This window comes from Janthinobacterium sp. AD80, assembly GCF_002878455.1.
GTDB lineage: Bacteria > Pseudomonadota > Gammaproteobacteria > Burkholderiales > Burkholderiaceae_D > Janthinobacterium.
Genome location: NZ_NRDQ01000072.1, coordinates 1 through 46805, shown reverse-complemented (window position 1 = coordinate 46805; position 46805 = coordinate 1). Strand labels below are relative to the sequence as shown.

44 protein-coding genes, 1 tRNA gene and 1 rRNA gene are annotated in these 46805 nt (G+C 62.8%); 28 read left to right on the top strand and 18 right to left on the bottom strand.

All coding sequences use genetic code 11. The annotated features are described in order from the left end of the window. Positions 1–448 (bottom strand): 16S ribosomal RNA (locus JaAD80_RS15470); the annotation flags it as partial. A gap of 497 nt (positions 449–945) precedes the next feature. On the opposite strand from JaAD80_RS15470, the gene JaAD80_RS15465 reads away from it, so the two are divergent. Beyond that, complete coding sequence (locus JaAD80_RS15465) at positions 946–2325, top strand: sodium-dependent transporter (RefSeq protein WP_102295264.1); 1380 nt, start codon at positions 946–948, stop codon at positions 2323–2325. Here the strand turns inward: JaAD80_RS15465 and JaAD80_RS15460 are convergent, their stop codons facing one another. The 7 genes from JaAD80_RS15460 to JaAD80_RS15430 form a co-directional block, all read right to left on the bottom strand. Then, entirely contained in the window at positions 2326–2940 is a 615-nt protein-coding gene (locus tag JaAD80_RS15460) for a M15 family metallopeptidase (RefSeq protein WP_102295262.1), read from the bottom strand. Next, the gene (locus JaAD80_RS15455; protein ID WP_102295260.1) at positions 2940–3842 is read right to left on the bottom strand and encodes a LysR family transcriptional regulator; all 903 of its coding nucleotides are present in this window, start codon (positions 3840–3842) and stop codon (positions 2940–2942) included. Before JaAD80_RS15455 ends, JaAD80_RS15460 begins: the two co-directional genes overlap by 1 nt. A gap of 83 nt (positions 3843–3925) precedes the next feature. Then, positions 3926–4726, bottom strand: a complete 801-nt coding sequence (locus tag JaAD80_RS15450; RefSeq protein WP_102295259.1) for an N-acetylmuramoyl-L-alanine amidase — start codon at positions 4724–4726, stop codon at positions 3926–3928. Next, the gene (locus JaAD80_RS15445) at positions 4723–5703 is read right to left on the bottom strand and encodes a BadF/BadG/BcrA/BcrD ATPase family protein (RefSeq protein WP_258003013.1); all 981 of its coding nucleotides are present in this window, start codon (positions 5701–5703) and stop codon (positions 4723–4725) included. Before JaAD80_RS15445 ends, JaAD80_RS15450 begins: the two co-directional genes overlap by 4 nt. A 94-nt stretch (positions 5704–5797) precedes the next feature. Continuing rightward, entirely contained in the window at positions 5798–7459 is a 1662-nt protein-coding gene (locus tag JaAD80_RS15440) for a glycoside hydrolase family 10 protein (protein ID WP_102295255.1), read from the bottom strand. A gap of 91 nt (positions 7460–7550) precedes the next feature. Further along, positions 7551–8861, bottom strand: a complete 1311-nt coding sequence (locus JaAD80_RS15435; RefSeq protein WP_102295253.1) for an MFS transporter — start codon at positions 8859–8861, stop codon at positions 7551–7553. Between the two features lie 45 nt (positions 8862–8906). Further along, on the bottom strand, positions 8907–9788 hold the full coding sequence (locus JaAD80_RS15430; RefSeq protein WP_102295251.1) for an N-acetylmuramic acid 6-phosphate etherase: 882 nt from the start codon (positions 9786–9788) through the stop codon (positions 8907–8909). Positions 9789–10003: 215 nt separating this feature from the next. Between JaAD80_RS15430 and JaAD80_RS15425 the strand changes: the two genes are divergently transcribed. Both JaAD80_RS15425 and JaAD80_RS15420 read left to right on the top strand, forming a co-directional pair. After that, the gene (locus tag JaAD80_RS15425) at positions 10004–11062 is read left to right on the top strand and encodes a helix-turn-helix transcriptional regulator (protein WP_180979435.1); all 1059 of its coding nucleotides are present in this window, start codon (positions 10004–10006) and stop codon (positions 11060–11062) included. Positions 11063–11203: 141 nt separating this feature from the next. Then, positions 11204–12337, top strand: coding sequence for a nuclear transport factor 2 family protein (locus tag JaAD80_RS15420; RefSeq protein ID WP_180979434.1), 1134 nt, complete (start codon positions 11204–11206; stop codon positions 12335–12337). An 81-nt stretch (positions 12338–12418) separates the two neighbouring features. Here the strand turns inward: JaAD80_RS15420 and JaAD80_RS15415 are convergent, their stop codons facing one another. Next, on the bottom strand, positions 12419–13159 hold the full coding sequence (locus JaAD80_RS15415) for a GntR family transcriptional regulator (RefSeq protein WP_102295246.1): 741 nt from the start codon (positions 13157–13159) through the stop codon (positions 12419–12421). Positions 13160–13387: 228 nt separating this feature from the next. Here JaAD80_RS15415 and JaAD80_RS15410 point away from each other — a divergent pair, with 228 nt between their 5' ends. The 12 genes from JaAD80_RS15410 to JaAD80_RS15355 all read left to right on the top strand — a co-directional run bounded on the left by JaAD80_RS15410 (position 13388) and on the right by JaAD80_RS15355 (position 27610). Continuing rightward, positions 13388–14743, top strand: coding sequence for a serine hydrolase (locus tag JaAD80_RS15410; RefSeq protein ID WP_258003012.1), 1356 nt, complete (start codon positions 13388–13390; stop codon positions 14741–14743). A 120-nt stretch (positions 14744–14863) separates the two neighbouring features. Beyond that, on the top strand, positions 14864–16111 hold the full coding sequence (locus JaAD80_RS15405; RefSeq protein ID WP_102295244.1) for a D-amino acid dehydrogenase: 1248 nt from the start codon (positions 14864–14866) through the stop codon (positions 16109–16111). Between the two features lie 68 nt (positions 16112–16179). Further along, the gene (locus JaAD80_RS15400; RefSeq protein ID WP_219726831.1) at positions 16180–16635 is read left to right on the top strand and encodes a YchJ family protein; all 456 of its coding nucleotides are present in this window, start codon (positions 16180–16182) and stop codon (positions 16633–16635) included. Positions 16636–16675: 40 nt separating this feature from the next. Next, entirely contained in the window at positions 16676–18298 is a 1623-nt protein-coding gene (locus tag JaAD80_RS15395) for a carboxyl transferase domain-containing protein (RefSeq protein WP_092719086.1), read from the top strand. Positions 18299–18319: 21 nt separating this feature from the next. After that, complete coding sequence (locus JaAD80_RS15390; protein ID WP_102295240.1) at positions 18320–19108, top strand: enoyl-CoA hydratase/isomerase family protein; 789 nt, start codon at positions 18320–18322, stop codon at positions 19106–19108. A 45-nt stretch (positions 19109–19153) separates the two neighbouring features. Next, positions 19154–20482, top strand: a complete 1329-nt coding sequence (gene bioA, locus JaAD80_RS15385) for an adenosylmethionine--8-amino-7-oxononanoate transaminase (protein WP_102295238.1) — start codon at positions 19154–19156, stop codon at positions 20480–20482. Between the two features lies 1 nt (position 20483). Continuing rightward, positions 20484–21680, top strand: a complete 1197-nt coding sequence (gene bioF / locus JaAD80_RS15380) for an 8-amino-7-oxononanoate synthase (RefSeq protein ID WP_102295237.1) — start codon at positions 20484–20486, stop codon at positions 21678–21680. After that, positions 21670–22461, top strand: coding sequence for a dethiobiotin synthase (bioD, locus tag JaAD80_RS15375; RefSeq protein WP_102295235.1), 792 nt, complete (start codon positions 21670–21672; stop codon positions 22459–22461). Before bioF ends, bioD begins: the two co-directional genes overlap by 11 nt. A gap of 45 nt (positions 22462–22506) precedes the next feature. After that, complete coding sequence (gene bioB / locus JaAD80_RS15370) at positions 22507–23553, top strand: biotin synthase BioB (RefSeq protein ID WP_046681747.1); 1047 nt, start codon at positions 22507–22509, stop codon at positions 23551–23553. Positions 23554–23713: 160 nt separating this feature from the next. Next, entirely contained in the window at positions 23714–25741 is a 2028-nt protein-coding gene (locus JaAD80_RS15365; protein ID WP_102295232.1) for an acetyl/propionyl/methylcrotonyl-CoA carboxylase subunit alpha, read from the top strand. A gap of 11 nt (positions 25742–25752) precedes the next feature. Then, positions 25753–26685 (top strand): glyoxylate/hydroxypyruvate reductase A, encoded by a 933-nt coding sequence (locus JaAD80_RS15360; RefSeq protein ID WP_102295231.1) that lies wholly within the window; start codon positions 25753–25755, stop codon positions 26683–26685. Between the two features lies 1 nt (position 26686). After that, the gene (locus JaAD80_RS15355; protein WP_102295229.1) at positions 26687–27610 is read left to right on the top strand and encodes a hydroxymethylglutaryl-CoA lyase; all 924 of its coding nucleotides are present in this window, start codon (positions 26687–26689) and stop codon (positions 27608–27610) included. 173 nt (positions 27611–27783) lie between these two features. Here the strand turns inward: JaAD80_RS15355 and JaAD80_RS15350 are convergent. Further along, positions 27784–27860, bottom strand: a tRNA-Pro gene (locus JaAD80_RS15350). A 205-nt stretch (positions 27861–28065) separates the two neighbouring features. Between JaAD80_RS15350 and JaAD80_RS15345 the strand changes: the two genes are divergently transcribed. The 3 genes from JaAD80_RS15345 (at position 28066) to JaAD80_RS15335 (ending at position 29716) form a co-directional block, all read left to right on the top strand. Then, positions 28066–28665, top strand: coding sequence for a hypothetical protein (locus JaAD80_RS15345; protein ID WP_102295227.1), 600 nt, complete (start codon positions 28066–28068; stop codon positions 28663–28665). A gap of 63 nt (positions 28666–28728) precedes the next feature. Further along, complete coding sequence (locus JaAD80_RS15340) at positions 28729–29340, top strand: nucleotidyltransferase domain-containing protein (protein WP_258003011.1); 612 nt, start codon at positions 28729–28731, stop codon at positions 29338–29340. Then, positions 29279–29716, top strand: coding sequence for a hypothetical protein (locus tag JaAD80_RS15335; RefSeq protein WP_102295224.1), 438 nt, complete (start codon positions 29279–29281; stop codon positions 29714–29716). Before JaAD80_RS15340 ends, JaAD80_RS15335 begins: the two co-directional genes overlap by 62 nt. Positions 29717–29721: 5 nt before the next feature. On the opposite strand, the gene rsmI is transcribed toward JaAD80_RS15335, so the two are convergent. Next, positions 29722–30630, bottom strand: coding sequence for a 16S rRNA (cytidine(1402)-2'-O)-methyltransferase (gene rsmI / locus JaAD80_RS15330; RefSeq protein ID WP_102295222.1), 909 nt, complete (start codon positions 30628–30630; stop codon positions 29722–29724). Between the two features lie 165 nt (positions 30631–30795). On the opposite strand from rsmI, the gene JaAD80_RS15325 reads away from it, so the two are divergent. The 7 genes from JaAD80_RS15325 (at position 30796) to JaAD80_RS15295 (ending at position 35838) form a co-directional block, all read left to right on the top strand. After that, positions 30796–32007, top strand: a complete 1212-nt coding sequence (locus JaAD80_RS15325; protein WP_102295221.1) for a penicillin-binding protein activator — start codon at positions 30796–30798, stop codon at positions 32005–32007. A 9-nt stretch (positions 32008–32016) separates the two neighbouring features. Beyond that, the gene (locus JaAD80_RS15320; RefSeq protein ID WP_102295219.1) at positions 32017–32376 is read left to right on the top strand and encodes a YraN family protein; all 360 of its coding nucleotides are present in this window, start codon (positions 32017–32019) and stop codon (positions 32374–32376) included. A 57-nt stretch (positions 32377–32433) separates the two neighbouring features. Further along, a complete protein-coding gene (locus JaAD80_RS15315; protein ID WP_102295211.1) occupies positions 32434–33030 on the top strand; it encodes a phosphoheptose isomerase in 597 nt (198 codons plus the stop codon). Beyond that, positions 33023–33709, top strand: coding sequence for a BON domain-containing protein (locus JaAD80_RS15310; protein ID WP_102295210.1), 687 nt, complete (start codon positions 33023–33025; stop codon positions 33707–33709). Before JaAD80_RS15315 ends, JaAD80_RS15310 begins: the two co-directional genes overlap by 8 nt. A gap of 106 nt (positions 33710–33815) precedes the next feature. Further along, entirely contained in the window at positions 33816–34337 is a 522-nt protein-coding gene (locus JaAD80_RS15305; RefSeq protein WP_102295207.1) for a peroxiredoxin, read from the top strand. A 218-nt stretch (positions 34338–34555) separates the two neighbouring features. Continuing rightward, positions 34556–35146, top strand: coding sequence for a sigma-70 family RNA polymerase sigma factor (locus JaAD80_RS15300; RefSeq protein ID WP_102295205.1), 591 nt, complete (start codon positions 34556–34558; stop codon positions 35144–35146). After that, positions 35143–35838, top strand: a complete 696-nt coding sequence (locus JaAD80_RS15295) for an anti-sigma factor domain-containing protein (protein ID WP_102295204.1) — start codon at positions 35143–35145, stop codon at positions 35836–35838. The genes JaAD80_RS15300 and JaAD80_RS15295 overlap by 4 nt, the downstream gene beginning before the upstream one ends. 103 nt (positions 35839–35941) lie before the next feature. Here JaAD80_RS15295 and JaAD80_RS15290 read toward each other — a convergent pair whose 3' ends face one another. Then, positions 35942–36364, bottom strand: a complete 423-nt coding sequence (locus JaAD80_RS15290) for a PaaI family thioesterase (RefSeq protein WP_102295202.1) — start codon at positions 36362–36364, stop codon at positions 35942–35944. A 103-nt stretch (positions 36365–36467) separates the two neighbouring features. Continuing rightward, entirely contained in the window at positions 36468–37625 is a 1158-nt protein-coding gene (locus JaAD80_RS15285) for a PepSY domain-containing protein (protein ID WP_102295201.1), read from the bottom strand. Between the two features lie 146 nt (positions 37626–37771). On the opposite strand from JaAD80_RS15285, the gene JaAD80_RS15280 reads away from it, so the two are divergent. Both JaAD80_RS15280 and JaAD80_RS15275 read left to right on the top strand, forming a co-directional pair. Beyond that, a complete protein-coding gene (locus JaAD80_RS15280; RefSeq protein WP_146012401.1) occupies positions 37772–38116 on the top strand; it encodes a hypothetical protein in 345 nt (114 codons plus the stop codon). Between the two features lie 95 nt (positions 38117–38211). Next, entirely contained in the window at positions 38212–40401 is a 2190-nt protein-coding gene (locus JaAD80_RS15275) for a TonB-dependent receptor (protein WP_102295198.1), read from the top strand. A 205-nt stretch (positions 40402–40606) separates the two neighbouring features. Here the strand turns inward: JaAD80_RS15275 and JaAD80_RS15270 are convergent, their stop codons facing one another. From JaAD80_RS15270 to JaAD80_RS15255, 4 genes are all read right to left on the bottom strand, one after another. Then, entirely contained in the window at positions 40607–41269 is a 663-nt protein-coding gene (locus JaAD80_RS15270) for a uracil-DNA glycosylase (protein WP_102295196.1), read from the bottom strand. A gap of 144 nt (positions 41270–41413) precedes the next feature. Further along, positions 41414–42430, bottom strand: a complete 1017-nt coding sequence (gene lipA, locus JaAD80_RS15265; RefSeq protein ID WP_102295194.1) for a lipoyl synthase — start codon at positions 42428–42430, stop codon at positions 41414–41416. A 38-nt stretch (positions 42431–42468) separates the two neighbouring features. Continuing rightward, on the bottom strand, positions 42469–43185 hold the full coding sequence (lipB, locus tag JaAD80_RS15260) for a lipoyl(octanoyl) transferase LipB (RefSeq protein WP_102295193.1): 717 nt from the start codon (positions 43183–43185) through the stop codon (positions 42469–42471). Between the two features lie 80 nt (positions 43186–43265). Beyond that, positions 43266–44732 carry a PLP-dependent aminotransferase family protein gene (locus tag JaAD80_RS15255; RefSeq protein ID WP_102295191.1) on the bottom strand — a complete coding sequence of 489 codons (1467 nt, stop codon included), beginning with the start codon at positions 44730–44732 and terminating at the stop codon, positions 43266–43268. A gap of 118 nt (positions 44733–44850) precedes the next feature. Here JaAD80_RS15255 and JaAD80_RS15250 point away from each other — a divergent pair, with 118 nt between their 5' ends. Then, positions 44851–46056, top strand: coding sequence for a multidrug effflux MFS transporter (locus JaAD80_RS15250; protein ID WP_102295190.1), 1206 nt, complete (start codon positions 44851–44853; stop codon positions 46054–46056). On the opposite strand, the gene JaAD80_RS15245 is transcribed toward JaAD80_RS15250, so the two are convergent. Beyond that, entirely contained in the window at positions 46049–46345 is a 297-nt protein-coding gene (locus tag JaAD80_RS15245) for a DUF493 family protein (RefSeq protein ID WP_086140485.1), read from the bottom strand. The two genes, JaAD80_RS15250 and JaAD80_RS15245, sit on opposite strands and share 8 nt — an antisense overlap. Positions 46346–46805: the final 460 nt, after the last annotated feature.

The following is a 46805-nucleotide window of genomic DNA, read 5'->3' as shown; positions in this document are numbered from 1 at the left end:
GTTTCTTCCCTGACAAAAGAGCTTTACAACCCGAAGGCCTTCTTCACTCACGCGGCATTGCTGGATCAGGCTTTCGCCCATTGTCCAAAATTCCCCACTGCTGCCTCCCGTAGGAGTCTGGACCGTGTCTCAGTTCCAGTGTGGCTGGTCGTCCTCTCAGACCAGCTACTGATCGATGCCTTGGTAGGCTTTTACCCTACCAACTAGCTAATCAGATATCGGCCGCTCCACGAGCATGAGGTCTTGCGATCCCCCACTTTCATCCTTAGATCGTATGCGGTATTAGCGTAACTTTCGCTACGTTATCCCCCACTCTAGGGTACGTTCCGATATATTACTCACCCGTTCGCCACTCGCCACCAGAGCAAGCTCCGTGCTGCCGTTCGACTTGCATGTGTAAGGCATGCCGCCAGCGTTCAATCTGAGCCAGGATCAAACTCTTCAGTTTAATCTCTGTTACTTTGCCATTTTATTGGCACCGTCATTGCTGACGGGTCGCTCACTCAAAAAACTGACAGGCTACTTCCGAAGAAGTATCCTATTTCATTATTTCTTGTGAACATTTGATATTTTAAGTTAGACGCCAATCCGAAGATTGACGCTGCACTTACATCAAATGCCCACACTTATCGACTGTTAATTGTTAAAGAACTGTATTCGGTACTGCTTATTTACCACTCTCGCGCTATCAACAAAGCGTTGTGTTTGTCAGCTGCGAAGAAGGAAGAGTATGAAGCATTTCAGCACAATCGTCAACTCCTTCTTTTCTACTACCCAGCCTCTGAAGGCTGTCCCTTTTGTGCCGCAAACTAGTGCGTCTCATTGGGGAGGCGAACTATAGCAAAGCGCCCCATCGGAAGCAAGGCTTTTCCAGGGTATTTGCGGCCAACTGCTACAATTTCGCCCCCTCAGCGCAAATCCGCGCCCCACCATAGAAGATTCACCATGAAACAACAAGCTCAAGGATCAGGCCTGACCCTGAAACGAGCTGGCTTTACCACTGGCTTCGGCGTGCTCGCCGCCACCCTCGGTTCCGCAGTCGGTCTCGGCAATATCTGGAAGTTCCCCTACCTGACGGGTGCCAATGGCGGCGCCGGCTTCCTGCTCATCTATCTGCTCGCCACCTTATTAGTAGGATTGCCCGTGATGATCGCGGAAATCACCCTGGGACGCCGCGCCAAGGTCAACCCTATCTCGACCATGGAACAACTGGCGCCCAAGGGCAAGCCCTGGTGGCTGGTCGGCCTCATCGGCATGGTCGCCGCCTTCCTTATCGTGGCGTTCTATTCGGAAGTGGTGGGCTGGGTGTTCGCCTATATTGCCAAGGCCGTCGATGGCTCCATCCTCAGCAGCGACAAAGTGGTGACGGAGGCCGCCTTCGCTTCGCTGATCAGCAATCCCGTGCAATCGCTGTTGTGGCAATGGGGCGTGTTGCTGTTTATCGGCGGCATCCTGATGCTGGGCGTGACCAAGGGCATCGAGGCGATCGCCAAGAAACTCATGCCGCTGCTATTCCTGCTGCTACTGTTGCTCTGCGCGGTCAGCCTGTCGCTGGATAAAGCGGGCGAAGGCCTGGCTTTTCTGTTCCGTCCCGACTTTTCCAAGCTGACGGCTTCCGTCGTGCTGACGGCCATGGGCCTGGCCTTCTTCAAATTGTCTGTCGGCATGGGCACCATGATGACCTACGGCAGCTATTTCCGCGACGACCAGAATATCCCCGTCACCACCTTGCGCGTGATGGCCGCCGACCTGGGCGTGTCCATGCTGGCCGGCATCGCCATCTTCCCCGCCGTGTTCACGTTTGGCTTCGCCCCCAGTGCGGGCCCATCACTGGTATTCATCACGATCCCGGCCGTGTTCTCGCAAATCCCCATGGGGCAAGCCCTGATGGTAGTGTTCTTCATCCTGGCAGCCGTGGCCGCCACAGGCGCGATGCTGTCGCTGATGGAAGTGCCCGTGGTGATTTTCCATGAACGCTTCGGCTGGACACGCACCAAGGCCACCGTCGTGACCATGCTGCTGCTGGCCGTGCTCGGTTCCGTGTGCGCGCTGAGTAACAGCACCCTGGCAGACTTCAAGCTGTTTAACTTGAATATGTTTGATCTGTTCGACTTTGTCTCGTCGAACATCTTCCTGCCCGTGGGCGGTATTGCGATTGCCTTGTTTACCGGCTGGGCCTGGGGCAAGCACAACTTTATTGAAGCGATCAGCAACCACGGCCAGTTGCAGAATAGAAAACTGGCGCATGTGCTGCTGTTCCTGCTGCGCTTTGTCTCGCCCGTGCTGATCCTGATCGTGATGCTGAAAGGTTTACAGGTCTTTTGATCAGAGTACCCGGGTGTAGGTCTGGCGCACCAGCACCCGGTCGCCGCAATCGAAATGCCACCATTCGCTGTTGATACCGAAAAAGCCCGCCTGGAACATGGCGTCGCGCAACAATCGGCGATGTCCCACTTGTTCCTCTGTAATTTCTCCCTTTTCCAGCAATACCAGCTCCAGTGACGGGTGCGAGCGCTCACTTAAGTCATCAAAGCCTGTACCCATGTCCAGTTCCTGCCCATCCGGCCCCACGATAGTGATGTCGAGCGCCATGCCGAACGAGTGAATGGAGCCACGCGACGGCTCGGCGATATAGCCGAGCAGCTCCGTTCCCTGCAGCGCATCCCACAGCTGCTGCTGCACCCGCTGCGGGCGCAGGGCGTCGAGCACCAGCAGATGATGATCAGGCCGCCGCTCGGCCAGCCACGCCACGGCCTTTTCCAGGGCGGCGGCCGCATCGCGGTGCAGCCAGGCGCAATCGATGGGGCTGTATAAATCGCGGCCGACGAAATTGTCGGGTGTGGCATAGCGCAGATCGACGGCGATGCCGGCAATGCTGCTCAGGTGGCGAAATTGCGGATCACTGCTGACCGCTTCCAATTGCAAACTTGCAACAGACATCAGACTCCTCTTTCCAGGCAGTTGCGCGCCGCCACGCCGATGCTGTCGGCCAAGCGCCGCGCGCCATGCGACAGCGGCGAGTGGCTGGCCGTCAATAAATACAGTTGGATAGGTATCGCGGGCGCCCATGGCCGGCGCTGCAGGCGCTCGGGCGAACCGGACGCGGCCGTAAAAGGATCGACGACGGCCATGCCAGCGCCCGCTTCCACCAGCGAGCGGGCGATTTGATAGGTCTGCACCACGGTACTGAAGACAGGATGGATATCCTGCGCCTCGCAGGCGGCGACGACGAGTTCCCCCAGCGGATCGTTGTCGGCATGGCCGATCAGCTCGCCATTCAGGCCATGCGCCGTCAACGGCGTGCCGCAATCGGCCGCATGCCAGGTGCCGGACGGAGCGATCACCGTCATGACGCCATGCGCGAGCGGCTCGGCCACGATGCCTGGATGGCGCGGGTCTTGCAGGGAGACGGCCAGGTCTGCTTCGCCCAGGCGCAAGGTATTGACGATCTCGCCCGTGTGATGCGTGGCCAGTTGGCAACGTGTGTGGGGAAAGTCGCGCCGCCATTCCGTCATGGCAAACGGCAAGACGCTGATGGCAATCGTCGGCGTGGAGACCAGGCGGATGGTTTCCACCGCATGCCCCTTCAGGCTGGCTGCCAGGCGGCGGATGCCCAATAAGTCGCGGTTGAGCTTTTCCGTCTCGACAAACAGCCGGTGCGCCTCGGGTTTTGGATACAGCTTGCCCCGCACGCGCTCGAATAGCGGCATGCCCAGTTGCAACTCACAATGCTGCAAGACCTTGGTCACGGCCGGTTGCGAGATATGCAGCACTTGGGCGGCGCCGCTGATGGTGCCAACTTGCATGATGGCGTGAAACACTTCGATATGACGCAGCCGCATGAGCTATTCCTTTACCTTGCCATGGCCGCTTGGGCCGTCAGCGTTCAGCATATAAGAAAAAGTCATGGGCTGGAACGGCCGTGCTACTTTGCAACAACAGCCGGGGCCGGCGTCGTCAGCACTTCCAGCAGGGCCGCCGTTTCGCCATCCGGCGTACCATCGAACAGCGTGTTGCGGTATTTCATCTGGAAGGCGATCAGCACATTGCGCGTCGCTTCATCGAACACGCCCGTGTTGGGCGTCGCATAGCCGTGCTGGGCCAGCTTTTTCTGGAACCAGACGGCGTCCGGCACTTGCTGCTCAAAAATGAGGCGCTGCGCAGCGACACGGTTGGCGTCCGGCCAGACGATCAGGCCCGCATCAGCCAGCTGGCGCCATGGGAACAGCGGCCCCGGATCCTGCTTGCGCTGCGGCGCGATCTCGTTATGGCCGAGGATATTTTCCGGCGCGATGTTGTAACGGGCCTGGATATCTTTTAACAGTGGAATCAGCTCATCGATCTGCGCCTGGGGAAACGGATACCAGAGACGGCCTTCCGGCGTGTCCTTGAAGCCCGGATTGACGATCTCGATGCCGATCGAGCTGACATTCAACTGTGTATAAGTCTTCCAGTTACTCACACCGGCGTGATTGGCCTGGCGCGATTCGTCGACCAGCACGTAAAACTTCGGCTTGTCCGTGTCCGTCAGCAAGTAGTGGCTGCTGACCACTTGTTCCGTCAGGATCTTGATCGAGCGGGGCAGGTCACTGACCGTGTAATGGATGACGATGAATTTCACGCGCGGGCTCTGGCTGCGCGCGCTCAAGCTATGGTCAAGGTGCGGCGCGGGCGTGGTACAGGCGGAAAGCAGGGCCACCAGCATGGCGAGAGCGATTTTTTTCATGAAAGATCCGTGTTCGGGTTAATAAAATGTTCAGTTTTTACAAGCGCCCTGAGCGCCGCTTTCACCGCCACCTTGGCGGCCGCCTCATGTGCCCGGGCAACTTTTTGCTCCATTGTCAACGATGCCGGCAAAGCAGCGCGCATGGCTGACGCGATGGCCGGGTGCAATTGTGCCGCACGTCCCGCCAGCACCACGGGGCGCGGGCCATGGCGCGCCGTCAGGGCCAGGGCCAGGCGCGCCAATTCCTGCCCGGCACGTTGCAAGATGTCCAGCGCCAGCGGGTCGGCATCCGCACTGGCGGCCACGGCCAGCGCCAGCCGGCCGATGCTACCGCGATCCTCGCCATACATGAAGGCGCGCGACAGTGACCAGTCGCTGCCGCCTAGCTGTTCAAACACGGCCTCGGCCATGGGCGACGCTTGCCAGCTGCCGGGCGCTTCGTCTTCGCGGCGCCAGATCTGGCGCAACGCTTCACGGGCGATCCAGTAGCCGCCGCCGCCATCGTCGAGCAGCACGCCGCGCCCGCCCGCACGGTGAAATATGCCATCCGTATCAATCCAGGCGGCAATCGAGCCCGTACCCGCGTAGACCAGATAACCTTCGCCTGGTTCAAAACTGTCGCGATAGGCGATCTCGATATCGTTGCAGATGGTCACGTCACCGGCCTGCAGCACCAGCAAGTCCGCCAGCGCTTGCGTCAAAGCCACGTCGTCGCCGCCAAACCCCGTCAAGCCCGCCACCACGGCGCGCGGCCAGCCAATGGCCAGCACGGCCTGAGCCAGCTTCGCAAACGTGGCGTGCAGTGCACTGCGGCCAGCCGCGCTGCTCATTTGCAAGGCAGACAAGCCTTCCACGGCGCCGTCCGCCACGATGGCGCCGTCCGCGCCGGCCAAGGCCCAGCGCGTTTGCGTGCCGCCCGCGTCGATGCCCAGACCGAGGACGGCAGCATCAATATTGGCGGTAGGGAAGGAAATCATGGCATGAGTGTAAAGCGAAGCGCTCCCGGCAGGCATGAAAGCTTGCGCATGTTTCATGCCTGCAGGTTATGGACTAGGAGTGAACGGTCAACAACTACTTGGCAGCGGCCGTAAACGGTGCGCGCATCGTGACGCGCGGGCTTTCATTGCCCAGACGGTCCACGGCGCTGACCACCACCGCGTTGACCTTGCCGACGGCGTCGTCGACCAGGGTCAGTTCGCCCTGCGTACCTGTCACCACGGTAAAACGCCAGTCTTCGCCAAAGCGTGCCCAGACCGCATACTGCGCCACGGGCTTGCCGCCGCCCGCCGTCAATTTCAGGTTCAGGCTGGTGGAATCGCGGCGCGTGGCCACGGCCGGCGTGCCGGGCGCGTCCTTGCCCAGCCACGGCGTGGCGGGAATCAGGGCAGGGCTTTGGTAGACGCTGGCCTTGAGCTGGTCGCTGACACCCTTGCGGTTCTGCATCAAAGGCACCATGCTGAAATGCACTTGTCCATTCGCGCCAGGGCGCGTGCGCGTCACTTCCACCTGCTTGATGATCTCTTGCGGCGTGAAGGACTTGGCAGAATTGTCGATGCGGCTCGTGTACAGGCCGGGCCACACATGGCGGCCATACGGATTTTGCGCCAGCCAGTAGTCGAGCAGCACGCCAAACGCCTGCGGTGCCTGCGCCACGGGCCAGTACAGCTGCGGAGACAGATAGTCGAGCCAGCCTTTGGCCAGCCACAGTTCCGCATCCGCATACAATTTATCGTACTGGCTGAAGCCGACGATGCCGGCAGGGCGGCGGTCCGGACGGCCGATGCCAAACGGGCTGATGCCGAAACGCACCCAGCTCTTTTCGCGGTGGATACCGGTATACAAGGCTTCGATCAGCTGGTTGACGTTCTGGCGGCGCCAGGACGGGCGGTCCAGTTGGCCACCGGCCAGCAGATATTGCTGCCAGGAAGGCTCATCGGGAAACGGCAATTCGCGCTTGGCGCCGCCATTGCCCGCGTCCAGCGCGGCCGTTTCCGCACCGGCACCGGCACCGGGCGCGTCGATCGGATACGGATAAAAGTAATCGTCGATGTGCACGCCGTCGATATCGTAGCGGCGCACCACGTCCAGCACCACGTCCGTCGTGTGCTTGGAAGCGGCGGCGTCGCCCGGGTCCATCCACAGGTAGCGGCCGTACTGCTTGACGGACGCCGGGTTGGTGGAGGCGAAACTGTCGCGCGCCAGCGGCGACTTGGCCGTGGCGTGGCGGGCACGGTAAGGATTGAACCAGGCGTGCAATTCCAGGCCACGGGCATGCGCCTGCGCCACCCAGAAGGCCAGCGGGTCATACATGGGCAACGGCGGCTGGCCTTGCTTGCCGGTCAGGTATTCCGACCATGGCTCCAGTTGCGACGGGTAAATCGTGTCGGCGCTGGGACGCACCTGCAGCACGATCGCGTTCAAGTTCAAAGACTTGGCGCGGTCGAGGATGGCGATCGCCTCGGCTTGCTGCTTGGCGACAGGCAGATTGCTGCGGCTGGGCCAGTCGATATTGGCCACCGTCGAGACCCAGGCGGCGCGGAACTCGCGCGGCGCTGGCGGCGGGACTTCCCCCGTGATGTGCTGCACGGGCGGCACGGCGGGCAAGCCCGCGTCCCCTGGCGGCACGGCGGAAGGCATCCTGGTGCTGGTGCAGCTGCTGAGCAATGTGGCAGTGGCCAGCGCGGCCAGTACGCCGGCGCTGGCGCCCAGGCGTTTTTTGAAAGTAGACAACAAAACAATTCCTTGCAGTGGTGGAGCGCAGGTCTATCGGTGCGGGCATTTTACTGTGCGCCCGCCATCCATGCGGGCGCGCACGGCAAAAGAATCAGGCCGCGGCCTTCTTGCCGAATTCCGGATCGATCTTGACCAGGGCGGCCATGATGAAGGCAGGAATGGTGGCGATGCAGACCCAGATAAAGAAGTGCTGGTAACCGAGCATTTGCTGTATCCAGCCGCTGGCCATGCCCGGCAGCATCATGCCCAGGGCCATGAAACCCGTGCAAATGGCGTAATGGGCCGTTTTATGCGCGCCATCGGAGACCATGATCATGTACAACATGTAGGAAGCGAAACCAAAGCCATAGCCAAATTGCTCCAACGCAATGCCGCCGGCAATCACATAGATGTTGCTGGGCAAGGCCGTGGCCAGGTACACAAACACCAGGTCCGGCAAATGGACGGACAGCACCATGATCCACAGGCAGCGTTTCAAGCCAAAGCGGGAAATGATGTAACCGCCCAGCAAGCCACCCAGGGTCAGGGCGATCACGCCGATGGTGCCGTAGACGAGGCCCACTTGTTCCGTGCTGAGGCCAAGGCCGCCCTTGGCGACGGGGTCGAGCAGGAAGGGCGCGGCCAGCTTCAACAGTTGCGCTTCACCGAGGCGGAACAGCAGCAAGAAGCCCAGGATGACGACAATATCCTTCTTCTTGAAGAAGGAGGCAAAGGTGGCGACGAATTCCTGCAGCGGAGACACACCGGCGCCCTGGATGCTGGGACGGTCATCCTTGGGTTTCGGCAAGACAAAATAGTGGTACAGGAAGAGGGTGATGAACAGCCCCGCCAGGATGGCAAACACGACGGACCAGGCCAGCTGCACATTGCCCGTCGCATGCGTCAGGTAACCGGCCAGGTAAACGAGGCCGCCCTGGCCGGCGATCATCGCCAGGCGGTAAAACGTGCTGCGCACGCCGACGAAGGCTGCTTGCTGGTGTTCTTCCAGGCCCAGCATATAGAAGCCGTCGGCGGCGATATCATGCGTGGCGGAACTGAAGGCCATCAGCCAGAAGATGGCCAGGCTGATCTGGAAAAAATGCGGCAGGGAAGTCGTCAACGCCACCAGCGCCAGCGCGGCGCCGATCACCAGCTGCAAGCCGATGATCCAGAAACGCTTGGTGCGGTACATGTCGATGAAGGGCGACCATAGCGGCTTGATGACCCATGGCAAGTACAACCAGCTGGTATACAGGGCAATATCCGTATTCGAAAAGCCGTAATTCTTGTACATGATCACGGACAAGGTCATGACCACTACATAGGGGATGCCCTGGCCGAAATACAGGGAAGGGATCCACAGCCACGGCTTATTTGACGGCTTATTCGCGCGCGCCGGGGCGGTTTGTTTCACAAGCTCCATACATCCTTCATTGTCTCCCAGACAGAAGAATGCCGCGCCATCGGATCAGGCCGCCAGTGCCGCCCGCACACTGCCGTCCGCTCTGGCCAACAATGCCTGTGCCTGGTTTGTGTTGATTTTTTTGATCAAGGCAACTATTGCCACCTTGACGTGATAGTGGCATTGCTCCAGCACGCTCCTGGCCTGCGCCTCGCTTGCGCCTGTGGCATGCATGGTCAGTCGCACCGCACGCCAGATCAGCTTGGCGTTGGTCGGCTTCAAGTCTACCATCAAGTTTCCATACGTTTTATGCAAACCGACCATCAGGGCGCTGGAAATCGTGTTCAGGGTGATTTTTTGCGCCGTGCCCGCTTTCAAACGGGTGCTGCCGGAAATGACTTCCGTGCCCGTGTCGAGCACGATGCCGCATTGTGCCTCGTGCGCCACGGGAGCGTCCACGTTGTTGGCGATGCCGATCGTCAAGGCACCGGCCTTGCGCGCGGCCAGCAGGGCGCCCAGCACATACGGCGTGGCGCCAGACGCGGCCAGCAGGATCACGACATCATTTTCCTGCGGCTGCAATCCCGACAAGTCCCGCTCGCCCTGTTGCAGATCATCTTCGGCGCCTTCGACGGCCGTGAACATGGCGCCCGCGCCGCCGGCCAGGATGGCGACGGCCCGTTCCGGTGGCCAGGAAAACGTGGGAGTGAGTTCAACACTGTCGAGCACGCCCAGGCGTCCCGACGTGCCCGCTCCCACGTACAGCAGGCGCCCGCCGGCGGCGATGCGGGGCAGGGCGGCCGTGATGGCGGCGGCAATGTCGGGCGACGCCAGCCGCACGGCCTCGACGGCCCAGAACTGGTCATCGACCAGCGCCGCCACCAGTTGTTCCACCGGATACAGATCCAGATCCGGATGCCGCCGGCTCGGGGTTTCAGTTTTCAACATGATTTCAGAACATGGTTGAAGGTGAAACCAGTTTAATACCGATGTGCAAGATCAGCCATGAAAGGATGGCGGGCAGGCATAACGGGAGTTTATGGCCAGGACAGCGTCGTGTACCGCCATTGCCCATGCAATTTGTGCATTCAGGGGGCCGGAGCCAAATTTCAGCGCCGTTTGTGTCTATACTGCGGTTCGACGCCTATCTCCACGACCGCCTCATGATCGCTCGCCAATTGCTGTTCCTGTTTAGCGCCCTGGGCGCCATCAACGGCATTTTCCTGGCCGTCTATTTCTTCAGCCGCCGGCCTCGCTGCCTGGCCGACTGCCTGCTGGGCGCATTGCTGCTGGCTGTCGGGGTGCGCACCGCCAAATCCGCCTTTCTTTACTTCAACCCGGCGATTGCCATCGAATTTCGCCAGCTGGGCCTGTCGGCCTGCCTGCTGATCGGTCCCTTGACCTATCTATATGTGCGCGCTTTTCTGGCCGGGCGCGGGCAATTGCCTGCTGGACAACAATGGCGTTGGCATCTGGGCGTGTCCTTCCTGCTGATTGGCATTGGCGTTGCCTTTCCGTATTCCGCGTATCGTTCTGCGTGGGATCTGTCGAGCCATGCCATCCATGTGTTCTGGCTAGGCTACCTGCTGGCAACGGCAAGGCTGCTCTGGCACAGCCGCCATGCATGGTGGAACGACGGACAGCGGATGGCGACCAGCAACGTGCTCCTGCTGAGCGTGTTCGCAGGCAGCTGCATCATGCTGGCGGCCTACGCGAGCACGCCGTTCACGTCTTATATTGTCGGCGCCTTGTCGTTCACCTTCTCGCTGCACGTCGCGGTCATGGTCTTTCTGCTGAGAAAGGAAACCGCGACGCCTGCCGAGCCGAAGGAGAAATACCGGAATAGCCGCCTGGCGCACGACGATGCGCTGGCCGTGCTCGCCGCGCTGGAACAACAGATGAGCGGGCAACAATCCTATCTGAACCCGAATCTGACTTTGGCCCAACTGGCCAAGCGGGCCGGATGCACGCAGGCGCAGGTGTCGCAGGTGCTCAACGACAAGCTGGGCAAGAGCTTCACTAGCTACGTCAACGAATACCGTATCGCCGAAGCGAAACAGGTATTGAGCGGCGAACCGCAACTGAACATGGATACCGTTGCCGAGCGTTGCGGCTTCAACTCCAGTTCCACCTTTTACTCGACCTTCAAGAAAGTGGCTGGGCAGACACCCGCCAGCTACCGCGCCCAATCTGGCCAGGCGGCCGGGGCCATTCCCGTGTAAAACCACTCCGGAATCGCCATTCAGGAGTCTGACATCCTGTTTGGCGACATTAATTTCCCTGCATTTCGATAAATTATCGACCATCAACGATCTGAAATCGTCGTTGCTCCGATAAACGTATTCTTCATGCAGGGTAAATCCATGATTCAGTTTTTAGTGCGAACCATACTCGCCTGTTGCTTCCTAAGCATCGCCGCCGTCGCTACCGCCGCCACCGCGGACCAGGACGAAAATGCCATCCGGGAAACCGTGGGCTTGTATCTGCATGGCACCAGCTTCAACATACAAAGCGAGATCAACCAGGCCTTCCATGCCACCGCCCGCCTTTACCTGGACGGTAAAAACGATGCGGAATGGGAAATGAGCGGTCCGGAATACGCCAAACTCTTTACCGAGGAGAAAAAAGGGCAATTCAATGGACGCCACGGACGACTGATCAAGGTGGAGGTGAGCGGCAAGGTGGCCACCGCCAAGGCCGAGATCCACATTCCCCAGCAAGGGGTGCGCTATGTGGATGTCTTTCTTTTGAAAAAGATCGCCGGCAACTGGAAGATCATCAGCAAGTCGGCCGATCGCGAGCCGGCAGCCCCGCGCCACGCACGCAAGGTGCTGCTGGTGGTGTCGAACGTGCATGAATATCCCGGCACCAAAATTAACGCAGGCAATAACTTCCCCGAACTTGCCTATACCTATGAAGTCTTTCGCAAGGCAGGGTACGCGGTCGACTTCGTCAGTCCCGAGGGTGGCGCCGTTCCTTTGGAAATGGTCGTCACGTCGGACCCGCTGCTCAAGCAGCATCTGTACGACAGTGATTTCATGTGGGCACTGGCCCATACCAGGCCCGTCGCCGAGGTCAGGGCGGACGAGTATGCGGGCATGGCTTTCGTCGGCGGCGGCTCGGCCATCGTCGGCGTCCCGGACAACAAGCCGCTGCAGGACATCGCCTTGCGCATCTATGAACAACAAGGCGGGGTGATCGCGGCCATCTGCCATGGCACCGAGGGTATCAAGAACCTGAAGCTCAGCGACGGTACTTTCCTCATCCAGGGCAAGGTGCTGACCTCGTTCCCCGATGCGTATCTCAACAAGGAATCGCCGGTCTACAAGGCCTATCCCTTTTCAGCGGAAGGCAGCATCAAGGGCCATGGCGGCATATTCAGGCATGGCGCCAATGGCAAGAGTCACGTCGAGGTTGACGGCCGGCTCGTGACCGGCATGAGCTGGGAGTCGTCCGTCGGCGTGGCGGAATCCATGATCCGCCTGATAGAGCAGTAATTCAGGCAGCGCGTAGCAGCCGTGGGGAGCGGTTTCCTGGCGAGCCGGTCGATGCTGGCTCGTCAGGGAGGCGCGCGAGCTTTATGGAGAACGGCGCATTTCGGCGACAAAATCGTAATGATCGCTGCGGCAATACGAATGCGTGAGTTCCACCGCTTCGCCCGACTCCAGATAGGCGATGCGCGTGATGAACAGCACGGCCTGGCCATCGGGGATGCCCAGCTGCTTGGCCAGCTCGGCCGTCGCATTCATGGCGCGGATATGCTGCAGGGCGCGCACGGGGGCCTTCTTGATGTTGCTCAGGTACGCATACAGCGAGTCGCCCACGGCGCCCGGGTCCGGCACCACGCTGAACGGCAGCACGCTCACTTCATACGCCATCACCACGTCGTCGGCCAGGCGCAAGCGCTCCAGGCGGGCCACTTTGGTATTCTGGGCCAGGCCCAGGCTCAGCTGCTCATCGCTGCTGGCGATGACGACATCGCGCTTGAGCCAGCGCGAACCGGGACGGTAGCCGCGCTGCTGCAGCTGCTCGGAAAAGCTCGACAGGTTCGACAGCGGCTGCTCGATGCGCGGGGCAATATAGTTGCCCGAGCCACGGCGGCGCACCACGAGGCCTTGCTCGACCAGCTGGTCGATGGCCTTGCGGGCAGTCACGCGCGATACGTCGAGCAGTTCGGACAGGGTACGTTCAGATGGCAGGGCCTGGTCTACCTGGTAGCGGCCGTTGCGTACGTCATCGCTCAGCTTGCGGGCGATCTGCATATATAAAGGCGAATTGTCATTTAAATCGACCTTGAGTTCTACGCTGGTCTGGCTCATACAGTTCTCCTTGTCCTCCTAGTGTAATAGCGATGGCGCTTGCGCGTATCCCGTCCGCCCATGAATAAATGGAAAATAGCTATAAATAACGGTTATACACTTAAAAAAACAATGTTTTACCATGGGTATAGCTTTGCATTATAGATAAATAAGCAATTTTCATTGGCCTTGGACACTTTCCCACCCTATGCTGGTGCTGCACTCCATCCACCATGACACAGGGAAAGCATGATCAATAAAATGACGGGTTTGCTGGGCTTGCTGTTGCTGGGTACGACCTGGAGTACGCTGGCCGCGCCGCCCGGCAGCGGCGCCGCGCCAGCGCTGCCGCCCGCACAGCAGCGCGCGCTCGATGCGGCCCTGTCGGCCATCGTCGATGACCCTGCACACCCGCTGGCCAGCCTGTCCGTGCTGGCCATCCGCCACGGCAAGGTGTCGTATGAACAGCAGTTTGGCTACCGCCACCTGGGCGCTACGCCGGACAGCAACTTGCCAGCGACGCCGGCCACCCTGTTCCGCATCGCCTCGGTCTCCAAGATGATGACCACTCTCGGCCTGATGCGCCTGGTGGAGCAAGGCAAGCTGAGCTTGGACCAGGATGTCAGTATTTATCTGGGCTTTTCCCTGCGCAATCCGCATTTCCCCCAGCAGAGCGTGACCTTGCGCAGCTTGCTCAGCCATACCTCCTCGCTGCGCGATGCGGGCGGCTACGCCTGGGGACCGGAGCGCAGCCTGCGCGACGTGTTTACGGCCGGTGGCGACCTCATGTGGGATACGACCGCGGCGCCAGGGCGCTACTTCACGTATTCCAACCTGAACTGGGGCGTGATCGGCACGGTGATGGAGCAAGTCACGGGCGAGCGCTTCGACCTGCTGATGCGGCGTTTGCTGCTCGATCCCATGGACGTGCCAGGCGGCTACAACCCGGCGGCGTTCCCGGCGCAAGACGTGGCAAACACGGCTACCCTGTACCGCAAGCGCACCGTCGACACGGAAGTGTGGCAGCCGCACGGGCCGTGGATCGCGCAGGTCGACGATTTCTCGGCGCGCCCACCCGCCGCGCCGCCCGGCCTTGAACGTTATGTGATCGGCAGCAATGCCACCGTCTTCAGTCCCACGGGCGGCTTGCGCATTTCCGCCGCCGGCCTGGGCAAGATCATGCAGATGCTGCTCGATGGCGGGCGCTACCAGGGTCAACAGATCGTGCAGCCGGCCAGCATCGCGCTGATGTTTGGGCGGCAATGGCAATTGGCGCCCGCTGGCGGCAATGGTGACAGCGAGCGGGGCCTGTACCGCGCCTGGGGCCTGGGCAACCAGCAATTCGATGCGGTGGCAGGGCAGGGCAACGGCCTGGCCGACGGTGCCAGCTTCGACGCCGTGGGCCACCTGGGCGACGCGTATGGCCTGGTCTCCGCCTTCGTGCTCGATTTCAAGAACAGGAACGGCATGGTGATGCTGGTGGGCGGCACGGGCAGCGATCCCGGGCAATACCCCGGCGCGTACTCCGCCATGGGGCGCAGCGAGGAATTGATACTCACGGCCTTATACCGTGGTGCGATTGCCAACAGTCACGCCTTGCCTTGAAATGGTGCATTCCTGAAAGTTATGGCTGCACCATGATGTTTCATTGGCTCCCATAACGCCCAGCCTCTAAGCTCTTCCCGAATGCTCCCGCACCATGGGAGCGCAACGCAGCGAGGCTACATGCAGCAACAAGTCATCATCATCGGCGGCGGCGTCGTCGGTCTGACATCGGCCTGGTGGCTGGCCGAGGCCGGCTACAAGGTCACTTTACTGGAACGCAATGAAGAAGTGGCGGTCGCCGCCAGTTACCGCAATGGCGGCCAGCTCAGCTATCGCTATGTGGCACCGCTGGCCGACGCCGGCGTCCCCCTGAAGGCCCTGCAGTGGCTGCTGCAAAAAGACGGACCGCTGCGCTTCCGCCCGGAGGCCGACTGGCGCCAATGGCGCTGGATGGCCAGTTTCCTGCGCAACTGTAACAGCGCCAGCAATGCCCGCACGACGGCCAAGCTGCTGGAACTGGGCGAACTGAGCCGCACTGGCATGGCGCAGCTGGAGTTGACGGTGCCGCCCGAGGCGTATGCCTGGCGCGATGCGGGCAAGCTCATCGTCTACCGCTCGCCGGCCATCTTCCAGCGCGCCGTGGCCCGCCCCGAATCGGAAGAGGCGCGCATAGTCTTGTCGCCGCTGGAAGCAGTGCAGCGCGAACCGGCGCTGGCCGCCTTGCAGGGTTCCCTGGCGGGCGGCATCTTTACGCCCGGCGAAGCGGTGGCCGATTGCCACGCCTTTTGCCTGGCCCTCGAAGCGCGCCTGCTGCAGCACCCTAACTTTTCTCTCCTGCTGAAAGGCCAAGCACGCGGCCTCGTCACGCGCAATGGCAAGATGAGCGGCGTCGATACCAGCCTGGGTTTGCTGCAAGCGGACCACTACGTGCTGGCGGCCGGCATCCAGAGCCGCGACCTGGCCGCCACGGCGGGCATTTATTTGCCGCTGTACCCGCTGAAAGGCTACAGCCTGACGGCGCCCATCCGCACGCAGGACAAGGCGCCCGAGATCAGCATCACGGATTTCGAACGCAAGGTGCTGTATGCGCGCATTGGCGGCCACTTGCGCGTGGCCGCCATGGTCGACATGGTGGGCGCAGACAACCGCATCGATTGGAACCGCATCGCCGGCCTGACGCGGCTGGCGCGCGAAGCCATGCCACAGGCAGCCGATTACGACCAGGCCACGGCCTGGGCCGGCTTGCGTCCCGCCACGCCAAACAGCGCGCCGCTGGTCGGCGCCAGCAAATATGCGAATTTGTGGCTCAACGTGGGCCATGGGCCGCTGGGCTTTACCTTTGCCGCCGGCACGGCGCGCATCCTGGCCGACCTCATGGCCGGCAAGGCGCCGCCGTTCGCGCTGGACTTCCTCAGCCCGAAAAAATAGCCGGCCAAGGCGGCGCGCACGCGGCGCCACCGTTATGGCGGATAATTGCGGAACTTTTCAGTTCCCCTATTTGCCAGCGCATGCCCACACCTTCGAAATTGTCCGCCTGCCCCTGTGGCGGCGCCGCCTACGCCAACTGCTGCGGCCCGTACATCGCGGGCGACGCCCTGCCGCCCACGGCCGAAGCGCTGATGCGCTCGCGCTACACGGCGTTCACCCTGCGCGACGAGCCGTATCTGCTGGCCACCTGGCATGCCAGCACCCGTCCCACCGACGCTTTATTTGCCGAGGAAGAAAAAGTCCATTGGCTGGGACTTGAGGTAAAATCTGCTTTACGTTTACGTCAACGTAAAGCAATATCAGCAGATCAAGCCGAAGAGACAAACCGCGACAGCGTCGAATTCGTGGCCCGCTACAAGGTCAACGGCCGCGCGCACCGCCTGCATGAAGTGAGCCGCTTCGTGCGCGAAGCTGGTGACGGCGGCATGCGCTGGTTTTATCTCGACGGCAGTTTTCCCGAATAGCGCGACCCGAGAGACCGGGCGATAAGAAAAAGGAACCGCAATGCCGCACATCGAAAGCAAACTCAATCCGCGCAGTGAAGATTTCAAGGCCAATGCCGCGGCCATGCAAGCCATCGTCGACGATTTGCGCGACAAGGTGGAAAAGATCGCGGCCGGTGGCGGCGAGGCGGCGGCCGCCAAACACCTGGCGCGCGGCAAGCTGCTGCCACGCGACAGGGTGCAGATGCTGCTCGATCCCGGCACGCCCTTCCTTGAGTTTTCCCAGATGGCGGCCTACGCCATGTACCAGGACGCCAAGGGCGTCGATGCGGCGCCCGCCGCCGGCATCATCACCGGCATCGGCAGGGTCTCGGGCCAGGAATGCGTAATCGTGTGCAATGACGCCACCGTCAAGGGCGGCACGTATTACCCGATGACGGTGAAAAAGCATTTGCGCGCCCAGGAAATCGCCGACCAGAACAACCTGCCGTGCATTTACCTGGTCGATTCGGGCGGCGCCAACCTGCCGAACCAGGACGACGTCTTCCCCGACCGCGACCATTTCGGCCGCATCTTCTACAACCAGGCGAACCTGTCGGCCAAGGGCATCCCGCAAATCGCCGTGGTCATGGGTTCTTGCACGGCCGGCGGCGCCTACGTGCCGGCCATGAGCGACGAGTCGATCATCGTCAAGGAGCAGGGCACGATTTTCCTCGGCGGCCCGCCGCTGGTGAAAGCGGCCACCGGTGAAGTGGTGACGGCAGAAGACCTGGGCGGCGGCGACGTGCACACGCGCTTGTCCGGCGTGGTCGACCACCTGGCGCAGAACGATCTGCATGCGCTGTCGCTGGCGCGCACCATCGTCTCAAACCTGAACCGTAAAAAACCGCAGCAGATGGATTTGCGCGCCTCCGTCGAGCCGAAATACCCGACGCAGGAACTGTATGGCGTGATCCCCGTCGATACGCGCAAGCCCTTCGATGTACGCGAGGTGATCGCGCGCATCGTTGACGGCAGCGATTTCGACGAATTCAAGGCCCGCTACGGCACCACCCTGATCTGCGGCTTCGCGCATATCTATGGCGTCAAAGTCGGCATCATCGCCAACAACGGCATTTTGTTCTCCGAATCGGCGCTGAAAGGCACGCACTTCATCGAGCTGTGCTGCCAGCGCAAGATCCCGCTGGTCTTCCTGCAAAATATCACGGGCTTCATGGTGGGCCGCAAATACGAAAACGAAGGCATCGCCCGCAATGGCGCCAAGATGGTGACCGCTGTCGCCACGGCGGCCGTGCCGAAATTCACGGTGATCATCGGCGGCAGCTTCGGCGCCGGCAACTACGGCATGTGCGGGCGCGCGTTTTCCCCCCGTTTCATGTGGATGTGGCCGAATGCGCGCATCTCCGTCATGGGCGGCGACCAGGCCGCCTCCGTGCTGGCGACCGTCAAGCGCGACGGCATCGAGGGCAAGGGCGGGCAGTGGAGCGCGGACGAGGAAGCGGCCTTCAAGCAGCCGATCAAGGACCAATACGAACACCAGGGCCACCCATACTATGCCACCGCGCGCCTGTGGGACGATGGCGTGATCGACCCGGCCGACACCCGCATGGTGCTGGGCCTGGGCCTATCGGCCGCCTTGAACGCGGAAATCCCGGACACGAAGTTCGGCGTGTTCCGCATGTAAGCGGCATTCAGGGAGAAGATCATGGAATTTGAAACCTTAAAACTGGTCATCGAGGGCAATGTCGCTACCGTGACCCTGAACCGCCCTGACGTGCGCAACGCCTTCAACGAGACGACGATCGCCGAACTGGCGCGCGCCTTCGAGGGCCTGGGACGCAGCGACATGGTGCGCGCCATCGTGCTGGCGGCGAATGGCGCGGCCTTTTGCGCCGGTGCGGACCTGAACTGGATGAAGAAGATGGCAGGCTACACGCATGCCGAAAACCAGGCCGACGCGCTGCAGCTGGCGCAGATGCTGCGCACGATTTACCTGTGTCCGAAACCCGTGGTGGCGAAGATCCAGGGCGACTGTTATGCGGGCGGCATGGGTCTGGTCGCCGCATGCGATATCATTCTGGCTGCGGAAGATGTGCATTTCTGCCTGAGCGAAGTGCGGCTGGGCCTGATCCCGGCCACTATTTCACCGTATGTCATCAAGGCCATGGGCGAAAACGCGGCGCGCCGCTATTTCCTGAGCGCCGAGCGGTTCTCCGCGCAAGAGGCGCTGCGCATCGGCTTTGCCCACGAGGTAGTCGAGGCAAGCGCGCTGGACGCGAAAACGGCGGAGGTGCTGAAAGCGCTGACGGGCAATAGCCCGCACGCCGTGGCGCAAGCGAAAACGCTGGTGCGCGAGATCGCCGGCCTGCCGGTCGACGACGCGCTGCTGGCGGATACCGCCGAGCGCATCGCGCAGATCCGCGCCTCGGAACAGGGCCGCGAAGGCGTGCAATCGTTCCTCGACAAGCGCAAGCCGGCTTGGCTCATGGGCTAGTGAATAGTCTGAAGCCCATGGTCTAAGAATATCATTGGAGCAGTTTTGAAAGCAGAAAAACAATCGGGCTGGGTCGAACGCAGTCTGCGCAGCGTGTGGCATCCTTGCACGCAAATGCAGCACCACGAGACTGTACCGCTCATCCCCGTCAGCCATGGCTGCGGCGCCTGGCTGTATGACCACGAAGGCCGACGCTACCTGGACGCCATCAGCTCCTGGTGGGTGAACCTGTTCGGCCATGCGAATCCGCGCATCAATGCGGAACTCAAGGATCAGCTGGACCGCCTGGAACACGCCATGCTGGCCGGTTTCACGCATGAACCGGTGATCGAACTGTCGGAAAAGCTCTCTGCGCTCACCGGCGGCGTGCTTGGCCACAGTTTTTATGCCTCCGACGGCGCCTCGGCCGTGGAAATCGCCCTGAAAATGAGTTTTCACGCCTGGCGCAACAGCGGCAAGAGCGAGAAACAGGAATTCGTCTGTTTAAAGGGCAGCTACCACGGCGAAACCATCGGCGCCCTGGCCGTCACGGACGTCGCCCTGTTCAAGGATGCCTACGGCCCCCTGCTGCGCGCCACCCAGACGGTGATGTCGCCCGACTTGCGCCAGGCGGCCGAAGGCGAAACGGCTGAAGATGTGGCGCGCCGCGCCGCCTGTGAAGTGGAACAGCTGTTCCAGCAAAAAGCCGACAAAATCGCCGCCATCATCATCGAGCCGCTGGTGCAATGCGCGACCGGCATGGCCATGCACGACCCGCTGTACCTGTCCCTGGTGCGCGCCCTGTGCGACCGCTATCAAGTCCATTTGATCCTCGACGAAATCGCCGTCGGCTGCGGCCGCACGGGCACCTTTTTTGCGTGCGAGCAGGCCGGCATCTGGCCCGATTTCGTCTGCCTGTCGAAAGGCATCAGCGGCGGCTACCTGCCGCTGTCCCTGGTGATGACGCGCGAAGACATCTATCAGGCGTTCTACAGCACCGACGTGCGCCGCGGCTTTTTGCATTCGCACTCGTACACGGGCAACCCGCTGGCCTGCCGCGCCGCGCTGGCGACTTTGTCGATTTTCGAGGAAGACGACGTGCTGGTGGCCAACCGCGTGCGCGCCGAAAAAATCACGCGCGCATTGGCGCCGCTGGCGCAGCATAACAAGGTAAAAAACTTCAGACAGCAGGGCATGATCTGGGCCTTCGATGCGGTGGATGCGGCGCCCGATTTCTCGCGCCGCTTCTTCAGCACGGCACTGGAACATGAACTGCTGATGCGTCCCATCGGCTCCACCGTCTACCTGATGCCGCCGTACATCCTCGACGACGAGGAAATTGCCGGCCTGGGCCAGCAGACCCTGGCCGTCTTCAACAGCGTGACGGGAGCCTGAGATGGAACTGCTCACGCGCTTGAAGCAGCAGTTGCACGGACTGGAAGAGCGCAGCCTGATCCGCCGCCGCCGCACCGTCGACACGCCATGCGCGCCGCGCCTGACGGTGGACGGGCGCGCCATGCTGGCCTTTTGCAGCAATGACTACCTGGGCCTGGCCGCGCATCCGCGCATCGTCGCCGCGCTGAAAGAGGGCGCCGACCTGTATGGCGCCGGCAGCGGCGCTTCGCACCTGATCAGCGGCCATAGCCGCGCCCACGCGCAGCTGGAAGAGCGGCTGGCGGCGTTCGTCGGCGCCAACCTGGAACAGGCGCGCGCCCTGTATTTCTGCACCGGCTACATGGCCAACCTGGCCGTGCTCACGGCCCTGTCGGCCGGCGACCCGGACGCGGAGATTTTTTCGGAAGCGCTGAACCACGCCTCGCTGATCGACGGCACGCGCCTGGCCCGCGTGAAAACGCGCGTGTATCCGCACGCCGACCTCGATGCCCTGGCGGGCCTGCTGGCAGCCAGCACGGCGCAAACCAAGATCGTCGTCACCGACAGTGTCTTCAGCATGGATGGCGACCTGGCGCCGCTGCCCGCGCTGCTGGCCCTGTGCGAACAATACGGCGCCTGGCTGGTGGTCGACGACGCGCACGGCTTCGGCGCGCTGGGCGAGCATGGCCGCGGTGCGCTCGAACATTTCAATTTGCGTTCGCCCTACCTCGTGTATGTGGGCACCCTGGGAAAATCGGCCGGCGTGGGCGGCGCCTTTGTGTGCGCGCACGAAGCCGTGATCGACACGCTGATCCAGAAGGCACGCCCCTACATCTTCACGACGGCGGCAGCACCCGCGCTCGCGCATGCGCTCTTGGCCAGCCTGGACATCATCGCCGGTGAAGAAGGAAAGCAACGCCGCGCCCACCTGGCGGCGCTGGTGGCACAGTGGAACGACGGCTTGCAGCTGCAACGCTGGCAAGCCTTGCCTTCAGTGACCGCCATCCAGCCCGTCATCATCGGCGAAAACGCGCACATGATGGCCGTCGCCGCCCAACTGTACCAGCAGGGCCTGTGGGTCGGCGCGATCCGCCCGCCCACCGTGCCAGCTGGCACGGCGCGCCTGCGCGCGACCCTGTCGGCCGGCCACACGGCGCAGGAAGTGGCGCAATTGATCAACGCAGTCAACACTCTGGAAAGGACTCGCCATGAGCCTTGATGACCCTATCGTGGCGGACGTGCTGGCGGACCTGGCACCGGCCGTGCAGCCGGCGCCGGCCACCACCGGCCTGCCATCGCGCTTTGCCTGTTTCGTTACCGGCACCGACACGGAAATCGGCAAGACCCTGACGTCGTCGGCCCTGCTGCACGCGCTGGTGGCGCGCGGCGTGCGCGCCTGCGGCATGAAGCCCGTGGCCGCCGGCGCCGAAATGCGCGATGGCGAACTGCATAATGAAGACGCCGACAGCCTGATCGCCGCCGGCAACGTCACCATGCTGCGCAGCCTGACGACGCCCTACATGCTGAAGGAGCCGGCAGCGCCGCACATCGCCGCCGCGCTCGAAGGCGTGAGCATCGAATCCGTGCCCATCCTGGCCGCCTACCTGGAAATCGCCGCCGCCTCGGACGCCGTCGTGGTCGAAGGCGTGGGCGGTTTCCGCGTGCCGCTGTCTCCCGGTTTCGATTCTGCCGACCTGGCGCAGCAGCTCGACCTGCCCGTGATCCTGGTGGTCGGCATGCGCCTGGGCTGCATCAGCCAGGCCTTGCTGACGGTGGAAGCCATCGAAGCGCGCGGCCTGACGGTCATCGGCTGGGTCGCCAACACCCTGGAAGTGGAAATGCGCTTCCTCGACGAAAATATCGATGCGCTGATCGAGCGCATCCCGGCGCCGCTGCTGGGCAGGGTGCCGCGCCTGGCGCAACCGAGCGCGCAAGCGGCGGCCGCGTATCTCGATTTCACCGGCCTGCCGAACTGGCCGGCGCAACAGTCGAACACGTAAACCAAACAATTAATCGTATCCAAAAATAGAAGCGAAGGAATCACCATGTCCGTAGTCCAAGAAGCAGCAAAAACCGTCGAACTGCACCGTCCGGCTGCACGCATCACCCTGCCGGAAGCGGCCACCTGGCCCATCGATGATGTGCTGGCCCTGTTCGACCTGCCGTTCAATGACCTGATGTTCAAGGCCCAGCAAACCCACCGCATCAACTTCCCCGATGGCGACGTGGAACTGGCGACCCTGCTGTCGATCAAGACGGGCGGCTGCGAGGAAGACTGCGGCTACTGCCCGCAGGCGGCCCGCTACGACACGGGCGTGGAAGCGAAAAAAATCCTCGACATCGACACGGTGCTCGACGCGGCCCGCCAGGCGAAAGCCAACGGTGCCACGCGCTTCTGCATGGGCGCCGCCTGGCGCGGCCCGAAAGACCGCGACATGGACAAGGTCGAGGAAATGGTCAGCAAAGTCAAAGCGCTGGGCCTGGAAACCTGCGCCACCCTGGGCATGCTGGAAGAGGGACAAGCGGACCGCCTGAAAAACGCCGGTCTGGATTTCTATAATCACAACCTCGATACGGCGCCCGAGTTCTACGACAACGTCATCTCCACGCGCGAATACCAGGACCGCCTCGATACCCTGGGCCGCGTGCGCGAAGCAGGCTTGAAAGTGTGCTGCGGCGGCATCGTCGGCATGGGCGAGACGCGTCTGCAACGCGCGGGCCTGATCGCCCAACTGGCGAACCTCAATCCATATCCGGAATCGGTACCCGTCAACCACCTGGTGCAGGTGGAAGGCACGCCTTTGTTTGGCCTGGAAGCGCTGGACCCGTTCGAATTCGTGCGCACCATCGCCGTGGCCCGCATCACCATGCCAAAGGCGCGCGTGCGCTTGTCGGCAGGCCGCCGCCAGATGGGCGAAGCCGTGCAGGCCATGTGCTTCCTGGCTGGCGCCAACTCCATCTTCTACGGCGACAAGCTGCTCACCACCGACAACCCGGAAGCGGAAGACGACCGCGTCTTGCTCGGTAAGCTGGGCTTGCAGACGCGCGGCGCCATGCTTGAATCGGTGCAGAAAGAGAAGTGCGGCTGCTGATGACAGCCTTGTCGGGTTACGCCGTGCCGGCTAACCCGACCTACGAATACCGCCTCACCAATGCGTAGGTCGGCTTAGCGCAAAGCGCGTAAGCCGACACGCCAGCAGACAAGGTCCGCCAAGAGACAGCTGCCCCTTTTTGAGAGAATAGAGAGAGACCATGTTCACTAAAATCCTGATCGCCAACCGCGGCGAAATCGCTTGCCGTGTCGCCGCTACCGCGCGCCGCATGGGCATCCAGACCGTCGCCGTGTATTCGGAGGCGGACGCCAACGCCAAGCACGTCGCCGTGTGCGATGAAGCCGTCTTGATCGGTCCCGCGCCGGCCAAGGAAAGCTATCTGTGCGGCGAGAAGATCATCGCCGTGGCGCTGGCGACAGGTGCGCAGGCGATCCACCCCGGCTACGGCTTTTTGTCCGAGAACGCCGACTTCGCCGACGCCTGCGCCTCTGCCGGCCTGGTCTTCATCGGCCCGCCGGCATCGGCCATGCGCGCCATGGGTTCCAAGTCGGCGGCCAAGTCGCTGATGGAAAAAGCCAATGTGCCACTGGTGCCTGGCTACCACGGCGAAGAACAGGATGCGGACTTCCTGCACGGCCAGGCCGACAAGATCGGCTACCCGGTGCTGCTGAAGGCCTCGGCCGGCGGTGGCGGCAAGGGCATGCGCGTCATCGAGAACAGCGCCGATTTCAAGGCCGCGCTGGCCTCGTGCAAGCGCGAAGCGATCAGCTCTTTCGGCGACGACAAGGTGCTGGCCGAGAAATATCTGTCGCGTCCGCGGCATATCGAAATCCAGGTGTTCGCTGACACGCTCGGCAACTGCATCTACCTGTTCGAGCGCGATTGCTCGGTACAGCGCCGTCATCAAAAGGTGCTGGAAGAAGCACCGGCGCCGGGCATGCCGGCAGAGCGCCGCGCGGCCATGGGCGAAGCGGCCGTTGCCGCCGCCAAGGCCGTCGGCTATGTCGGCGCGGGCACGGTGGAATTCATCGCCAACCAGGATGGTTCGTTCTACTTCATGGAAATGAACACGCGCCTGCAGGTCGAGCATCCGGTGACGGAAATGATCACCGGTACCGACCTGGTGGAATGGCAGTTGCGCGTCGCCTTTGGCGAACCGCTGCCGAAAAAACAAAGCGATTTGACCATCCACGGCCACGCCATCGAGGCGCGCATCTATGCGGAAAATCCGGAGAAGGGCTTCCTGCCATCGATCGGCACCCTGCGCCACATGCAGTCGCCTTCGGCCGTCACGTTCGAACTCGGTGGCACGGTGGTGCCGGCCGCCGTGCGCATCGATTCGGGCGTGCGCGAGGGCGACGCCATTTCGCCATTCTACGATCCGATGATCGCCAAGCTGATCGTCTGGGGCGCCGACCGCCGCGAGGCACTGGCGCGCATGGCCCAGGCGCTGGCCGATTACCAGATCGTCGGCCTGGCCAGCAATATCGCCTTCTTGAAACGCCTGGTCGAAGGCCAGGCGTTTGCCAGCGCGGACCTCGACACGGGCCTCATCGAGCGCAATCAGGCGTCGCTGTTCCCCGCCTTGCAGGCGGCGCCCGACACGGCCCTGGCGCTGGCGTCCGTGGCCCTGCTGCTGGAAGAAAAAGCGGCGGCCGAAACGCAATCGGCCAACCGCGCCGACCCGTGGGGCAATGCCCTGGGCTGGCGTTTGAACAGCACCCTGGGGCGCAGCCTGTCGTTCGCCGATGAATTCACCTTGGCCAGCGACAACAAGGCCTATGCGGCGCGCATCGCCTACAAGACGGATGGATGGCTGTTCAACGGCCAGCCCCTCTCCCTGACGGCGCACACAGGCAACGAGCTGCACATCAAGCTGGGTGAACGGGCCGTGCACGGCACCGTGCGCCGCGACGGCGAACAGTTCCACGTGTTTACCGGCGGCTTGCACCATACCTTGCATTACAACGATCCGATGGCGCATGCGGGCGAAGTGGAAGCGGAAGGCGGGCGCCTGACGGCGCCGATGCCGGGCAAGGTGGTCGCCGTACTGGTGAACAAGGGCCAGGACGTCAAGAAGGGCGAGCCGCTGGTCATCATGGAAGCGATGAAGATGGAGCACACGATCGCCGCGCCGCACGACGGCCTGGTGGAAGACGTGCTGTATGCGGTCGGCGACCAGGTGGCCGATGGCGCGCCGCTGCTGGCCTTCAAGGCAGCCGCATAAAGGCAGCCACCATGCGCATCCTGTTACAACGTTCGGACGGCAAGGAGGCGGCGTGGATCAGCGACCTGCGCGACTTGCTGCCCGAGGCCGAAATCCATTTCTGGCGCGAAGGCGAAGCGGTTGAACCATGCGACTACGCCGTCGTGTGGCAGCCGCCCGCCGCCATGCTGCCCGAGCTGGCCAAGGTCAAAGCCATTTTCAATACGGGTGCCGGCGTCGACGCGCTTTTAAAGTTCGGCGACGCGCTGCCGGACCACGTGCCGCTCGTGCGCCTCGACGACGCGGGCATGGGCGTGCAGATGGCCGAATATGTGAGCCACGCCGTGCTGCGCCACTTCCGCCGTTTCGACGATTACGAGGCGCAGGGCCGCGCCGGCATCTGGCAGCCGCTGCCCGCGTTCGACAAGGCGGATTTTCCCGTCGGCGTGCTGGGCATGGGCGTGCTGGGCACGCGCGTGCTCGATGCGCTGGCACAGTTCGAGTTTCCCCTGCGTGGCTGGAGCCGCAGCCAGAAACACATCGATGGCGTGGACTGCTTCGCCGGCGAGGAGGGACTCGACGCCTTTTTGCGCGGCACGCGCGTACTGGTATGCATGCTGCCGCTCACGCCGGACACGCACAACCTGCTCGACCGCACCCGCCTGTCGATGCTGCTGCCGGGCGCCTACATCATCAACGTGGCGCGCGGCGCACATATCGCCGAACCGGATTTATTGACCTTGATCCGCTCGGGGCATATCGCCGGCGCCACGCTCGACGTGTTCCGCAACGAGCCGCTGCCGCAGCAGCACCCGTTCTGGCAAGAACCCCGCATCACCATCACGCCGCATATTTCGGCCGCCACCCTGCGCCGCGAAAGCGTGGCGCAGATCGCCGCCAAGATGCGCCGCCTGCAAGCCGGAGAAGTGGTTGCCGGCATCGTCAACCGTTTGCAAGGATACTGAAATGAATGCTCAAGCTAGTTTGCCGAAACAGGTCAAGATCGTCGAAGTGGGCCCGCGCGACGGCCTGCAAAACGAGAAGGAAACCATCAGCGCCGCCGTGAAGATCGAGCTGGTCGACCGCCTGACCCAGGCCGGCTTCGCCAATATCGAGGCGGCGTCCTTCGTCTCGCCGAAATGGGTGCCGCAGATGGCCACCAGCGCGGAAGTGATGGAGAGAATCGCGCGCCGCCCCGGCACGATGTACTCGGCGCTGACGCCGAACATGCAAGGCTTTGACGCAGCGCTGGCGGCGAAGGCCGATGAAGTGGTGATCTTCGGTTCCGCCTCGGAGGCCTTCTCGCAAAAGAACATCAACTGCTCCATCGCCGAGTCGATCGCCCGCTTCGAAGGCGTGGCCAAGGCGGCCAAGCAGCACGGCCTGCGCCTGCGCGGCAGCATCAGCTGCGCCTTCGGCTGCCCGTACCAGGGCGACGTGCCGCTCGACGCCGTGGCCGACGTGGTGGGCCGCATGCGCGACCTCGGTTGCGACGAGATCGACATCGCCGACACCATCGGCGTGGCCACGCCAAGAAAGACGCAGGCGGTGATGGAACGCGCGATTGCCGCCTTCCATGTGGGCGGGCTGTCCGGCCACTTCCACGACACCTACGGCCAGGCGCTGGCGAATATCTACGCCAGCCTGGAAACAGGCATCGCGATTTATCACTCGTCCGTCTCGGGCCTGGGCGGCTGCCCGTACGCCAAGGGCGCCACCGGCAACGTGGCCACCGAAGACGTGCTGTACATGATGCAGGGCCTGGGAATAGACACCGGCATCGACCTGGACCTGGTGGTCGACGCGGGGCAGTTCATTTCGCAGCAGCTGGGGCGCAAGGGTTCCAGCCGCGCGGGCAATGCCATCGCGGCGAAGCGCGCAGCTGTGTAGGTCGGATTAGCGCGCAAGCGCGTAATCCGACGCCACCAAGGACATAGCCAACACTGTTGTCGGGTTACGCGCTGCGCGCTAACCCGACCTACCCGACCGCCCCCGGCGTACGTGAACCGTACAGGCGAAAAAAAACCCAAGAGCCGAAGCTCTTGGGTTTTTTTCTACAAATTTGGTCGGAGTACAAGGATTCGAACCTTGGACCCCCTGGTCCCAAACCAGGTGCGCTACCGGGCTGCGCCACACTCCGAAGACCAAGATAATACAGGCCGTATCGACTTCGGTCAAGGGTCAGGTGAAACTCTGTGTAAATTATTTACGCGCGGCACTCGGATGCATGTATTTTTCAAAACGATTGAAGTATGCGACACTGGCTTGGCAAGTTTTCCCGATCAGACATGAAGGCGACAACGGCAATGGAGTTCAGGATAGAAAGAAACGACGGTGGCCGGCCCATGCCGAACCGCCGCGGCATCGTGCTGGGCATCGCCGTGTCCTTGCTGCTGCATGGCGCCTTGATCTACCTGTGGCGCCATGTGCAGCCGGCAGCGCGGATGGACACGGCCCCGCGTGTGGAATCGATCGCCGTATGGATACGTCCGCTGGCCGCCAAGCCTCCCCCGCCCCCGCCGCCCGTCGAAGTCGCCAAGCCGAAGCGTGAACCCAAGCCCATCAGCAAGCCGAAACTCGGCACTGTCCGGGAAACGCCGCCGGCCGCCACGGCGCCAGCATCGAGCCCGCAAGCCATCACGGTGGTGCCGGCATCACCGGCCACGCCGGCGGCCAGTCCCGATACCATCACGCAAGAGACGCCAAAATTCGACATGGAAGCGGCCAGGAAAACGGCGCGCAAGATGGCCGGCGAGCGCGATCCATCCAAGGTGGGTACGGCCGTGGGGCAAATCCCCGACAAGCCGCTGCAAACGGAAACCCAGCTGGCGCGCGACATCGCGCAAGGCAAGCGCGGCGATTGCCGCACCGCCTACTCAGGCGCAGGCTTGCTGGCGCCCGTGATGATGTTGCTGGATAAGAAGGATAGCGGCTGCAAGTGGTGAAGAAGATTGACTATACCCATATTGGGTACTAACATACCCAATATGGGTATCTATGCAGACACATTGTTTTCCAAGACACAGCAACGCGTGCTGGCCTTGCTCTTTGGCCAGGCGCAACGCTCTTTCTATGCGAATGAAATCATCGCCTTCGCGGCCATCGGTTCGGGTTCAGTGCAACGCGAGCTGGCCAAGCTGGTGAAATCGGCCCTGGTCACGGTGAAAAAGGTGGGCAACCAGAAGCATTACCAGGCGAATCACGATGCGCCGATATTCGACGAGCTGCGCAGCATCGTACTGAAAACCTTCGGCGTGGCCGATGTGCTGCGCGTTGCGCTGCAGTCGCACTGGCAGGAAATCGACTTGGCTTTCGTGTATGGTTCCATGGCCAAGGGCACGGAACAGGCGCACAGCGATATCGACCTGATGGTGATCGGCAGCATGGCATCAAACGCCCAGTTACTGACGGCCTTGCAGCCAGTGCAGCAGCAACTGGGGCGCAGCATCAACCCGACCTTGTACACGCCAGAAGAATGGCGGCAGAGAATAGACGAGGGCAAGTCGTTCGTCGTGCGCATCCTCGAACAGCCCAAGATTTTTGTCAAAGGGGGCGACGATGAATTCATCAAGCTCGCAAGCGCTGGCGAATCTGGCGCGCATCGGCCAGCTCAAGGCTGAGCCACCCGACGCCCGCGAACGGGCCGGCTTGCTGCGCTCGGCCACCGTGCGCCTGCGTGACGCCAGACAGGTGATACTGTCGCTGGAAAGCCGCTTCGACCTGGCGTATAACGCGGCGCATGCGGCCGCCTTGTCTGCGCTGCGCCAACATGGTTATCGCAGCGACAACCGCTATCTCGTTTTCCAGAGTCTGGAACACACCTTGGGTTTCACGCCACAGCAGTGGCTACTATTAAGCCAGGCGCACAAGAAGCGCAACCTGGCCGAATACGAAGGCGAGCTCGATGTCACGGCAGGCTTTGTCGATGAGCTGATCGCACATGTGGAACTGTTACTCGTGGCGGCAAGGGCGCTCAATGTCCAGCCGCCATCCTGATTCCCTTATTCCTGCCCCTTCAACTGCAACGCCCGCTCATACAGGGCATTCTTCTTGCGGCGCGTGATCTGCGCCGTCAGGTTCGCCGCCTGCTTGACACTGCACTCGGCCAGCAGGATGTTGAGGATGCGCTCCGCTTCCACGTCTTCCGCGTCCTGTGCTTCCGTGGCGCCTTCCAGCAGGACAACGAATTCTCCCTTTTCGCGGTGCGCGTCGGCGCGTATCCAGCTTTCCGCCTCGGACAAGGGGCAGCGGTGGATTTCCTCGAACAGTTTCGTCAGTTCGCGCGCGAACACCACCTGGCGCGTCGGCTCGAACGCTTCGGCCAGGGCCGTGGCGCAATCGAGGATGCGGTGCGGCGCTTCATAAAACACCATCGTCGCCGTCACGCCGCGCAAGCTGTGCAGCATGTTTTCACGTTGCTTGGCCTTGGCCGGCAGGAAGCCGACAAAGTAAAACTGGTCATTCAACAGGCCACTGGCGGAAATGGCGGTGATCGCCGCCGAGGGGCCGGGCAGGGGCAGCACGCGCAGGCCGGCCGCGCGCACGGCGTCGACGATGCGCGCGCCCGGGTCGGAGACGGCGGGCGTGCCCGCGTCGGACACCAGCGCGATGCGTTCGCCGGCATGCAGGCGGGCAATCAGGGTTTGCGCCACTTCCCGTTCGTTATGTTGATGCGCCGCAATTAACGGCTTGTTCAGGCCAAAGCGCGTCAACAGGTGCGCCGTGTTGCGCGTATCTTCACAGGCGACGGCATCGGCAAGGCTCAGCAAATGCAGCGCGCGCAGGCTGATATCGGTCACATTGCCGATCGGCGTGGCCACTATATACAATGTTGCGATAGGATAGACCTGGTGCGCCGCCTCTGTCATGATGGGCAGGCTGGCGATGGAACTGATTTCTTGTACGGTCATTTTGGAGGTTAAATGCTTGCTAATAGTGTGAAGTTACTGCTTGTTTGTGCCGCGACCGGCATGCTGAGCGCTTGCAGCACGCCTTGCGACGCGCCCGGGCAATTGTGCGCGCCTATTGAATCTAACACAAGGCCGCTACCACCACCGAAGCCACTGCCGCCGCCCGTGCCGCCGAAACCGCCGGCGCCGGAGCCCGTCACCTTTGCCGTGGCCGTGCCCGATATTACCGCCTACGACAGCAACGGCGCCCCGTTGGCGCCCATCAATACCAAGCCGGCCACCGGCACCGCGCTCGACATGCCGGCCGCCACGGCGCCGGCGCCGGCCGACGGCAAGGTCCATCACATCGGCCTGCTCTTGCCGCTACGCTCGGCTTCCCTGGGGCCGGCCGCCGAACTGCTGCGTGCCGGCTTCATGGCCGCATATGAGCGTGACCGCAGCGGCTTTGAGGTGACGGTGATCGACACGGGCGACGGCAGCAGCGACGTGCTGAACAAATTTGCGCAAGCGCAGGAAGAGCAGGACATCGTCGTGGGTCCCCTGTCGCGCTCGGCCGTCACGGCCGTGGCGAACAGCGACCTGGTACGCAAGCCAACCATCGCCCTGAACCACCCGGACAACCGCGGCGAAGCGCGCCTGCCGGCAAAAATGCTTGTCATGGGCCTGTCGATCGAGGCGGAAGCACGCCAGGTCGCAGCCTGGGCCGCCAGCGAACAGCCGGGTGCCAGCGCGCTGATCCTGTCGGCCGGCTCGCCCTCGCAGCGCCGCACCAGCGCCGCCTTCAAGCAGGAATGGCTGCGTCAGGGCGGCAAGATCGAAACGATGGACCTGACGGCGACAAACGGCTACCTGAGCGACGCTGAACTGGTGCAACTGCGCGCGCGCCTGGCCGCCACGCCGCCAGGCCTGCTGTTTGCCGCACTCGACGCCGACCAGGCGCGCCAGCTGCGCGTGGCCATCGGCAGCGACTTGCCCCTGTATGGCACCTCGTCCCTGAATCCCGGCGCCGGGCGCGGCGCCAGCGGTCCTGAACTCGACGGTGCGCGGCTGCTGGACTTGCCATGGCAAGTGCAGCGCGACCATCCGCAAGTGATGGTGTACCCGCAGCCGCCGCAACCGGCCGATGCCCGTTTGACGGCCGACATGGAACGCCTGTACGCGCTGGGCATCGATGCCTTCCGCGTGGCGCGCGAAGTGGCGCTGCGGCCAAATGCGCCATTCACGCTCGATGGCGTGACGGGCCGCCTGGCCGTGCGTTTCGAGGATGGCCAGACGGTGTTTGAACGCACGGAACAAGCCGCCACCTACCAGCAGGGCGCACTCGGCACCTGGCCGCCGGCCGCGCCCACGCCCGTCGCCTTGCCGCAGGCAGAATAAGGACACGCCATGTCGCCAGCGTCCACGCAAGACAGGCAGGAACGGGGGCGGCAGGCGGAAGATGCCGCGCTCGCGTATCTGCTGGCGCAGGGCTTGCTGCTGGTGCAACGTAATTATTTGTGCCGGGGTGGCGAACTCGATCTGATCATGCGCGATGGCGCCAGCGTCGTCTTCGTCGAGGTGCGGCTGCGCAGCGGCGCGCGCTTCGGCGGCGCCCTGGCCAGCATCACGCCGGCCAAGCAGCGGCGCATGGTGCTGGCCGCGCAAACCTGGCTGCTGGGCCAACAGCGCTTGCCGGCCTGCCGCTTCGACGCGCTGTGCATCGACGGCGGGCGCATCAGCTGGCTGAAAAACATCCTGGATATGTAAGCATTTTTAACAGTGCTTGTTCGCCATGCCGCGCGCCTGCACTATAATCGGCAGACTATGAATAATCAACGCATCCTCTCGCACTTCCACGAAAGTGCCGAAATCAAGATCCAGTCCGCCACCGTACTGGCGCAACCGATTGCGCAGGCGATCGAGCTGATGTTTTACGCCCTGTCCAACGGCAACAAGATCCTCGCTTGCGGCAATGGCGGTTCCGCCGCCGACTGCCAGCATTTTGCCGCCGAACTGGTGGGCCGCTTCGAACGCGAGCGCTTTCCGCTGCCAGCCCTGGCGCTGACGACGGATACCTCGATCCTGACGGCCGTGGCGAATGACTACAGCTATCGCGAGATCTTCTCGAAACAGGTGCAGGCCTTCGGCCAGGCTGGCGACATCCTGCTGGCCATTTCCACGTCGGGCAATTCGGCCAACGTGATGGCCGCCGTGGAAGCGGCGCTCGAGCGCGAAATGCGCGTCGTGGCGCTGACGGGCAAGGACGGCGGCGCCATCGGCAAGATGCTGACGGATGCCGACGTGCATATCTGCGTGCCGGCCGAACGCACGGCGCGCATCCAGGAAGTCCATCTGACCACCATACATTGCATCTGCGACGGCATCGACGTCGCGCTATTCGGAGGAGACGTGAATGACTAAATTCGGTACTGGCCCAGGCTGGAAACGCGTACAACGCCCGCTGGCCACCGCCCTGTTGTGCGGTGCCATGCTCACTTCGCTCACCGGCTGCATCGAACTGATGGTCGGCGGCGCGGTGATGGGCGGCGTCGCCGCGGCGGACCGCCGCACCCTGGGCGCGCAGACCGAAGACAAGTCGATCGCCCTGAAAGGCGAGTCGCGCATTCCTTCCATCGTCGGCGACGTGGGCCATGTCAATGTCACCAGCTTCAACCGCCGCGTCCTGCTGACGGGCGAAGTGCGCGATGAAGCGATGAAAAATGCCGTCGAGCGCGAAGTGCGCAATATCGAAGGCGTGGAATCGGTGGCGAATGAACTGATCATCGCCGGTCCCGCCAGCTATACCTCGCGCTCGAACGACGCGCTGATCACGGGCAAGGTCAAGGCGAGCCTGGTAGACATGAAAACCATCTCGGCCGCCTCGTTCAAGGTCGTCACGGAAAACGGCACCGTCTTCCTGATGGGCCGCGTGACCCAGCGCGAAGGCACCGTCGCCTCCGACGTGGCGCGCGGCGTGAGCGGCGTGCAGAAAGTGGTCAAGCTGTTCGACTACATCTCGGAAGCGGAACTCAAGCAACTGCAGCCGGAAGCGCCGCAGCAGCGCACCACCAGCACGGTCAGCGATACGGTCCAGCAGTAAGCGTCGTCTCCGCCGTTTGACCTACAGCAAGGACGCCACGATACGGCTACAATAGCCGCATCGTGGCGTCTGTGCCGCGCTTTTCAAGTGACTTATTCAACTCGACATGTCAACTTCGCCATCCGCCAGCAAGTCCTGGATCAAGCCAGCCCTCATCGCCGTCTTCGTCGCGGGCGTGGCAGCGGCTGCTTATCTGTCGCTGAACGACAAGCAAAGCGCGCCGGACGTGACCTTCCATGGCATCCACGGCGAGAAAATCACCTCGGCGAGCCTGCGCGGCAAGGTCGTGATGGTCAATTTCTGGGCCACCTCGTGCACCACCTGCGTGGCGGAAATGCCGGACATGGTCGATACCTACAACAAGTACAAGGGGCAGGGCCTGGAATTCGTGGCCGTGGCCATGAAATACGATCCGGCCAACTATGTGCTGAACTTTGCCGAAACGCGCCAGCTGCCCTTCAAGGTGGCGCTCGACGTGACGGGCGAAGCGGCCAAGGCCTACGGCGACGTGGCCCTGACGCCGACCACCTTCGTGCTCGACAAGCAGGGCAAGATCCTCAAGCGCTATGTGGGCAAGCCCGAGTTTGCCGAACTGCACAAGCTGCTGGAAAAGGCCATCGCCGGATAAACGTCGCACATAAGCTGCTGCGCGTCGCCATTTGCAGCCTGCGATGCTCACTGTGCTCAGGCGCAGTTCCGCTTCTCTGCCGCAACTCACTTCCGCTCGCTACGCTTTTGCGGGGCGTTGAAGGCGATGAGAACACGGCATAAAACCTTGTTGCTAAGAATTACTAATTTGTTATAACCTTCCCATGCGTGATCCCACTCACCTTGTGAAGGCCAGCCGTGTCCCTAGCCGCTCAACCGCCCGACCCGCAACAACTCAAAACCTGGCTGCTTGCCGCCGGCAACAAGGACGCCATCGCGTTCCGTCAGCTATATAACTGCACATCATCGAAACTGTTTGGCTTCGCGCTGCGTATATTGCATAAGCAAGAGCTCGCTGAAGAAGCCTTGCAAGAGGGGTTCGTCGCCATCTGGAACAACGCCGCCACATACCAGAGCCATCTGGCGGCGCCGATGACCTGGATGGCCACCATCGTGCGCAACAAGGCGTTCGATGTGCTGCGGCGCAGCGACGATACCGTGGAAATCGATGCCGACCAGTTTGATAGTGAAGTCATGAACGCACTCCGAGACCCCCAGGCCACGCCGATCGAATCGCTGCAGATGAGCGGTGATGCCAAGGCGCTGGCGTTTTGCATGTCCGCCCTGGAAGGGCTGCACCGGCAGGTGGTTGCGCTGGCGTACTACCATGACCTGTCGCACAGCGAAGTGGCGCAGCAGATGTCGCTGCCGATCGGCACCGTGAAGACCTGGATACGCCGCAGCCTGGAACGGCTGCGCACGTGCCTGGCAAAACGGGAGGCATCATGAATATCCGTGGCAACGACACCCTGCGCCAGAAACTGGCGTCCGAATACGTGCTGGGCACCCTGAAAGGGGGCGCGCGGCGGCGTTTCGAAGGCTGGCTGCACAACGACGCCGATTTGCGCAATATCACGGCGGAATGGCGCCAGCGCCTGGAACCGATGGCCGAATTCGCCACGCCGGTGGCACCGCCCAAGCGCGTGTGGAAGCAGATCGAGCAGCGTTTGCACCTGGCGCCGCAAGGCGGCTGGGCCCTGTGGCGCGATTCGCTGTCATTCTGGCGTTCGCTGGGCATGGCCTCGAGCGCCATCGCCGCGCTGCTGGTGATCGTCGTGGCCACGCGCATGCTGGATGCGCCACAGATCAGCTATGTCGCCAGCCTGACGGACGAGAAAGCGCAAACGGCCCTGCTGCTGACAGCCGACAGCCGGCACGGCGCCCTCGACGTGCGCATGGTGGGCAACGCGCCGGTGCCGAGCAATAAGGATCTGGAACTGTGGGCCGTGCCGAAGAGCGGCAATCCGCGCTCTCTCGGCTTGCTGGCCGACAAGGGCAGCGTAAAACTGGCCCTGTCCGAACGCGCCATCGGCAACGACGTGGCCCTGCTGGCCGTCACCCTGGAGCCGAAAGGCGGTTCGCCCGATCCGAATGGACCGACGGGACCGATTTTGTATAAAGGTAACTGGGTGAAAATCTAGCAAACCCAAAAGCAAGGGCCGGGGTCAGTCCCTTCGGGATCGGAATTTGCCCCATTGGGGCAAATTCCCCCTGCAGGGTACGACCCCGGATTTTGCCCTTGGGTTATTTAGGATACAGAATCATCTGCGTGCAGCGAAACAGGGCAATCGTCTTGCCCGTGTCCTTGCTTTTCACCACGGCATCCCACACTTGCGTGTTGCGGCCCTTGTGCTCGACCTTGGCCGTGCAGGTGAGCGTGCCTTCGCGGGCTGTGCCCAGGTGGTTCGATTTGAGTTCGATGGTGGTGAAGTTCGTCGCGCCTTCCGGCAGGTTGACGATGCAGCCATAGCCGGAAGCCGTATCGGCCAGGGTCACCACGCTGCCCGCGTGCAGATAGCCATTCGGCGCCAGCAAATGCGGCAGCACGGGCAGTTCCGCCGTCAGCTGGCCGTCGCCCACTTCCGTGATGACGATGCCCAGGTGGCCGGGCAAACGGCCCACGCCGCGTTCATTCAGTAGTGCTACGGTGATCTCGGGATGGCTCATGGTCTCTGCTTTTCCTTGTTGTCGTGAGGATGCCGGACAGCGCAAAGGCTGCCGGAAACTACTATGATGATAGCAACTTTTCCCGTATCAGTTTGGCGGCCGCTTATTTCCGGGGACGCCGCCGTTTCCACCAGACGAGAGTCCCCGTCAACATGAACAGCAGCGGCATCAGGCCAAAGGCGGTAATAAAAGTGCGCCCGCCCACGCCGAACGCCTGGCCCGAATGCAGGGGGAATTGCCAGCCTAGGAAGCGTTCGCCATATGGCGCCGTCAGCGGGTCGCGGATGCGCAGGGCCTGGCCGCTGCGCGCATCCAGGGTGATGCGCGTGGCGCCGTCGCCCTGCGCGATCTCGTCGGGCTGGCGCACGCGGATCTCGTATGGCTGGTCCTGCTTCGTCGGCAGCACGATGCGCGAGACGCGCGCCTGCGGATACAGCTGCTGCGCGGCGGCCATGGCCTGGCCCGCATCGAGCACGGCGCCGTCGTGTTGTGCATTTTTCAGTTTCGCCGTGTCCGGCACTGTCGACACCAGGTCCACCAGCGGCACCACCAGCTGCGGCAAATTGAAATAGATGCCGGAAAAGGCCAGCACGACCAGCACGGGCGCGGCAAAGAAGCCGGCCGCCTTGTGCAGCGAATAATTAAAGCGCGGCCAGGAGCCGCCGTGCGACACCGTCAGGGCGCGCCTGATCGCCGTCCACTGCAGGCGCGGCCACCACAGATAGATGCCGCTGATGGCCATCAGCAGCAGCATCACGCCGGAAATGCCGGTAATCGTCTTGCCCACCTCGCCCGACAGCAGATAGCGGTGCAGATGAAACATGCCCGACATCAGCAATGGCCGCGTGAGGCCGAAACGGCCCCAGTCGCGCTCGCCTTTGACTTGCAAAGTATAGGGGTCGACCATCACCTGGCGCACGATGGCCTGGCGCAACGGCGATGGCTTGCCCGCCTGGCGGTACGAAGCCATGTACACGTCGCGCGCATCGGCCGGCGGATTGATCTGGCTCGGCTTGCCATAAGCAGGGTCGGCGGCCAGCCGCTCCACCACCATTTGCAGCGTGCGCGGCGTCACCTGGAAGACCTGGCCCGGCGCCGGGTTGCTGGCCTGCAACAGGCTGGGGTTCAGATATGCATCGAGCTCGGGCATCCAGGCGATGGCAGAACCCGTCAAGCCCAGCAGGACGAACAGCGTGCCGAACCACAGGCCGGCATACAGGTGCAACTTGGCGAACAAGTACTTGATCGGGCGTTGGGACATGGGAGGCAAGGAGGCTGTGGGAATTTTGGGCTGCGGAACGATAGCATGAAAGCAGGGGCGTGAAAAACATTATCCGGCGCTTGCATAAAGCAAATGAATTGCAACAAGCGCTGACAGCGACGGGTTTTTCTTGCTACTATTCGCCCATGTCTTCCCGCCAGCCCACCCGCAAGCTTGCTCATCACGGTGCCGCCGCCTTTGCGCGCACGCCGTGGCGTTTGTGCGTGGCCCTGTTCAGTGCGCTGGCCCTCGTGTTCCTGCTGTCGACGGCCGCCTCGCACCTGCACAAGACCAGCCTGGACGCGGAAGAGTGCGCGCTGTGCGCCACCGTCATCGACAAGGTTGCCGATATCGCCGTGCCGCCGGTCATCGCCGAGCCGCCGGCCCAGTTATTGCCGTACCGCTTGCTGGCCATCGCGCCAGCCACTGTGGCGCCTGTCGCCATCCTCGCCTTGCCGCCCGTGCGCGGCCCGCCTGCCATCTCTCTGTAGTTCCCACGCTGTTTTTCTTTTTTGCAGGCTCCACCGCCGCGTTCTCGTTCTGACGCGTGCCGTGCCGCCTGGCGTCGACTATTTTGAGGTTTATCATGCAACACACACCACGCTTGAGCGCGTTGTCGCTCGCCCTTGCCAGCCTGTTTACCGTTTCCGCCCATGCCGCCGAGCCTGCGGATGCGGCCATCGCCGTTGCCGATACCACGGCCGCGACGGCAGCCGATGCTGCGCCGCAAGCCATGCAGACGGTGGAAGTCACGTCCGCCCACCTGAAAAGCGCGCGCATCGAGCTGTCGCCGAAAGTCGGCACCACCATCTACAGCATCGACAGCCACATGGTCGGCATGCTGGGGCAAGGTGACAACACGCCGTTCAATGAAGTGCTGCTGCGCCTGCCGGGCGTGTCGCAGGATTCGAAAGGTTCGGGCGCCCTGCACGTACGCGACGACCATGCCAACGTGCAATACCGCATCAATGGCGTGCAACTGCCGGAAAGCATCAGCGGCTTCGGCCAGTCGATCGACACGCGCCTGATCGACAAGACGGACTTCATCACGGGCGCCTTGCCGGCCCAGTTCGGCCTGCGCACGGCCGGCATCGTCGACATTGAAACAAAAGAGGGCGGCATGACGCCAGGCGGACGCATCGGCATCCTGGTGGGCAGCCACGACCACGTGGAGCCGAGTGCCGAATTTTTCGGCAGCGTCGGCAAGTTCAATTACTACCTGTCCGGCAGCTATCTGGGCAATGCGCTGGGCGTGGAAAACCCGCAAGACACGCGCAGCGCCCTGCACGACAAGACGCGCCAGAACAAAACCTTCGGCAGCCTGTCGTATTTCCTCGATGACAATACGCGCCTGGGCGCCATGTTCGGCACCTATAACGGCCGCTTCCAGATCCCGAACAATCCGGACCAGGCGCCGGGCTTTTCGCTTGCCGGCCACAGCGATGCACAGGCGGGCACGTCCACCTTGCCGTCGTCGCAGCTCGATGAAAACCAGCGCGAAGTGAACCGCTTCCTCGTCGTCTCGCTGCAAAAAAGTCTGGGCGACATCAATTACCAGCTGTCCGCCTTCCACCAGTATTCGGAACTGCACTTCACGCCCGATCCCATTGGCGACCTGATCTACAACGGCGTGGCGTCCGACTCGCGCCGCTCGAACAGCGCGTCCGGTGCCCAGTTCGACATCAGTTATAAACTGCACCAGGATCACACCCTGCGCGCGGGCCTGGCCTACACGCGCCAGAAAACCACGAGCGACAACATGGTGGCCGTGTTCCCGGCGATCGATGGCGCGCAATCGTCCACCACGCCGATCACGGTGCTGGACAACAGCGGCAAGACGGGTACCCTGGCCAGTGTTTATCTGCAGGATGAATGGCATATCAGCAAGCCGCTGACCCTGAACTATGGCGCCCGCTTCGACAAGGTCTCGGCCTACACCAGCGAGCAGCAATGGAGTCCGCGCGTCAACCTCGCGTATCAGCTGGCGCCCGGCACGGCCGTGCACGCGGGCTATTCGCGCTATTTCACGCCGCCGCCGCAGGAACTGGCCGCACAAGGCAGCATCGACCTGTACGCCAACACGACGAATGCACCGGAAATCGGCCAGTCCGACAACGTCAAGGCCGAGCGCACGCATTACTACGACGTCGGCATCAGCCACCAGGTCAATTCCAAACTGACCTTGACGGCCGATGTGTATTACAAAAAAATCAGCAATCTGCTGGACGAAGGCCAGTTCGGCCAGGCATTGATTTTGACGCCGTTCAACTACGCGGACGGCTACGCCAAGGGCCTGGAATTGTCGGCTATTTACAGCGAGAAAAACTGGGGCCTGTTCCTCAACGCCAGCACGCAAAAGGCCCAGGGACGCAACATCAATTCCGGCCAGGCCCTGTTTGGCGCCGATGAGTTGAACTACATCAGCTCCCACTATGTCTATCTCGATCATGACCAGAAATACACGATGTCAGGCGGCGGCCACTACCATTTCGGCGATTCGCAAGTGAGCGCTGACTTCCTGTACGGCAGCGGCCTGCGGCTGACCCCGGACGGCGGCGCACCGAATTCCGGCCATCTGCCCAGCTATTTCACCGTCAACACGGCGCTCACGCACACGTGGAAAAACACGCCTGTCGGCAAAGTCGAGGGACGCTTGGCCCTGATCAACCTGTTCGACAAATCGTATCTGCTGCGCGACGGTTCCGGCGTCGGCGTGGGTGCGCCGCAGTACGGCGCGCGCCGCAGTTTCTATGCGGGTTTATCAACAAGCTTCTAACAACAGCTGGCAAAACCGTAGCGGGCGGATGTGCGTTGTGCTTGAGACGCGGCACGGTGCGTATGCACGGAACGCCAGGTCAGCGAGCATCGGAAAGCGCGACGCGCGACGCGCAGCAGGTTTTGATAGATGTTCTCAGAGTTACGCGCGAAGACAGCGGCAGGGAGCAACGCCTGCCGCTGTCGGCTGCCGTACCATTTCATCATCATGCCCAGGCGATGGCTTTCTGGCCATGCGCCTGCAAATACGCATTCGCCTGGCTGAACGGCTTGCTGCCAAAGAAACCTTTGCTTGCCGACAAGGGAGAAGGGTGCGGCGCCGCCAGCACCAGGTGCTTGCCGGGATCGATCAGGGTACGCTTGGCTTGCGCATAGCCGCCCCACAGAATGAAGACGAGGTTGTCGCGCTCGGCGGACAAATGCCGGATGGCGCTGTCCGTCAACTTTTCCCAGCCCTTGGCCGCGTGCGAACCGGCCGCCCCCGCGCGCACCGTCAATACGCTGTTGAGCAGGAACACGCCTTGCTCGGCCCAGTCGGACAAATCCGTGCGCGTGCGCTCGACGCCCATGTCGGTGGCTAATTCCTTGAAAATATTCTGCAGGCTCGGCTGCGCGGGATGACCGTCCGGCACGGAAAAGCACAAGCCCATGGCGGCGCCCGGCGTGTGGTACGGGTCTTGCCCGAGGATCACCACCTTGACCTGCTCGAACGGCGTCAGGTCGAAAGCGCGGAAGATGGCTTTACCGGGAGGAAAACACGGCCCCGCCGCGTACTCTTCCTTCACGAAGGCGGCCAGGCGCTCCCAGTACGGCTGGGCAAACTCGCGCTCCAGCCGCGCCTTCCACGATGCGTCGATGCGTACGTCCATCACTCACCTCATAGCTTATCCATCAACCATGCTTTTTCAGCACGCCAGTATAGGACGCCCGGCCGCATGAGGCGGGCACGATACGGACAGGCAAAAAAAAGCCGCCCGGCTCTACAGCGGGCGGCTTGATACGGCACAAGGTGCTTAAAAATTCAGCGCCGATTCCACGCCGGCGCTGTGCGCCTGTTCATCCGCGTGGTACGAGCTGCGCACCATGGCGCCCACGGCGGCGTGGGTGAAGCCCATTTTGTATGCTTCTTCCTCGAACATTTTAAACACGTCCGGGTGCACGTAGCGGCGCACGGGCAAGTGGCTGTTCGATGGCGCCAGGTACTGGCCGATGGTCAGCATGTCGATGTCGTGCTCGCGCATGTCGCGCATCACTTGCAGGATTTCCTCGTCCGTCTCGCCCAGGCCCACCATGATGCCGGACTTGGTCTTCACGTCCGGGTACATGGCCTTGAAGTCTTTCAGCAGTTTCAGCGAGTGCAGGTAGTCGGAGCCGGGACGCGCTTCCTTGTACAGGCGCGGCGCCGTTTCCAGGTTGTGGTTCATGACGTCAGGCAAGCCATCCTTGAACAGGTTCAGGGCTTTTTCCAGGCGGCCGCGGAAGTCGGGCACCAGCACTTCGATGCGGGTGTTCGGCGACAGGCCGCGCGTTTGCTGGATGCACTCGACGAAGTGGCCGGCGCCGCCGTCGCGCAGGTCATCGCGGTCGACGGAGGTGATGACGACGTAGTTCAGGCGCAGCTTGGCGATGGTTTTCGACAGGTTGGCCGGCTCTTCCTTGTCCAGCGGATCAGGACGGCCATGGCCGACGTCGCAGAACGGGCAGCGGCGCGTGCACTTGTCGCCCATGATCATGAAGGTGGCCGTACCCTTGCCGAAGCATTCGCCGATGTTCGGGCAGCTGGCTTCCTCGCACACCGTGACGAGTTTGTTTTCGCGCAGGATGTCCTTGATTTCATAGAAGCGCGTCGATGCCGACGCGGCCTTGACGCGGATCCAGTCCGGCTTTTTCAGGCGCTCGACTTGCTCGATCGGAATGATCTTGATCGGAATGCGCGACGTCTTGCTGGCGCCTTTTTGCTTTTCGCTCGGGTTGTACGCGGGAGCGGCGGTCGCGGCGGGGGCGGTGCTGGAAATGGTCTCAGAAGTCATGGCTGCAAGCCCTTGACGGGCGGTGTTGGTTTGTTTGCTCAGGCATCCGCTGCCTGAGGCGCGCCTGCGGCGCTGTTTGCTTCGCTTACATCGAGTAATACGGTCAATTCATGGGCCAGGGCCCGCTGCACCTCGGCCAGCGGCGCCACCACGCCCATGCTGCGCATGTCCACCGTCTTCAGGCCGGAATAGCCGCAGGGGTTAATCCAGGAAAACGGCGCCAGGTCCATCGCCACGTTGAGCGATACGCCATGGTAGGTGCAGCCGTTGCCGCGCACTTTCAAGCCCAGCGCGGCGATCTTCGCACCCTTGTCTGGCCCGCCGGCAATATAAATGCCAGGCGCGCCATCGATGCGCTCGCCAGCGAGATTATACGCCGCCAGCACGTTGATGATGGCTTGCTCGATTTTATGCACGAACTGGCGCGCATACAGCTTGCCGCCCGGCTTGTTGCGGCGCAAGTCCATCAGCAGGTAAATCACCACCTGGCCGGGGCCGTGGAAGGTGACTTCGCCGCCCCGGTCCGTCTGCACCACGGGGATCGCGTTTTCTTCAATCGCGGCGCCGGCCAGCAAATGGCCGCGGTCGGCCGCCAGTCCCAGGGTGAACACGGGCGGATGCTCGACGATCCACAGTTCGTCGCGCGTGTCCGTCGTGCGCGCATCGGTAAACGCGCGCATGGCGGCAAAGGTCGGCTCGTAATCGACGCGGCCCAGTTCGCGGATCAGCGCCGTTTCGGTGCGGGTGGTGGTCATGACAGATTCTGTGGTCAGCTGCCGGCGTCCCTGCGGACGCTGCGGCGAAGCCGTGATTATAAGCCAGGCCGCTGTTTCATTCAGGCGTTGGCCTCTGGCAACAGCAACCTGCCCAATTTTTGTGCAGCGTGGCGCACTTGCGCCAGGCTCAGGGCCGTGTAGCCCAGCAGCACGGCCGGCGCCAGCTGGGCGCCATGGCAAAAGTCGCCCAGCGGCTGCAGCGCCAGGCCGTCCTGCGCCGCGCGCGCGCAAAATGCGCGTTCGTCGCCGCCTGGCGCCAGCCACAGCACGCAATGAAAACCCGCTTGCTGGCCGGAAATGGTGTAGCGCCCGGGGGCGATCTGTTCCAGGCAGGCCAGCAGCAGGTCGCGCCGTTCCTTGTAGGCCAGCCGCGCCTGGCGCAAATGGCGCACGAAGGCGCCTTCTTCCATCCAGGCGGCCAGCGCCAGCTGTTCCGTGATGCCCACGGAGCGTCCCGTCAATTGCAAGGTGCGCAACAGCGGCGCGCGCAAGGCCGGTGGCAGGACCATGAAACCCACGCGCAGGCCGGCGAACAGCGTCTTGTTGAAGCTGCCGCAGTAAATCACGCGCTGGTACTGGTCGAGCGCCTTCAGGGCGGCCAGCGGGGCGCTCTGGTAATTGAATTCGCTGTCGTAATCGTCTTCCACCACCCAGGCGCCGCTGTCATTGGCCCATTCCAGCAAGGCCAGGCGGCGCGTGACGGACATGGTCACGCCCAGCGGCGACTGGTGCGCCGGCGTCACATAGGCGAGGCGGGCATCGCCATGCAGGCGCAGGGCGGCGCAATCGATGCCCTCGGCATCGACGGGAATGTCCACGGGCACGGCGCCGCAGAGGCCGAAGAGGGCGCGCGCGGCCGGGTAGCCGGGGTCTTCCAGGCAGATTTTGTCGCCATCGCGCACGACGCTGCGCGCCAGCAAGTCGAGCGCATGGCGGATGCCCGTGGTGACGATGATGTCTTGCGGGTCGCAGCGGATGCCGCGGTACTTGGCCAGGTAATCGGCCACCTGCTGGCGCAGCGGCAAGGCGCCGGCCGGATCGGCGCTGCACAGCTGCTCCGGCGTGGCGGCGGCCAGCGCCCGCGTGGCGCATTTGGACCAGGCGGCGACGGCAAACAGGCTGGCATCGGCGCGCCGCGCGACGAAAGGCAAGCCGTCGCGCACGCCCGTATCGGACACGGGTGCCGGCTGCGCCGCTGGTCCGGCCGGGATGGCGTCGCCCGCTTCCGCCATCAGGAAGCGTTCCGGCACCACGGCGCACACATGCGTGCCGGAACCGGGCACGCGCGTCACATACGCTTCCGCGTGCAGGCGGTCGAACACGGTTTCGATCGTGCCGCGCGACAATTCCCACCGCTCCGCCAGGGTGCGGCTGGACGGCAGACGGCTGCCGGCCGGCAGCAGCTTCGTCAGGATGGCCGAGCGCAGCGCTTCATAGGCGCCGTCCTGCTTGCTGACGCCTGCCTTGTCGAGCCAGCTGGTGGGGCGGGGCAAGTCCAGGGTGTGCGGTGATTTTCCTCGCGGCATGATGATGGTCGTCCAAGTGGTCCAATGAATTTTGTGATGACTGGCACTTCGCATTACACCACAACCATCTTACTCTCACCGTTCTGGTGCGTCTGCCATCTCTTGCTTATCGAAAAACATGAATCAACGAACAACACTTCCCCTGTGGGCCTGGGGCGCCATCGTGCTGCTGCTGGTGTGCCTGTCGCGCATCAGCATCGATATCTATTTACCTTCGCTGCCGGCCATGGCCGATGCCCTGCATGCCAGCGATGCGCAATTGCAACTGACCCTGAGCCTGTTCATGGCCGGCTCGGCCGCGTCGATGCTGGCCTGCGGGCCGCTGGCGGACCGCTGGGGCCGGCGTCCCGTGCTGCTGGCCGGCACGGCCATTTATGTGCTCGCCAGCATCGTCTGCACCCTGGCCACCGACGTCCACGTGCTGCTCGCCGCGCGCCTGCTGCAAGCGTTCGGCGGCTGCAGCGGCACCATCATCGGCCGGGTCATGGTGCGCGACCGCTTCGATCCCGCCACGCAGGCGCGCATGCTGGGGCAAATCTCGATGGTGATGGGCCTGTCGCCGATCCTGGCGCCGCTGGCCGGCAGCGTGCTCGACGCGGCCTTCGGCTGGCGCGCCGTGTTTGGCGTGCTGTGCGCGCTGGGGGCGCTGTCGCTGGGGCTGATCGCCGCATATGTGCCGGAAACCAAGCCAGCCGGCGTCGTGCCACAAGGAAATACCCTGGCGCTGTACCGGCGGCTGCTGGGCGAGCGCTATTTCCTGCGCTATGCGCTGGCCATCGGCTGTGTGTATTGCACCTATTTTCCCTTCATCGCGGAATCGTCGGTGCTGCTGCAACGGGGCATGCAGCTGTCGCCGCACGCCTATGCGCTGGTGTTCGCGCTGACGGTGAGCGGCTACATCGCGGGATCGAGCATGTTTCGCAAGCTGGGACCGCGCCTGGGCGCCGAGCACATGCTGGGGGTGGCGGTGCTGATCAATGTGGCGGGTGCGGCCAGTTTGCTGCTGGCCGGCAGCCTGGCGCCGCGCCACGTGGCCTCGCTGGTGGCGCCCATGCTGCTGGTGATGGTGTCGGTGGGCATGGCCATTCCGGCCTGCCAGCTGGCCGTGCTGCAGCCATATGGCGCCCAGGCGGGCAGCGCCTCGGGCCTGTTTTTCTTTGTGCAGATGGCCATCACGGCCGTCTGCGGCGCCATCATCGCCGCCATCACGGACGGCACGGAAAAACCGTTGCTATGGGTGACGGCGGCGGCCAGTGGCGCGTTTGCCGCCGTCTGGCTGCTCACGAAGAGCCGGGCCAGCGTGGCGGCAGCACGCCTTACATGACGATCTTCACCATCGGGTGGCCCGACAGCGCCGTGTACAGGGCGTCAAGCTGCTCGCGGCTGATGGCGCGCACGGTCACGGTCAGGCCCGTGTAATTGCCCTTGCCCGATGGACGCTCTTCCATGCGGCCCGCGTGGAAGGTCGGATCGTGGCTGATCACCAGTTCCAGCATGGTCGGCGCGAAGTCGACGTGCGTCGGGCCCATGATCTTGATGGGGAAGTCGCTCGGGTATTCGATCAGCGATTCGCTGGGCGGAATGATATGTTCGGTAGGAGGGGTGGTTTGCATGGGAATTCCAATCAGTGCCGGTCAGGACAGGCGGCGCGGCATACCTCGCGCGCGGCGGCTGCATAAAAGCGTATTGTAGCCAACTTTGGGGGCGGCTGCGCCCGTTGTGGCTGCGCCGGCGCCGCGCAAAAAAAAGCCAGCTGTGCAAGCTGGCAAAAACTATTTCGTTTGACCAAAATAGCCGGAAAATTGATGCTCTCGCACCACAAGGATTGCGCAGTTCCGCAATGATGCCACTGTAGACAAAACGCCGCCGCCTGGCCTGCGGCATGTGACGAACTGCCGCTTTGGCGGCATGAACGTCGCCCAGGCGCGACCAGGCGGGAGCGTGAAGTGGCGCGGGATGGCGGCTGGCGTCAGCGGTCCGCTTCCATCTGCCGGCCGTTCCGGCCAGGATTGCCGCGCTCGCCGCCGCGCTCATTGCCCCGTTCACGCGGCGGCGTGGCGCGCTCGGGCGCAC

Excerpts from the sequence above, each read along its gene's own strand:
- JaAD80_RS15445 (WP_258003013.1), bottom strand. The coding sequence starts at position 5,703 with ATGATTTCCTTCCCTACCGCCAATATTGATGCTGCCGTCCTCGGTCTG.
- JaAD80_RS15395 (WP_092719086.1), top strand. The coding sequence starts at position 16,676 with ATGCCGCACATCGAAAGCAAACTCAATCCGCGCAGTGAAGATTTCAAG.
- lipB (WP_102295193.1), bottom strand. The coding sequence starts at position 43,185 with ATGACCACCACCCGCACCGAAACGGCGCTGATCCGCGAACTGGGCCGC.
- JaAD80_RS15275 (WP_102295198.1), top strand. The coding sequence starts at position 38,212 with ATGCAACACACACCACGCTTGAGCGCGTTGTCGCTCGCCCTTGCCAGC.
- JaAD80_RS15435 (WP_102295253.1), bottom strand. The coding sequence starts at position 8,861 with ATGGAGCTTGTGAAACAAACCGCCCCGGCGCGCGCGAATAAGCCGTCA.
- JaAD80_RS15365 (WP_102295232.1), top strand. The coding sequence starts at position 23,714 with ATGTTCACTAAAATCCTGATCGCCAACCGCGGCGAAATCGCTTGCCGT.
- JaAD80_RS15460 (WP_102295262.1), bottom strand. The coding sequence starts at position 2,940 with ATGTCTGTTGCAAGTTTGCAATTGGAAGCGGTCAGCAGTGATCCGCAA.
- JaAD80_RS15465 (WP_102295264.1), top strand. The coding sequence starts at position 946 with ATGAAACAACAAGCTCAAGGATCAGGCCTGACCCTGAAACGAGCTGGC.
- JaAD80_RS15270 (WP_102295196.1), bottom strand. The coding sequence starts at position 41,269 with ATGGACGTACGCATCGACGCATCGTGGAAGGCGCGGCTGGAGCGCGAG.
- JaAD80_RS15285 (WP_102295201.1), bottom strand. The coding sequence starts at position 37,625 with ATGTCCCAACGCCCGATCAAGTACTTGTTCGCCAAGTTGCACCTGTAT.
- JaAD80_RS15410 (WP_258003012.1), top strand. The coding sequence starts at position 13,388 with ATGATCAATAAAATGACGGGTTTGCTGGGCTTGCTGTTGCTGGGTACG.
- JaAD80_RS15425 (WP_180979435.1), top strand. The coding sequence starts at position 10,004 with ATGATCGCTCGCCAATTGCTGTTCCTGTTTAGCGCCCTGGGCGCCATC.
- JaAD80_RS15420 (WP_180979434.1), top strand. The coding sequence starts at position 11,204 with ATGATTCAGTTTTTAGTGCGAACCATACTCGCCTGTTGCTTCCTAAGC.
- JaAD80_RS15355 (WP_102295229.1), top strand. The coding sequence starts at position 26,687 with ATGAATGCTCAAGCTAGTTTGCCGAAACAGGTCAAGATCGTCGAAGTG.
- JaAD80_RS15295 (WP_102295204.1), top strand. The coding sequence starts at position 35,143 with ATGAATATCCGTGGCAACGACACCCTGCGCCAGAAACTGGCGTCCGAA.
- JaAD80_RS15320 (WP_102295219.1), top strand. The coding sequence starts at position 32,017 with ATGTCGCCAGCGTCCACGCAAGACAGGCAGGAACGGGGGCGGCAGGCG.
- JaAD80_RS15450 (WP_102295259.1), bottom strand. The coding sequence starts at position 4,726 with ATGAAAAAAATCGCTCTCGCCATGCTGGTGGCCCTGCTTTCCGCCTGT.
- JaAD80_RS15345 (WP_102295227.1), top strand. The coding sequence starts at position 28,066 with ATGCCGAACCGCCGCGGCATCGTGCTGGGCATCGCCGTGTCCTTGCTG.
- JaAD80_RS15255 (WP_102295191.1), bottom strand. The coding sequence starts at position 44,732 with ATGCCGCGAGGAAAATCACCGCACACCCTGGACTTGCCCCGCCCCACC.
- JaAD80_RS15405 (WP_102295244.1), top strand. The coding sequence starts at position 14,864 with ATGCAGCAACAAGTCATCATCATCGGCGGCGGCGTCGTCGGTCTGACA.
- JaAD80_RS15290 (WP_102295202.1), bottom strand. The coding sequence starts at position 36,364 with ATGAGCCATCCCGAGATCACCGTAGCACTACTGAATGAACGCGGCGTG.
- JaAD80_RS15310 (WP_102295210.1), top strand. The coding sequence starts at position 33,023 with ATGACTAAATTCGGTACTGGCCCAGGCTGGAAACGCGTACAACGCCCG.
- bioF (WP_102295237.1), top strand. The coding sequence starts at position 20,484 with ATGGAACTGCTCACGCGCTTGAAGCAGCAGTTGCACGGACTGGAAGAG.
- JaAD80_RS15250 (WP_102295190.1), top strand. The coding sequence starts at position 44,851 with ATGAATCAACGAACAACACTTCCCCTGTGGGCCTGGGGCGCCATCGTG.
- JaAD80_RS15360 (WP_102295231.1), top strand. The coding sequence starts at position 25,753 with ATGCGCATCCTGTTACAACGTTCGGACGGCAAGGAGGCGGCGTGGATC.
- bioB (WP_046681747.1), top strand. The coding sequence starts at position 22,507 with ATGTCCGTAGTCCAAGAAGCAGCAAAAACCGTCGAACTGCACCGTCCG.
- JaAD80_RS15430 (WP_102295251.1), bottom strand. The coding sequence starts at position 9,788 with ATGTTGAAAACTGAAACCCCGAGCCGGCGGCATCCGGATCTGGATCTG.
- lipA (WP_102295194.1), bottom strand. The coding sequence starts at position 42,430 with ATGACTTCTGAGACCATTTCCAGCACCGCCCCCGCCGCGACCGCCGCT.
- rsmI (WP_102295222.1), bottom strand. The coding sequence starts at position 30,630 with ATGACCGTACAAGAAATCAGTTCCATCGCCAGCCTGCCCATCATGACA.
- bioD (WP_102295235.1), top strand. The coding sequence starts at position 21,670 with ATGAGCCTTGATGACCCTATCGTGGCGGACGTGCTGGCGGACCTGGCA.
- JaAD80_RS15280 (WP_146012401.1), top strand. The coding sequence starts at position 37,772 with ATGTCTTCCCGCCAGCCCACCCGCAAGCTTGCTCATCACGGTGCCGCC.
- JaAD80_RS15245 (WP_086140485.1), bottom strand. The coding sequence starts at position 46,345 with ATGCAAACCACCCCTCCTACCGAACATATCATTCCGCCCAGCGAATCG.
- JaAD80_RS15415 (WP_102295246.1), bottom strand. The coding sequence starts at position 13,159 with ATGAGCCAGACCAGCGTAGAACTCAAGGTCGATTTAAATGACAATTCG.
- JaAD80_RS15335 (WP_102295224.1), top strand. The coding sequence starts at position 29,279 with ATGAATTCATCAAGCTCGCAAGCGCTGGCGAATCTGGCGCGCATCGGC.
- JaAD80_RS15455 (WP_102295260.1), bottom strand. The coding sequence starts at position 3,842 with ATGCGGCTGCGTCATATCGAAGTGTTTCACGCCATCATGCAAGTTGGC.
- JaAD80_RS15390 (WP_102295240.1), top strand. The coding sequence starts at position 18,320 with ATGGAATTTGAAACCTTAAAACTGGTCATCGAGGGCAATGTCGCTACC.
- JaAD80_RS15305 (WP_102295207.1), top strand. The coding sequence starts at position 33,816 with ATGTCAACTTCGCCATCCGCCAGCAAGTCCTGGATCAAGCCAGCCCTC.
- JaAD80_RS15315 (WP_102295211.1), top strand. The coding sequence starts at position 32,434 with ATGAATAATCAACGCATCCTCTCGCACTTCCACGAAAGTGCCGAAATC.